Source organism: Pseudomonas sp. GL-R-26 (genome assembly GCF_019947365.1).
Taxonomy (GTDB): domain Bacteria; phylum Pseudomonadota; class Gammaproteobacteria; order Pseudomonadales; family Pseudomonadaceae; genus Aquipseudomonas.
This window is the reverse complement of sequence record NZ_JAGYGI010000020.1, coordinates 1-56,535: the sequence shown is the minus strand read 5'-3', so window position 1 is coordinate 56,535 and position 56,535 is coordinate 1. Positions and strand designations below refer to the sequence as shown.

Sequence of the window (56,535 nt, the reverse complement as noted above, 5' to 3'; positions counted from 1 at the left end):
TTGGAGTATTGGCGTCACTGGTGAAAATCGACTCACCAGCTTCGTTATGACCAGTGACAATTCTCCGTACTGGCTTATAGGCCACTTCGGTAATGTTATTCATCATGAAGCCTCAAAAACGGTTCGTTTAGTTTCGTAATTAACTAAATTTTTTTTGACTCATGCCGCCTTTAGGCGACTCACCGGCATAACCACAAATGTTGCTGACGAACTGGCGACCAGCACTTCTCGCTGAGGGTCATGAAGTTCGGCTCTGGCGAATGCAATCTGACGACCCACACGCTCAACTGTTGCCTTTGCTTTCAACAACGACGGTTTCGCAGCCGCCTGCATATTCACCGTAATACTGGTAGTGGCACAGGTTTGCCCGCAGGGCAGCATGCTGAGCACTGCAAAAGCCATGGCATAGTCGAGCATGGTCATCAAGGTGCCACCGGCTATAACACCATTTCCCTGAATGGCTGTTACTGGCGCTTCGAAACTGAGTTCGACAGCTCCAGGGCGGCCATGAACCAACCGAGCGCCAAGCGCACTTAGTCCAGCAGTCAATTCAAACGGGATGTCGAATTGGGCCTCTGAAATAACACGCTCCAAAAAGGCCCGATCTGGATTGTCATCGATCGTTTGCATAATACGTTACCTCAACCTGGATAACTGATGCACTTTTGCCGCTGCTCACCCAGTCCGGCAATTGTGCCAACCATAATATCGCCGTCGCGCAAGAAACGATTGTAATGAGTTCCATTGCCTGCAGGGGATCCGGTACAAATCACATCACCTGGCAATAGCTTTGCGTACTTCGAGATGTATGCAATTTGTTGTTCAATTCCAAAAAGCATATCTGCAGTCGTCTCATCCTGCATTGTTTTGCCGGACACTGTCAGTTGCATCGAGAGGTTGTGTGGATCTTCAACGAACTGCTTGGGAACCAGATACGGACCAAGCGGAAGAAAGCCTGGCTGCCCTTTCGATCTCAGCCAGTCTGTACCGAGCATCTTGTAGTCAGTGCGTGGAATCAGGTCACGAGCCGAGATGTCATTGATGATCGTATAACCGGCGACATAATCCATGGCCTCTTCCGCCCGGATATTGTACCCCTCCTTGCCTATCACTACGGCCAATTCCAACTCCCAGTCCGGCTTGCTGGTAGTGGGTGGAAGTACCAAGTCCTCATAGGCACCCGAAATTGCAGAGACTGGCTTGGTGAATACATAGGGTTCTCCATTAGCCACCCTCTGATCCATCATATCTTCGGCCCACTTCCTCAGTTCTTCCTTGCTCAGCCCTTCTGGTCCGACATTTGAATCAACGGTCAAATCCACTACATGCTTTCGATAGTTTGCGCCTGTGCAGAACACTTGCCGCGGCAGGTCAATCGCAGGGCGAAACGTGAGTTGATCTTCATTATACCAAGAGGAAGTAGTGGCTTTACTCACAATCGATTCGAGCGCGGCGCAGCTGGCATCCCAGTTTTCCAGTAGCGACAGCACATTTTTTTCTCGGAGAATATCAACCCCGAACTCCTCAGCCACACTGCTGACTGGAACAACTTTTCCGTCGACAACCAGACCAGCAAAGCGGTGCTGCGGATTGGTTTTTAAAGAAAATGTACCGAGCGAGAACTTCTTCATGTGCACCTCCGAATTATTGTAAGAATGAGCCGTCGACAATTTGCTCATAGGTAAAATCCGCGCCGGGTAACCCAAGCAGCGCTCTCTGTCCAATAAGAAGTTCAATACCCTCGCGAGAAGGCGTCAGAGTTCCAGGGAATGTATTCACCAGTGCTGTTACTGCTTCGACAGGCATGCCAAGTACCTCCAAAGCCTCTGTCAGCTTTGCCATGTCGACAGGCAGGGTCGTTAGCGTTGCGTTGAGGATGCGTACCCACGCTTTCAGAGCTTCATTCGCATGACTCACCGATTTCCTCACGACCAATCCTTGACCTGGAAAATTGGCAAATACATCCTGAATTGTTGCAATTTTCTTGAGTCCCCGCTGAACCGCCATGGTGTCGAACGGCGGCCCGAGCAAGGTCGCATCACCCTCCTCCGCAACAAGAGCCGTAAACCGCTCACGCACCCCGCCAACGGGTGTCAGGCGATAGTCGTCAGAAAGGAGTCCTGCTTCCTTGAGTAGCGCTCGAAGGGCAATGACAAAACCGTTCTCAGGGGCATCCACCAGAATGTTGGCACCGCGCAAATCCGCAGGAGCTGACATGGCCGAGGAGCCGACCAGTTGTAACGGCGTCGTGGTTTCAATCTGAGCAATCACCACGAAGTCTTGTGGACCTTGCCGGCGGTTCCAGTGCAGAACGTTGTCGATCGACGTTACGACCGCGTCGACCTCTCCTGCACACAGTGACGAGTACTGCTCATCAGACGATTGAGTCATCGAAGACTCGAGGCGCAAATCTGCCGGCATTTGCCACGAGGCTGCTACCGCAATGGCAGGAGGGACAAACCACATCACACGCAGAGAGTCGTTGGACATTTTTTGTTCTCGTTGAAAGTACTCTATATATAAAACTATACGTATCGTTTTGTCAACGAGCCTACCTATGCTTGATAAACCCGCCAGAGGGCGGGTATTACAGGTCTAACACCATACGAGGCGTCTTGCTTCCTGAGCAGCAGACAAAGACAGTCTTGCCCGCCTGCTTTTCTGCCTCGCTGAGAATTGAATCGCGATGGTCTGGCGTGCCCTCCAGCACCCGCACCTCACAAGCACCACAGATGCCTTCGCGACAGGAATGCATCACCTCTACACCGTTTTCAATCAGCGCATCGAGTATGCTTTTGCCCTGCTCCATCTTGAGGGTCTTCCCGGTCTTCGCCAGTACGATCTCATACCCACCCGATGTCGCGGCTTCCTGCAGCGGTATAAAGCTCTCGAAGTGAACTCTGCTATCAGCGATGGAAAGCGCCTTTGCTTGCTGAGAATAGGCCTGAATCATCCCCGCAGGCCCGCAACAATAGTAATGCCGGGTTCCATCATCACCACGGAAAACCTCCTGGATGTGAGCGACGGTAGCCTCGACGTCGTACCCCAACAGCAACTGGACCTTGTCCTGGGTGATGTGACCTTGCATCGCGTCGATCAACGCGGCGTGGTTAACACTGCGAGCGAAGTAATGCAGCTCCCAGTCCATGTTTTTGCTATTCAAATGCTGCGCCATACACCAAAGCGGCGTAACCCCTATCCCACCCGCGATCAGCACAGAACGGTGCTCGCCTTCAGAGAGGGGGAACAGATTTCTGGGCTCACTGACCTGCAACCTGTCCCCGGGACGCAAGCGTTCGTGAATCATGATCGATCCACCACGACTTTTAGGGTCTTTGGCTACCGCTATGACGTAACGATTTCTCTCGGACGGTTCGTTTAGCAAGGAGTAACTGCGCAGAGGAATAGCCTCCGCAATGACGTCAATGTGGGCCCCCGGAGTAAATGCAGGAAGCGTCACGCCCTCCAGCCCTTTTAGCTCATACGCCAGTACCCCATCTGCCTCATGGGTGACTGATTTGATGTACACCTGGAATGTGTTTGGCATTTCGCAACCTAGCCCGAACCATGGATTGTTATTGGAGCGTTCGGCCGCCAGCTCATCAATCTGACGGCCTAACGGGCTCAGAGATAAGTCATTCTGCGTTCTTGACGCACCTGCTCCGTGTAGTCCTGAATGACGGTCCCAACAGGAATCATGTCAGCCAACGCCCTCAATGAACGGTAATCGCTCGCTTGCGCCTGGATGCTGTCTTCATTGGCTTCCGATTGGCGGATCCGCTCCATCAATTCACGCCGTAAACGGACAATTGCGAGATCCCCGCTACCCAGAAACTCCCGTGTCCGATCGACGATGGGAATGCTCTCCGCAACGGCATAATCCTCAAAAATAACGCCCGGAACACCTGTCCAGCTCCGACCGGCACGCATTGCTTCGCGATCTTGCCCATAGTTGGAAAGACCTTGGCGGGACGCTGCGAAGTTGTCGTCGGATTCATCGGTACCGAGTAGCGCGAAATCCGGGAGATTTTCATCGATAGGTTGGCGCGAATCCCAATAGACGTACCACTGAAGACTGCGCGTATTGTTGACTGGCACCACGATGATCAGAAAACCCGCTTCTTGTTCGGTGGTACCAATGAACGCGGTCGCCGGTGCTACGAACTCGGTAACCCGAAGGTAGTCCTGCTCCTGACCAGTGGTGCGCAACGAATACGACCGCAAGCCATACGGCTTGCTTTCCAGCGTGTACTTGGGGGTGTCGTTGCCAGTGACGAGCTGAAGCCCAGCTTGGGGAAGCTCCGGGTTCGCCGTGGTGTCATGGTGCAGCAGTCCGATATGGGCCGAGTCCATCAACGTTTCGACGTTTTGCAACCAGTTCGCTTCGTTATAGGAAGCCCGCGGTCTGGCGTGCTTACGATCAAAATAGGTGAATGCATAGTCGGTGAAGGCCGGCGCTTCACCCTCCCCCAAGTACACCCAAACAATACCGCCACCCTCGCGAACCTCGAACCCCTGACCCTTTACCTTTTTGCAAAAAGTCTGGTCTTTCTCGGTTGGCATTTTGGTGCAGTTGCCCTGCGTGTCAAAACTCCAACCATGGAAGATGCAAGTCAGACGGTTACCTTCATTTCGACCCAACGCCAGCGAAACGCCGCGGTGTGGGCACGCCTCATGAAGGAATCCGACATGGCCATCATCTGCGCGAAAGGCGACATATTTTTCGCATAGCAATTCGACACGTTGCGGCGTGCCTCCCGGCTCAAGCGCCTCACTGCGCAGTGCAGGAATCCATTGCCGTTTCCAATACCTGTGCAGAGGTGTGCCAGGGGAAACGTCCGTCAGCAGGCGGTTCTGTTCAGCGGTCAGCATAGCGAGTCCCGTTCTTGTTTTTTAGAAGAGCCGCAGCCAGGCGGCCAAAACTATCTTAATAAAGAAGTATCTCAATTATTAAGATAGTTTTAGGCTATGCTCACCTTTACCGATCGTCAAGAAAATTCGTTACCATGTTAACGCTTTACGATGAACGCTCCGTCGGCCTCAATGCACTTGGGTTCATCGCCTCAGCAGCGCCATAGCTGCAGGGCACACCTGGTTCGCACTGAGGTATGATCACCTCAAAGCCACCTGATGGATTTTGCATGAACGATTTATTGTTTCCTGCCGCCAGCCCTGAGGCCGTGGCGCAAGCGTGGCGTAACGAACGTCCGGATCTGGATCACCATGGATTGGCGATTACTCTCCGAATCCGAAGCCTCGCCATGTTGATCGATCACCACATTGAGGTAATCGCGGACGACCTTGAACTGGGAATGAAGGATCTCATGCTGCTGTTCGCTTTACGGCGAAGCGGCCCGCCTTACTGCATGCGCCCTACCGATGTCTTTCGTCTGCTGAAGGTGACGTCAGGCGCTGCCACCTATCGAGCGGACAAATTGGTAGAACGCGGCGTCGCCAACCGGATTCCCGATCCACGTGATCGCCGAGGTCAATTGATTCAATTGAGTGAGGAAGGAATGCGCTTGGTTGATGTCGCCATCACCCGCCTGGCGGAATCAAGCTCCAAATGCCTCGCTTCGCTCGATAGCGAAGAAGGTGAGCTTGATCAGATTGGCCATCTACTGCACTCGCTGGAAGCCGGGTGGATGGAGATTACTCCCCTCAGTGAAAACCCGCTCGCACGCTCTGACGATCCCAGTCTGTGATGAGCACTTCATGACTGCGGATGTCGCCGATTTGAAAAAGCAGCCAGCCCTTTTCAGGGCTTAATCTTTTTAAGATCCTCGAGTAGCTCGAGCAATTTCTGCAGTTTCTTCTCACCAAACTGCCGCTGGATCTCGAGGTAATTGCGCTCCATCCCCTCGCTCATCGACAAAAAGCATTCATGTCCTTGCTCAGTCAGATTGAGGAAAATGCGTCGCTGATCTTCAGCCGATTTCCTGCGAATAACCAGGCCGTCGCGCTCCAGGCGCTTGAGTACACCGCTCATGCTGGGTTTGAGAATACAGGCCTGATGTGCCAACTGGTGGCTTTCAAGTTCGCCCTGTTGGCGCAAGATTCGAATGACTCGCCACTGCTGCTCGGTCAAGTCATGATCGTTAAGGCCAGGACGGAAAAACGTCATTACCGCTTCGCGAGCCTGGAGCAAGGTGAGTGTCAAGGAAGGTCTGGGATTGGACATTTTGATTGGGCTATGTGAACAAGCCAACAGCTTACGGTTGGTGCTTCAGCAGCGCAACCGCCTGGAAATCGGCCGCACACCTGTGTCCAGAAACAAACACGATTCAGCCGCAAAAAAACACAAGTCGTTAGCGAAAACCCGAATGTCGCTGGCGATACTCTCCTGGTGTCATTGCAGCATTGCGCTGAAAAAAACGACTGAAATACGCCGGGTCCCTGAAGCCCAGCAGGTAGCATATTTCATTTGCCGAACTGCCCGTGAACAACAGCAGACGCTTGGCTTCCTGCATGACTCTTTCGAACACCAAGCGCTTGGATGGCAAATCGGCAATACGTCGACAGACGTCGTTAAGCCGCGCTTCGGTAACACCAATGGCCTGCGCATAACGGCCAAGCGCCCAGTGCTCCAGATAATGCTCTTCAATCAGCGCATTGAATCGATGAAAGATCTGCAAGTCTTCACGTCGCGTGGGCGTCGCTTCGAGAGGGTTTGCGCACAGCCGTAATACGCTGACCATGATCAGTCGAGTCAGGCTTAACACCGCTGCACTGTGACCGGCGGCCCCACTGTTCATCTCCCCTCGCAGTTCTTCGAATAGAAATGTCAGTCGCCGCGCTTCGCTTTGCAGCTCAGGCCTCAGGTGATCAAGCGCCACACAAGCAGGGGGCAGTTGCGGACCCAGTGCCAGCCCGGGATCGCTTTCGATCAATTGCCAGATCAACTGCTGGCGAACGGTAAGCACGTGGCCGTCGCTGTCCGCCTCCGTCACGAAAGAATGGGGAATCGTCGGTGGGGTGAGAAAAAACATGGGACCCGACTCGACGTACTGCTGATCATCAAGATAGACCCTCACCGTTCCGCTCTTGACGTAATGCACCTGGAAAAATCGATCATGGCGGTGCACTGGCATGTTGCGCCCAAAGAAACCCGCCAGGTTGCCGAGCTTGTCGTAATGCACCTCGCTATCGCTGTAGCGCTGATCGTAGACCTGGCCGATGTTGATGTTAGGAATTGGATACCGATCGCTCATCACACACTTCTCATTTTTCTTAGTCCCGACATCCCCCGCCCCCCCATGGTGCACCCGTTGCGAGTAAATCGCCATGAACGATAAGGTGCTTGACGATCATTAACATATTAACTATAACGATAACATGTTAACAATAATCAGGCCGGACACCTCCAGTCCCGCCACTGCCAGGAGAGAAGCATGAGCCATGCCTTGCATGACATTGCGACCGGCACCCTGCTCGGTGTAGCGCTGAACTACCAGGGATTGCTGCTGAAGCGCCTTTCTGAATTCGAGCAGCCGCCGTATCAAAAGCTGCCTGTCAAACCGGTTCTGTTCATCAAGACGCCGAATACGCGCAACGTACATGGCGGCGCCGTGGTGCATCCCGGTGCAGGAGTTTCATTGCAACCTGGCCCGGCTCTGGGGGTGGTGATCGGCAAGGATGCCAGTCGAGTCAGTGTTGACGAGGCGATGAATCACGTTGCTGGCTATGCCATCGTCAACGAATTCAGTCTTCCGGAAGAGAGCTATTACCGCCCTGCCGTGAAAGCAAAATGTCGCGATGGTTTCTGCGCCATCGGCCCTGAATTTGTACCGCGCGAACAGCTTGCCAATCCGCATGACTTGACCCTGCAACTACGAGTCAATGGCGAGCTTCGACAGGAAGACTCCACCGCAAACTTCGTACGCAAGATTCCTCAGCTGATCGCCGAAATCAGCGAGTTCATGACCTTGTATGCCGGAGATGTGTTGATCACCGGGACACCTTCGGGTCGTGTCGATGTCCTGCCAGGTGACCGCGTAGACGTAGAAATCCAGGGTCTGGGATGCCTGACCAATGTCATCGTTGCCGAGCAGGAGGGCACCGTATGAAACACGCTCGTATCCGATTCGAAAGCCAAATACATTCCGTCACGGTTGATGCAGACAACATCGTGCATCTGAGCGATGGCCGCTCCCTCAGTGAAGACCAGGTCGAGTGGCTGCCGCCGGCCCATGGCAACATGTTTGCCCTCGGCCTGAACTATGCCGATCACGCTGCCGAACTCGCCTTCGCGCCGCCAACCGAACCTTTGGTGTTCGTTAAATCAACGGGCACCTACACCGGCCACAATCAGATCACCTGGAGACCTGACAACGTTGCCTACATGCACTATGAGTGCGAACTGGTTGCGGTCATCGGCAAGCCTGCGCGCAACGTCAAGCGTGAAGATGCGCTGAGCTATCTGGCGGGTTACACCGTATGCAACGACTACGCGATCCGCGATTACCTGGAAAACTACTACCGCCCTAATTTGCGGGTAAAAAACCGTGACGCCACGACCCCGGTGGGTCCCTGGATTGTCGATGTTGCAGATGTCCCCGATCCGGGCAATCTGAAACTGCGCACCTGGATCAATGGTGAGCTTCGCCAGGAAGGCTCGACCAAAGACATGATCTTCGACATTCCTTACCTGATCGAATACCTGTCCAGTTTCATGACCCTGCAGCCCGGCGACATGATCGCCACCGGTACGCCGGAAGGCCTTGCAGACGTAGTTCCAGGCGATGAAGTGATCGTGGAGGTCGAAGGTGTTGGTCGCCTCGTTAATCGAATTGTCAGCGAAGCGGATTTTTTCTCCGCACGTAAAGAGGCTTGAGCAATATGATCAAACATTGGATCAATGGCCGTGAGGTCGAAAGCAAAGATACCTTCACCAACTACAATCCAGCCACCGGCGAAGCGATTGGTGAAGTGGCCAGCGGCGGTGCCGAAGAAGTTGCACAGGCGGTGGCGGCAGCCAAGGAAGCCTTTCCTAAATGGGCCAATACACCGGCCAAAGAGCGCGCACGACTCATGCGCAAACTTGGCGAACTAATTGAGCAAAATGTTCCACACCTGGCCGAGCTGGAAACCCTGGACACGGGCCTGCCGATCCATCAGACCAAAAACGTGTTGATTCCGCGCGCTTCGCACAACTTCGATTTTTTCGCCGAAGTCTGCACCCGCATGGACGGCCACAGTTACCCGGTCGACGACCAGATGCTCAACTACACCTTGTACCAGCCGGTGGGCGTTTGCGGCCTGGTGTCACCCTGGAACGTGCCGTTCATGACGGCAACTTGGAAGACAGCACCGTGCCTGGCACTGGGCAACACTGCCGTGCTTAAAATGTCCGAGCTGTCGCCGCTGACGGCCAACGAACTGGGTCGCCTGGCCGTCGAAGCCGGCATTCCGAACGGTGTGCTCAACGTCATCCAGGGCTATGGTGCGACTGCCGGTGACGCGCTGGTCAGGCACCCGGACGTACGAGCGATCTCCTTCACCGGCGGCACTGCCACCGGCAAGAAAATCATGCAAACCGCCGGCCTGAAAAAGTATTCCATGGAACTGGGCGGCAAGTCCCCGGTGTTGATCTTTGAAGATGCCGACCTGGAGCGTGCCCTCGACGCGGCGTTGTTCACCATCTTCTCGCTCAATGGCGAGCGCTGCACCGCCGGTAGCCGTATCTTCATTCAGGAAAGTGTTTACCCGCAGTTCGTGGCTGAGTTCGCGGCACGTGCCAAACGCTTGATCGTCGGTGATCCGCAAGACCCGAAAACCCAGGTCGGCTCGATGATCACCCAGGCCCACTACGACAAGGTCACCGGCTACATCAAGATCGGCATCGAAGAAGGCGCCACCCTCCTCGCTGGCGGCCTGGAACGTCCGGCCAACCTGCCAGCCCACTTGAGCAAAGGTCAGTTCATCCAGCCGACGGTGTTCGCCGACGTGAACAATAAAATGCGCATTGCCCAGGAAGAAATCTTCGGTCCGGTAGTGTGCCTGATTCCGTTCAAGGATGAAGCCGAGGCCCTGCAACTGGCTAACGACACCGAATACGGCCTGGCGTCCTACATCTGGACCCAGGACATCGGCAAGGCGCATCGTCTGGCCTACGGCATCGAAGCCGGCATGGTATTCATCAACAGCCAGAACGTGCGTGATCTACGTCAGCCGTTCGGTGGCGTGAAAGGTTCCGGTACCGGGCGCGAAGGTGGCCAATACAGCTTTGAAGTTTTCGCCGAAATCAAGAACGTCTGCATTTCCATGGGCAATCATCACATCCCTCGCTGGGGATTGTGAGCAGCCGATAGCCGCTGCTGAAGGCTGCGATGAGGCGCGCATCAGCTCATCGCGGTTCTCACTGGCCGCTGAATTGAATCGACAAGAATAATTTCAGGAGAATCATCATGGGCGAAGTCGTCCTGGCAGCAAAAGTTTGCCATGTACCGTCGATGTACTTGTCCGAACTGCCGGGCAAACACCACGGCTGCCGTGCTGCAGCTATTGCAGGGCATAAGGAAATAGGTCGTCGCGCGCGTGAGTTAGGTGCCGACACCGCCGTCGTGTTCGACGTGCACTGGCTGGTGAACAGCGGCTACCACGTGAACAACGGTGAGCATTTCAGTGGTGTTTACACAAGCAATGAACTACCGCATTTCATCAAGGACATGGTTTACCACTACCCAGGCTGCCCGGAACTCGGACAACTGATCGCAGAGGAAGCCAACGCGGCCGGGGTGCGCACGCTGTCGCATAACATCCCGAGCCTGGAACTGGAATACGGCACCCTGGTGCCCATGCGCTACATGCACATGGATGTACCTGCAGCCGAAAAGCTCAAGGTGATTTCCATCGCGGCCTGGTGTGCCTGGCATCGTCTGGAAGACAGCTTCACTTTCGGCGCCGCCGTACGCCGCGCAATCGAGAAGAGCGACGGCAAAGTCCTGGTGCTGGCCTCCGGTTCTCTGTCACACCGTTTCTCTGACGATCGCGAAGCGGAAGCCAACATCCACAACTGGACGCGCGAATTCGACAAACAGGTCGACATGCACGTGGTCAAGCTGTGGCGTGAAGGTCGATTCAAAGAGTTCTGCGCGATGCTTCCTGATTACGCCGAACACTGCTTCGGCGAGGGCAAGATGCACGACACCGCAATGCTCTTGGGTCTGCTGGGCGGACCGGACTACAACAAGCCGGTCGAAGTCCTCACAGAGCCCTTTGGCAGCTCCGGAACCGGCCAGATCAACGCCATTTTCCCGCTCTGAATTTCGCTCAAGCGGCAGGGGCGCGCCCGCCGTTCAGCGCAACTGCCTACCAGGAGGGCACATGCCGCATTTTATTGCTGAATACACCGACAACATCGAGCTACAGGCCGACTTGCCGGGCCTTTTTGAAAAAGTCCACGCGACACTGGGGGGCAGCGGTGTATTTCCGCTGGGGGGTATCCGAAGCCGAGGCGTTCGACTGGATACGTGGCGCATGGCCGACGGTAAACACGATTACGCCTTCGTCCACATGACGCTGAAGGTTGGCCATGGCCGCGACCTGGCGACGCGCCAACAGGTCGCTGAAAAGCTGTTCGAAGTCATTACCGCGCACTTTGCTCCGCTGCAGGCGGAACGTCTGCTGGCGCTGTCGTTTGAAATGATCGAGCTGCACCCCGAGCTGAACTTCAAGCTCAACAACGTGCATGCCTTCCTCAAGCAGCAGGCGAATTAGCAAGCCCTCCCCCCCCCCAACGGCCACTCTCACAAAAAGTACAAAATCATGAGCATAGCCACTTCCGCTACACAGCCTTTGAGCGATGCCTCAATGTCCACCCACCGCACAGTGACTTGGCGGCTGATGCCACTGCTGCTGGTGTGTTACCTGTTTGCTCATCTTGATCGGATCAACATTGGTTTCGCCAAGATGCAGATGGGCGCCGACCTGCAGTTCAGCGATACCGTCTACGGCTTTGGTGCGGGCCTGTTCTTTGTTGCCTACGCGATGTTCGGTGTCCCCAGCAACATCGCTCTGGATCGCATCGGGCCACGACGCTGGATCGCTTTGTTGATGGTCGTCTGGGGGACCCTGTCGACCAGCATGCTGTTGATCGAAAACGCTGAGGGTTTCTACGCGTTGCGCTTCTTGCTCGGCGTCGCCGAGGCCGGATTTTTCCCAGGCATTTTGGTGTACCTGAACCGCTGGTATCCGGCCAGCAGGCGCGCACAAGTAACCGCGTTGTTTGCCATTGCCGTGCCGCTGGCCGGGGTCGTCGGTGGCCCTCTATCGGGCGGTATCCTGCAAGGCTTTCATGATGTTGGGGGCCTGCGTGGGTGGCAGTGGATGTTCCTGATTGAAGGCGCGCCAGTCGTGCTTCTCGGCTTGCTGGTACTCAAGGTGTTGCCCGACAACTTCGAGTCAGTCAGCTGGCTCAGCAACCAGCAGAAAGACCAACTGCGCAACCAACTGGCTAGCGAAGAGCAACGCAAATCCATCATCTCGTTCGGCGGAATACTGCGAGATCCTCAGGTCTGGCTGCTGGTGGGCATCTATTGCGCGGTCATGTTGGCGGTCAACACACTAGCTTTCTGGATGCCTACACTGATTCACAGCTCCGGGATTGGCAGCGATGGCAAGGTCGGCCTGCTCAGTGCTCTGCCCTATCTGGCAGGCTGCGGTTTCATGATCGCCTGCGGACGCTCATCGGATCGGCGCCGCGAACGCCGGTGGCACTTGAGTGTGCCATTGCTCATGTCAGCCCTCGGTATCGCCGTAGCCGGACTTTTGCCTGACGATCCCTTCATGGTAATCGGCGGATTGGTGATTGCCGGTATGGGCGCGAGCGCCGCACTACCGATGTTTTGGCAGCTGCCTCCCGCATTCCTGTCAAACAGCACCCAGGCGGCGGGCATCGCCTTGATCAGCTCTCTGGGAAGTATTGCCTCGTTTCTGACACCCAATCTGATTGGCTGGATGCGTGACACCACCCACAGCGCCAGCCTTGCCCTCTACGTCCTCGCGACCTTGATCGTCGCAGGCGCCTTCCTGGTGCTGCGCACGCCTGCCGCCATCGTCAATCCTCATTAAGAGATCCACGTCATGCTCGATCAAGAATTCATCCAGCAAGCCGCTGCTCAACTGGACAACGCCGAACGCTCTCGTGAGCAAGTCGGGCAGTTCTCCCTCGCGCATCCACAGATCACCATCGAAGATGCCTATGCCATTCAGCGAGCCTGGGTGGCGCAGAAAATAAAGAACGGACGCAAGCTGGTGGGGCACAAGATTGGCCTGACCTCTCGGGCCATGCAGGTTTCATCAAACATTACAGAACCGGATTACGGGGCGTTGCTTGACGACATGCTGTTCGACGAAGGTACCGATATCCCCTTCAACCGTTTTATCGTGCCGCGCGTTGAAGTGGAGCTGGCATTCATTCTTGGCAAGCCGCTCAAAGGCCCAAACGTCACTATTTTCGATGTACTGGATGCTACCGAATGGGTGATCCCCGCCCTGGAAATCATTGACGCGCGTATCCAGCAGATCGATCCCGAGACCAAAGCCACGCGCAAGGTCTTCGACACCATTTCCGACAATGCGGCGAACGCGGGAGTGGTCATGGGTGGCCGTGCTGTGCGCCCTCATGAGGTCGACCTGCGCAAGGTGCCTGCTGTCTTGTACCGCAATGGCGTGATCGAGGAATCAGGAGTTTCTGCCGCCGTGCTCAATCACCCGGCGAAAGGTGTCGCCTGGCTGGCCAACAAGCTCGCACCTTACGATGTCACGTTACAACCGGGGCAAATCATTCTGGGCGGGTCGTTTACCCGTCCAGTGGCCGCCAGCCCAGGCGATACCTTCCATGTCGACTACGACATGCTGGGCTCCATCTCCTGCCGCTTCGTCTGACTCCTGGAGGATTGATTCATGGATATGCCCATCAACACATTCAAGCAACGCCTGAAAAGCGGCAAAGCGCAGATCGGCCTTTGGCTCGGCCTGGCCAACCCTTACTGCGCGGAGCTGGCAGCCAATGCCGATTTCGATTGGCTATTGATCGACGGCGAGCATGCGCCCAATAACGTACGCAGCATGCTTGGTCAACTACAGGCGATAGCGCCCTACGCCAGTCATCCGGTGATCCGCCCTGTCGCTGGCGACACAACGTTGATCAAACAAATTTTGGACATCGGCACCCAGACCTTGTTGGTGCCGATGGTCGAAAGCGCCGAGCAAGCGCAAGAACTGGTGCGCGCCGTGCGCTATCCACCCAGTGGCGTGCGCGGTGTAGGTAGCGCATTGGCACGGGCGTCACGCTGGAACACCGTGCCCGGATACCTGGACAAGGCTGACGAGCAAATATGCCTGCTGGTGCAGATTGAAAGCCTCAAAGGCTTGGCCAATTTGGATGCCATCGTCAACGTCGAAGGCGTTGACGGCGTGTTTATCGGCCCCGCCGACCTCAGCGCTGCCATGGGCCATCGTGGTAATCCGGGCCATCCCGAAGTTCAAGCAGTCATTGAAGACACGATCATTCGAATCCGCAATGCGGGCAAAGCACCCGGCATTCTCAGCGCTGACGAAAAACTGGCCAGGCGCTACATCGAGCTCGGCGCGGCATTCGTAGCGGTGGGCGTCGACACCACTGTACTGATGCAAGGCCTGAAAGCACTGACAAGTAAGTTCAAAAATACCCCGGCCACCATCAGTACCGGTGGCGTTTACTGATTTCAAGTCAATTTCAAACACTCACTGCTGGCGGTCGTTTTTGCCAGCAGTGATCATCCAGAGATCAACGTTTCAGTGACTTCAAATCGTTGAGCAGCACCAACAACGTCTGCAATTTTTCCGCGCCGAAGCCTTCCTGCAAGCGCTCATAGTTCTCTTCCATGCGCCCCCTCATACTTTCAAAACAGCTATCTCCGGCAACGGTCAGTTTCACCAGCACTCGACGCTGGTCGTGTTCTGAGCGCCGTCGTTCGACCAGCTCTGCGGCTTCCATCCTCGCCAGTACCCCGGTCATGCTGGGCTTGAGAATACACGCCAAGTCCGCCAAGCGATTGATCTCCAGTTCGCCCTGCTGACTGAGAATCCGCACCACCCGCCATTGTTGTTCAGTGAGGCCAATATCCTTCAGGGAGGGCCGGAAAAAGCTCATGGCGACTTCACGGGCCTGGAGCAAGTTGAGTGTTAGAGACTGTCGGTGCTTGGGCATTTAAGAACGACTCGAATTTAGTTAGCATATTAACAATCATATCACGCCGATATAGCCATAAAAATTCTCACCCCCATATAAAACGGCGCCTCTGGCGCCGACTAATTTGATTGCAAACTAAATCAGGTCAGAGCCTGATAACCGTTTTCAGCACGGTCTTGAAGGTTTCCAATTGGTCGTTGCTAAATTGACTGAAGACTTTTTCCTGCTGTTCACGGGCTATTGACCACAATCCTTCCGTTTCATCGATACCTTTCACCGTCAAATGCAAGTGCCCATCTTCTTCACAGACCAGACCTTTACGAGTGAGATTGGCAACGGCCTCCTCGATTTCCCGCACGGGCATCGCCACCTCGCGCTGCAGATCGGTGAGGCTTAGACCCGCATCATTTTCAAGCACCATCAGCATACGTGCCTCACTGGTTCGTAAACCGGTGGACAATTGTCGGGGCTGATAGCTTGCTTGATAAGCGCGAAACGCCTGAGTCATAAGGTAGTAAAGATTATGGTTCAGCCGCCCTTGGAAGTGGCTGCTGGGCGGCTGACCTTCACCACTCTTGGTCATGCGCGTGTGCGGCAGCACCATGGAGTAGGCACCCTGGTGGTACAGCAACGGTGAACGACCAAAATCATCGAAAGCCACCACCTTGCCAATCATGATCCAATGATCACCACCGTCCACCTGCTGGTATTTTTCGCAATGAAAACGCGCCGAGCAGTCAGCGAACACTGGCGCCCCGCCCTTGCCTGTTTCGAATTCGACCTCTGCAAAACGGTCATCCTTTGGACGGGCGAAATTGTTCGAAAGATCGATCTGATCAGCAGCGAGTACGTTCACGGCAAAGTGTGTAGCTTCTTCAAACACATCGTGACTTGAAGAGCGCTTGTCGATGCTCCACAGGATCAACGGCGGATCTAGCGACACCGAGTTAAAGCTGTTGGCCGTCACCCCCACTTTGCGGCCGTTCTGATCGGCGGCTGTCACTACTGTCACGCCGGTGGCGAAGTTACCTAATGCGCGGCGAAATGCACGCGCATCGAAGGCGGAAGAAACGGCAATCTCATTAATATCGGACATGCAAGACTCCCGAGCACGCCTTGGGGCGCGCTCTAATTATTTTTATGAGGGGCTTGTGGCTTGGCGGCGAACGGCCTCAGGCCATTGAGGGGTCGGGCTCAAGACCCATCAGTTCGCGACCGAGTATCTGTGCACAGACGTCATAGTCGGTGTAGGCATGCGCACCCGTAAGATGCGAATCGCGGAACAAGCGTTGCAACTCGTTGGTTTCAAACCATGCACCGCCGCCGGCCGCTTCCATCAGACGGTCCACGGCCTGGATACACATCTTTGTGGCATAACCCTGATTGGTACGCCAGAACGTGAGCGTGGTACGGCTTGGGTATTCGTGGCGCTCACTGTAATCAGCAATCTCTTCCCAGCTTTTTTCCAGCAGCGCTCGGGCGGCTGCAACCTGATGCGTGGATTCCGCCAGGCGCATCAATGCCGGGGTGGCTGCGCCGACAGCGGCACCGGTGTAGGCACGGACGCGGTTGCGGGTTTTCTCACGGAAAACATCCAGCATGCGCTCGGCAATACCCAGGCTGACAGTCGAGAAGCCGCTGGCAAAATAAGGCCGATAAGGGGCGAAGAAAATCTTGCTGTCCGGATACAGACCAAAGCCCGCCGACTTGCCTTCGATCATGTCCCTGGCTTTCTGGACTCGGTGCTCAGGCACGAAAGCATTCTTGACGATCAGGGTTTTGCTACCGCTGCCACGCATACCAACGGCAAACCAGTCATCGCGAATTTCGTAGTCACTGCTTGGCAGCACCGCGAAACAATAATCCCGAGTGCCTTCGGTATTCTCGCGAAAGAATCCCATGATGGCCCATTCGGCATGATCACAGCCTGAACTCCATCCCATCTCACCACTAAAGGTGACGCCTCCCTCCACCTCCTCGGTGCGACCAAAAGGCGCGATGCTGCTGCTGGCAGTAGCATCGGGGTCATTCCCCCAAACCTCATCCTGCAGCTTGCTGGAAAACATTGCGATTTGATGACTGTGAGTACATAGAAGGCTCATGGCCCAGGCAGTGCTGGCACAGGAACCGGCCAACAATGCGATGCAGTCGGCAAACTGAGGCAGGGAGATCTCCATGCCGCCGTATTTTTTCGGCTGCAACGCATGGTGCATACCAATGCCTTTGAGCAAGGCGATATTTTCGGCGGGAACATAACGCGCGCGTTCGGCCTCGAAGGCATTAGCCGCGATAATAGGCAGAACGCCTTTCAGGTCTTCCAATAGCGGGTTTGGAGTTTTCATGGGCGGTCTCTTTATTATTGGATAGTAGCGCTCCGCTCAGCAAGCACCTGTGAATCGCGCCGGAAGGCACCGTACGCCAGATGGCAAGCAGGTAAGCGGGTAAGCGGGTAAGCGGGTAAGCGGGTAAGCGGGTAAGCGGGTAAATACCATTCCAGTATGAGGTGCTGGAACAGGACGAAAAATGCACGTTACAAACAGAAGATTGCACTTTTCATAGAGGCTCTTATCGCAACGAACAAAAAGCGCAAACGAGCCCGGAAGGGGTGACTCACCGACACAGGTGACAAATCACTCCTTGCTTGCTTACTCGCGTCGCTGACTGCCCGACAAAGCTCCCGCCCAAAAGAAGCTGAAACATACGAAACGCTGTGAGTCGAATAAATCTAACCAAATCGGAGAATTGTCGCCTACAACACCACCCTCAATTTAAGCTATGAAGACCCGCGAATATTCGGCAAAACTGGCTTAATCGTGATCAAAGGCTTTCCTACGACATGGATTTAACCCGGGGTAGAAATTATTCAACACAGGCAATATACTGAACACTACGTATACTAATTAATATCTTGACGAGAGCCATCCTGGGCTTTTGTTTTTCAGAACAAATGTACCTGGGTAAGGGATCTTGAGAATGTCGATTAATAAACCCGCATCGACCACAAAATCGGTAGTGGGTCGCCCACGTAGTGAAGCTACGCGCCGTCAGATCCTGGACGCTACCATCAGTCTCCTGCAGGAAAAATCCATTCAGGCCATCTCAATCGAGGCGATAGCACGAGAAGCTGGCGTTAGTAAATCGACCATATACCGGTGGTGGGACTCTAAAGCGTTAGTCGTCATTGACGCGTTCATAGAAAATCAGATGTTGAAGACACCCTTGCCACGAGAACTTGGCCCGAGAGAGGCAATTGCTCAGCACTTCCGCTCCCTTGTGGACCAATATTCTGGTTGGGCCGGCCGATTGGTCGCACAAATTCTCGCGGAAGGTCAGTCATCTCCCTCTACTTTACGAGATTTCCGAGAGCGGTTTCATTATGGAAGACGCGCAATAATTCGAGAAACTCTAGAAGAATGGAGGGTTAGCGGCGAGATATCTCCCGATACGGATATCGAGATACTGATGGATTTGATTTACGGAGCCGTTTACATGCGACTCATGATTGGACACGCCCCACTTAATCAGGAGTTTGCCGAGTCGCACATAAACTTTGTGTACCACTTACTGGGTGTCAATAACACTGACTCCGAGACCTAGCCGTTGATCAAGTTCAGTACGTAAGCTTGACTTGATCGGATACCGACGTCGAGTCATTGGTTACGAACACCCCGCTCGTCTCGCTATAAGACTTATCGAAGTGCTCGTCCCAATTGGGTCATTTCTTCCGCGTGGCGCGGGCAAGCTTGTCGGCAACGCCCATCAGCACTTTGTTACCCGCTACCCAGACGCCCAGGTTCTGAGCCGGGCTGGAACGTTTAGCCTTCGGATCCTCGCGCCCCATTTCCGGGTTCTTATGACAGGCAACCGGTGCGTTGAGTATCAGCCTGCGCAGACAGGAATTAGAATGGTCGCACCACACGATCTCAGCCTCACGGCCTTCGATAACCTTCACCGCATAATCAGGGTCGGCCAGCATCTGCCGCGCCAGCATGCTTGCATCGACATCACCGTCCCAAATTGCCGCCGCCGCTTGCCGGGGGTCTGGTGTACTGGATAGGAACAGGAGCACCCCGCTTCCTAGTGCCTTGCGGAAGGCCTCCGGCCCCCCGAGAGTCAGCATGTTGCCGGAAGAACTTGGCACATTGTCACGCATCGACTCGTAGTTGCCCTCGCTTAGCGAGATGAAGTCCAGGCCGACCTCGGCGATGTGCGCTGCCACTTCAGCGTAACCCTCAGGCCCTTGGCCGCCGGGCATATGGTCATTCACACTCATGCGCACACCCACCGGATAATCCGGGCCGACTTCGGCGCGCACCGCTGCAACCACGTCGCGCAAGGCTCTTGCGCGATTGGCAACCGAGTCGCCATATTCATCGGTGCGCTGATTGGCCAGCGGGGACAAAAAGGACGAGTAGAAGTAGCACATGTGTGCGCCAATCTCGACGCCATCGAAACCACAAGCCTTGGCTCGGCGTGCACCGCTGACGACACTCGCCTCGATGTCCTTGATCTCCTGGATGCTGGCCTCGTGTGGCACCGGTGTGATTCGGCCGCCGGGGATGTAGAGATGGTTGGGCAAGCCACCGGCCCCCAGGTTCACCGGCTTCGGGCTGGCCGCCAAAATCCACCGGCCGTTTCGCGGCACGCCCATGCGGCCGAAACTCGGAAACAGCTGCGCGAACACTGCCGCACCGCTTTCATGTACGGCGTCGGTCAGGCGCTTGAGATCATCGACAAATTCGTCCTTGTCAAAGCGCAGGTTTGGCGCAAACGGCGACTCGTTCCAGGCGCGTTCGCTGCATACCGATCCGCCAACGATGGCCAGGCCAACTCCGCCCTGCGCGCGGCGCTTGAGGAACGCAATGGTCTGCTCGCTTGGGCGGCCGTCTTCGGTTGGGCGAAGTACCGCCATCGGCCCGAGGATAATGCGGTTTTTGATTTGCAATCCGTTGATCTGCAGCGGGCTTGCCAGCACCTTGGCTGCATTGAGGGTATTCATCGAAATGTTAGTCATGGTCAACACTACTCTTGCCTGTACAGGATCGGCCTGCCGGGCTCAGTCATCTGAACCCGACTCGGCTTACATGATTGAGCTAGCCCCACCGTCCACAGGGATATTGATCCCAGTGACCCATTTAGATTCATCAGAGGTCAGGTAAAGGCCAGCCCAAGCGACAGCGATCGGCTCGCCTGGCTTACCGGTCAGGGTGCGCTCCACGATCGGAGCCACGGGTGCTTTGTCACCAAACTCCCGATACATCGCCTGAACGGGCGGGGTGTTCATCACACCAGGGCTAACCGAGTTAACCCTTACACCAACAGCAACGCCTTCTGCGGCCAGTTGGCGCGTCAAGGCAAGGACCGCCCCCTTCGCCGCGGCATGCGCAGCCTGCGGCAGCGTTCTCGCTCCCTGCATGCCAGCACCGGAGCCGATATTGACGATGGCACCTTTGGACTTCACCAGATGTGGCCAGGCAAGCTGACAAGCACGCCAGACAAGATCAAGTTCATTCTGGATAGTGAAGACATAGTCAACGTCGCTCTGCACCGCAAAAGGCGCAAAGCGCGGCAGACTGGCATTATTGTAGAGCGCGTCAATTCGGCCATGCCGAGCGACAGCACCATCAATCCAACGCGCTACATCCTCGCGATCGCTGAGGTCGACAGGCGCAACCACGTCGATGGAATGACCATCGTTTTCAACCAGTTTTGCGGTTTCTACGGCCGTCTGCGGGTTGATGTCGCAGCCGACGACGATCGCGCCTTCGCTGGCGAACAGCCGAGCTGTCTCGCGCCCCATACCACTGCCGATGCCGGTCAGTAAAACCACCTTGTCCTGCAATCGCTTGCTCATAGCCAACCTCTAGTAAGGGACTTCATACAATTGCTGTGTTTGATCACGACTGACGGGTACCAAGGCGAAAGCAGATGGCGGACAAAAGACCCAACACCAACGCCGCCCAGCCCAAGCTGCCATAGCCAACATGCAGGGCGAGCACGCCCCCAAGGAGTGGGCCAGTAGCCGAACCCGCCATGACCATCACCGGGGTGGCTGCGACCACGCGACCGGACGGGTCCAGTCGCGCCAGCACCCCGAATGCGAACACATGGGTAAATGTAACGACGGCGATGAGAACCGAGGTTGCGACGATGTAAACCCCGTAGCCACTGAACTGGGTCACAGCGACTGCGGCAGAGGCCTGGATTAGAGGACCGGCGATGACTACGCCCGAGGCCGGCAAGTGGCGTTCGAGGAGGCTGGAAAGTGCGGCAGGTACGAGGTTCACGAAGCCACTGATGACAAGCACCGTGGTGATCTGCGCCGCGCTGAATCCATGCCAGCCCCCTACACGCTCGATGAAGCCGAAGACCATCGAATGGCTCACCATCAACAAGCTCACGCCAGCGATGCCGAACCACACTCGCGCAGGCAACTTGGCGAGCGCGGATCGATCGTGCTGGACCGCACGGGCGACGTTCGGAAAAGCCACCAGTGCGGCCAGTGCGGCAGTGAACATGATGCCCGACATCGTGTAGAAGAATATGTTCGGGCCGATCTTGCCCACTTGCGGAGGCAGCGTCGCCATCACCAGGATGGACACCAGGCTCAGCGAGCTAAAAGCTAATGCCGCTGTGCGGTGCGGATTGGCAGTGCCCCCCATCGTCCCGTGAACTATCGACAGGCCGCAGCCAACCGCCAGGCCAGCGACGACATGCGCCGAAGCCAAAAGGATATAGCTGGCACTTGCGCTTGGCATGCTGGCGAAAGTCATACCAGCCACGGCATAAGCCGCCGATGCTATGCGCTTGCGATTGAGTCGGGATAGTCTTGGTGCGATACACAGGCTGCTAAGCACGACCGACCCGAGGAAAAGAGTCAGCAGGAACCCGGCACGCTGTGGATCAAGGGCCAGTTGCCCGATCAGGACGATTCCAACCCAGATCGGCAAAGTGGTGATATCCATCAGGCCAGCGCAATGCCCGATGACGAGCGCCGCGGTACCGTTGCGGGTTTCCCTCCGGTTGCCAGCAACCTTGGTCAGAGTGTCAGAAACAGAATGTGAGCTCATTGGTCTTTGGCCTTTAGGTAGTCGACAAGCAATTCAAGGTCGGCATCGGTTATTTCGGTTTTACGAAATGCCGGCATGATCAGTACGCCGTTGCTAACGAAATGTTTGATGAAGGCCGGAGGCATATCAGTGCGGTCTTCCAATGCAGCCGGTAAGCTGCCGCCGTATTTAGCCGCCAGCGAAGCAGTGCCGGGCATGCGTGGAGATGCGGCGTGACAGATCCCGCACCACTGATCGAAAATCTGCTTGCCGCGATGGGCTGGTACGGCTTGCTTGGCCGGCTCGGAGGCGACTGCCAGACCTGCCAGCATCAGCAGCACGATGAGGCAATTCGTCTTCATTGGGCGCCCTTCCTCAAGTGCCTGGGCCAGATGCCGTAGCGGCCCGGCGAAAGAGTCCCGTTGGGATCGATGGCGTCCTTGATGACCTCGTTCAAGCGCAGCAGGCTGTTGTTGTTATACGAATACAGGCCCATGGCCTGGTCCTGGAATTCCGGGTGGCAACGATATTCGCCCCAGCCATGCTGTGCGCCGATATCGAGCAGTGTCCGATACGCCTTGATGGAGGCCTTGTTCATCGCCGCATCATCGGTGATCGGGAAGCCCACGATGAAAAGGAAAGCGCGCTCGAAAAACGGCGCAGGCAACGCAAAAGGCCTGAGGTTCCAGATCGGCACATTCTGCAGCGCAGGCATGGCGCGGTGCGCTTCTTCGAAGACACGGTTGGCTTCGAGGATGCCTTGCGCAGTCTGTGGAATGACCGGGGAGAACCACATATGGCCGCGCATCGGATGCGGGTTGCCTCCGGCACGCGTGCCCATACCGAAGAAATCCATGTTCGGCACACCCACATCCTGGGGATAAACCGTCCACTCAGCAGAAGCCTTGCGCGGATCGGTCTGGATCTGGCCAGCCTGAAAGCGCACGCCCTTGATCGACTTTGCCGCCAGCTCCTGTACCACTTCCCACTGCGCCTGGATCACCTTCTGCGGTCCGTAGAACTTCAGGTTGAGTACCCAGTAAGGAATGTTGTTGTCTTGCCCATACTTCTGCAATTCAGCCGAATAACCGACCCTGGCTTTCGCAACCAGGTCAGCATGCTGCTTCTGCAACTGCGGCGGACCATCGTAAAAGGCGTCCACCAGATGTTTCGTGTAATTGCTGATACCGAGCAGCGGACTGCCCATCTCCGGCGCACCAGGAGCCAAACCAGTGTTCTCGACGTACTTGAGCAATTCCACTACGGCGTGCAGGTCGTCATAACGCGGCGCCATCACCATACCGTGCATGAAGGCTTCTGGTGCCGGCATCAACCAGATGCCCATCTTGGTGACAACGCCGAAATTGGACTGGGAAAAAATGCCATCCAGGATCGGCCCCATGCCCATCTTGAATTGCCCCCACGTCTGGGAACCGGGTAGCGCTCCCATTCCTGTGCGAACCACTTCCCCATTGGCCAGCACCACCTCCATACCGCAGTGCGAATCGAAGTGGTTGCGAAAGCGCGACAACGTGTGACCCACACCGTGGTCAAGCGCATTGCCTACCACACTGCCCCAGCCCGGGTCGGCGACGTCCAGCCACACCTTCAGGCCACGTTCCTGGATGTAGTTATACAGATCGAAATAGCTGACGCCCGGCTCCACGATGGCGTAGCCGTTGCTTTCGCTGACCTCAATGATGCGGTTCATCCGCTTCAGGTCCAGCACGACACTGCCGGCATGATTGGGCGCCGAACCGCCGTAGCCGAGGTTTTTGCCAGTGGAAATCGTATACAGCGGTATGCGGTGCTGATCGGCAATGCGCACGACCGCCTGCACCTCTTCAACCGAACCGGGCGCCACGGCAGCGGATGCGCTTCGATCTTCGGGCGTGTCGCGCAGCGGGGAATAAGAATCACGGTAGGGAAACAGATCCTCGTCCTCAACGAAGACCCATTCTTTTCCGACTACACCGACAAACGCCTGCAGCGCGACGGAAAAAACCTCGGGGGATACATTCGGGGGTGTTCTCATAATTCACGCGATGATCCATGAAACCAAAGGATTGGGCTGGCTCGCCGATACGTCGTGCTGATGCAGCACGACCGTGCGGCGCGACTGGCTGCGTGCTTGTTCCGCAAGGCAATGCCAAACCTCGCGTGTGGTGAGTCCGGCGACAGCGCCATCTTGCTCACGCCAAAACGGCACGAGCGATTCCTGCCAAAGCCTCGTGAGTCCGTTCGTGACTTCAAGCCGCGCACTACCCTTTTTGGCATGCTCAATGGCGAAAGCCAGGCTTTGCGGCAAGCGGCGATCCGTCACGACAAAGCGAACGTCAAACGGACTGGGGTCGAATGGTGTTCGAGCGATCTCTCGGGATGGCTTCGCGAGCGCCGGCAACGCACCCAGCATGGCGAGCGTCGCGGCACTGGCGGTGGACACGAGCAACTTGCGTCGCCCAATTCCGAGATTGAAAATATTGGGGAACGACATGCTCACTCCCCGAAAACGTTGAGGAGTGTAGCGGAGCTCTGAACGCCGATTGAAAGACTGAGATCGGCGTCGAGGATCGAGCCGGTGGTATCGCGCGCCGAGGCAGCGCTGACGGGGAAATTTTGGAAATCAGCGGACGCGAAGTGCTTGTCGCGTTCAGCCACCTGTTCACTGGTCGGGTGCCAGATGCTGCCCACACTGGTAACGGTCGCAACATCGCCTTTCAGGCTCGAACCCTGATGCATGTTTGTCTCCTTCGCGCGTTCTTGTTGTTGTGCCCGTGATGGGCTTCATATGCGCGGAACAAACATATACGATCCGTATCGTTTTGTGCAAGCTTACTTTTTCAATACCGTCAGATGGCAGCCCTCATATGCCTTCGGAGTTAATCCACACAGGCCTTCCACGCTCACCAAGCCAGAACCAAAGCATTTTTTACATTGCTTCTTGAGTGGTCTGTTGGCTACGATCAGAAACGCCTCAGCTTGATTTCAGCAGGCAGCAGCCCCTGCCGCAGAGTGAGCACATGCAGCATCACGCTCCTGTTAAAATTAGACATTTATTAAGGAATACTTTATGCAGGAGAAGTCTTTAGGACGACCACGCAGCGAAGTTACTCGACTGCAAATACTGAATTCGACCATAAAGTTGCTACGCGAGAACTCCATTCAGGCCATCTCGATTGAGGCAATTGCAAAGGAAGCGGGTGTCAGCAAGGCAACCATATACAGATGGTGGGACTCGAAAGCCCTACTGGTCATTGACGCCTTCATTGAGAACCATCTTCTTAAAACCCCACTACCAATTGAACTCGGCCCCAAGAAGGCCATCGCTGTTCATTTCCGTACACTAGTGGAGCAATTTTCTGGTTGGCCAGGCCGAATACTTGCTCAAATCATAGCCGAGGGACAATCTGACCCTTCAGTATTACGAGCCTTTCGAGAGAGATTCCACTATGGGCGACGCGCGATAGTTAAAGAAACACTTGAAGAATGGAAACGCAGCGGTGAAATCCCAAGCGATACCAATGTCGAGTCGCTTATGGACATAATCTATTCAGCAGTCTACATGCGCCTGTTGGTCGGCCACGCGCCATTAAACGAGGAGTTTGCCAAGTCGCATATCGACTACATATACCACTTGCTGGGAGTAACGAACTCAGAAAACTGAACAGCACTGTTTGGCTGCCGATCGTTATAAAAGTATGAATTGACTCAGTCCCAATTCACCCTGAGAGGTGAATCGGGACTTTTTGACAGATAACGTCAACCTGATGCTCTAGATAGGCTGTCCCAAATATTGATAGGTTTTCAGCAATAGAGCCGCCGACTTCTCCCTGTTTTTCAGCGGATCTTCCTGCTCATAGTGACAAAGTTGCAATGACGCGTCACAAATGGTTTTGCATCGTTCAAATCGGCGCTCGCTGTACATCGCCAGTGCCTCGTTAACAGATAGGGTCTTGGATACGCAGTCTGCAAGCACCACGGCATCTTCGATGGCCATGCCACCTCCAGACGTCATATGCGGTGTTGGTGAATGTGCAGCATCGCCGATGAGCACTACGCGGCCGCGGTACCAAGGCGCTGGTACCAGCGTGATATCCAGCGGACGGAAGATAACCTGCCTGGCATCAGTTACCTGTTCAAGCGCTTCCAGTACAGCCGGTGCGGTATATTCGGCAAGGCGTTCGCGAATCATCGCTTTCGCTTGATCCTCTGGTACGCGCAGAGGCTCCACGCTGTTCTCGAGATAAAACAGGTAGCAGCTGTCCTCCGATGTCGGGAAAGAGCCCACTGTTTTACCTGACGGGCTGCGGTACAAACAGAACCCATCAATCTGAGCCGGACGCGGCGCATTGAAACGCCACACACTCTGACCTGCGAAACGAGGTCTGCACTCAGCACCGAAAACCTGATCGCGGAGCTTGGAGTAGGCACCATCCGCAGCCACAACCAAGTCATAGGTAGCCTCGCGACCATCCGAGAATTTAACTTCGACGCAGTCCCCACGGTCGTCGAGATGTTCGATCGTCAACCCTTTATCTAGAACTGCCCCCGCCCCTTGCGCTGCCGACTCCAGGATTCGGGCAAGTTCTGGCCGACGGATGCCACAGCTGGGAGGTGCAGGATCCGAACGCAGGAGTTGACCTGAGGAATCGAATTGCCGAAACGCGTCGAATCGCATACCACTGTCGAGGCATGGCTCCGCCAATCCGATCATGTCCAATGCTCGGACCGTGTTGTGTAACAGGCAAATGCCCGACCCTGCCGAGGGAATCCCCGGCTTGATATCGATACAGTGGACGTCCACTCCCGCTCTGCGCAGTGCATAAGCTGCGGTGGCACCGCCGATTCCGCTGCCTACAATCAAAACGCGTTTAACCTGACTCATTCTTGTCTCCTCTCCGCTTCTTTGGCGGGTGGTAGCTGCGATCTAATGACACAGCCTGTTTGCCAGATCCGATACATCGAAATACGCCTCGGCAAGAGACATCCGCGACCGGGTATAGCCCTCGTATAGTCATCTGTGGCGAGCCTTCAGGCCTCGCACAGTACCGCTTCAAGTGCAGCGACGAACAAATCCACTGGGCAGGACCGTCCAGGCCTTCAACTACCCATCATCCCCGCTTCATGGCGCTCACCAGAAATCAGCGTTGCAAAAGACAAATCAAATCTATACGTTCCGTTTCGTTTTCGCAACCGTACCAAAGCAAACCAATCTTTAGGAAAGTAAGCCATTGACAATGGCAATCTCACCCAATAATACTTTGTGTACGCATCGTTTTGTTAGTGCTGCCTTTAGTTAAGTAACCATCCGTAGCCTGAGTGCGGCTTACGTAGGCCGCCTCGCCCTTTACTTCAACTGTCTCTGCCTTTTTCGGAGCTCAACGCATGACCGCCACTTCCCAGTCCCCCGTGTTCGTTTCAAGCGCTGCCGCGCAGGCCGTTTTCCGTTGGAAAGATGCGATCGCCGCGCTACAGACCGCTTACGGGCAACATTTGCCAGCCAGGGCTACTCCGCCCCGCACCGTTGCAAGCCTTGAAAAAACCTGGCTTCGCACCCTGCCGGCTATTCCGGCGGGCGGACGCTACTTCGGCGCCAAGCTGATGGGCTCGAACATGGGCGATGCGCCACCGGGAATCGAGTACGTCATCGTTCTGTTCGATCGGACGACCAATCGCATCGCCGCTTTCATTGACGCAAACCTGGTGACTGGATTTCGCACTGCAGCTACCTCGGCCGCGGCCCTTGACCGCCTCGCCCCACAGAGGCCTGCACGCCTTGCCGTCATAGGAAGTGGATTGGAGGCTTCGATGCACATCCGCGCCTTCGCCAGCGTCCGCGAACTGACCGAAATTGTCGTCTTCAGCCCGACTCCTGAACGACGCGAAGCATTTGCCGCATCGGCGACACGAGATCTCGGTGTACCCGCCCGGGGTGTTGGCTCAGCACAAGAAGCCGTGGAAGGCGCCGACATCGTGCTGACGGCAGCACGCTCGCGCGATGAAAAGCCGATTCTTTTTGGCGATTGGTTGAAGCCGGGCGCCACCGTCGTTTCGATCGGCTCGACCATCCCGGAGCAGCGTGAAATAGACGTTTCAGTCGTGGAGCGCAGCGACTTGATCATCTGCGACACCCTGGAAGAAGTGCTGGAAGAGACAGGAGACATGCTTGCCGCCCATGCCGCCGGGATCGAATTCCGCCAGAAGGCCTTCAGCCTGTCTGACCTGATGGGCGGCGCCTGCAGTGAACAGTTGAAGCAAGCCAAGGCCCCAATGTTCAAGTCAGTTGGCGGTGGTCTTCAAGACATCGTGGTGGCGGAACTCATCCTGACCAAGGCACTTGAAGCCAGGCTGGCAACACCATTGCCGATCGATTTTGAAACAAAGCGCTGAGCGAACAGCGACGACTATCACCCACCCTGACTGACAGGAGCCTTACATGGCCAATTACAATAAAAAGGACGCTCGAGACTGGGCCCGCGAGAAACTCGTTGGGGTCGCCAACGTTACGATTCCGACAATGACCTCCGACTTCAAGCGCATCAATGAGAAAGCCATTCGCCACGACGTAGAACTGGCAATCAAGCACGGTTTCGTCGGGTCGTTGTCCTGCTCGGAGGTAGCCATTACCCAAGAGCAATACGGTGAGTTCTGTCAAATCATGGCCGATCAAGCAGCCGGCCGTCTCGTGATCGTTCACCACGCGGTGTTCAACACGCTGGAAGATAACATTGAGGCAGTCAAGCGAGCCGAAGCTGCCGGCGCCGACCTTGTGCTGCTTGGCTATCCTCCGTACTTCTATCCGAAGTCCTATGACGAAGTATTCGAGTACACCAAGGCGATCTGCGCCGCGACGAACCTGGGCGTAATAATCTTCCCGCTGCCCGCCTGGGGTTTCAGCCGCTTGCACCCTGCCGACATTCCGCTGGCGGTGCTGCGTCGAATGGTCGACGAGATCCCCAACGTCGTTGCAATCAAAGCCGAAGGCGGACTGCCTTACATCATGTCGGCGATCGAAGTTCACCGCGAGTTCCATGAGGAAGTCGTTATCTCATCTCCGCTTGAGTATGAGTACGTGCCTTTGGCACAGGTGATGGACATCCCTTTCTGTGGAACTAACTACTCCTCCTACTACGGCCCATTGCTTCCACAGATCCACAAGTTGATCCGCGCGGGCAACTACGATGAGGCAACTCAGCTCTGGTACAAAATGGATCCGGCACGCAAAGCGTTTGCAAGCCTGCCAATGGCGGCAAACGGACTTCTCAATCGCATGATGTGGAAATACCAAGGCTGGTTGCAGGGTTACAACGGCGGTCCTATGCCCCACCCTACCCAACGCGTGTACCAACGCGACATGGCGGTGTTACGTAAAGGACTAGAAGCGGCTGGATTGAACCCGACCACTGACCTCGATGAAGCCTTCTTCATCGGTCGTAACTCCATCTGAGGTCTGTCCCATGAATAGCACCGCAACCTTGAATCTGAAAGACCCCGACCTGCTGCGTCAGGCGATGTTGATCGACGGCGAATGGGTCCAGGCAGAGAGTGGCCAGACAATCGAGGTCCGCAATCCAGCCACCGGTGAATTGGTGGCGCGCGTACCAAACGGTGGAGAGTCCGAGACTCGGCGCGCAATCGCAGCGGCCGAACGCGCCATGCGGGGATGGCGCAAGACGCTGCCAAAGGAGCGTGCAAAGGTCCTCCGTAAGCTCTATGAGCTTATGCTTGAAAACATCGAGGACCTGGCGGTCATCCTGACGGCCGAACAGGGTAAGCCCTTGGTGGAATCCCGTGGCGAAATCCTTTACGCCGCAAGCTTCATCGAATGGTTCGGGGAAGAAGCGAAGCGTGTGAATGGCGACATCATTCCGCAGAATGTGGACGGTCGGCGCATTCTCGTGCAGAAAGCCCCTATCGGCGTGTTTGCAGCCATCACACCGTGGAACTTCCCCTCCGCGATGATTACACGCAAAGCCGGCCCGGGCTGGGCGGTTGGTTGCGCAGGAGTTATCAAGCCGGCCAGTCAGACACCGCTCTCGGCACTGGCTCTGGCCGTACTCGCCGAGCGCGCCGGTCTGCCTCGGGGTGTATGCAACGTCGTCACAGGCTCGGCCCGCGCAATCGGCGGGGAGCTCACAGCGAACCCGGTCGTTCGCAAGTTGTCCTTCACAGGTTCGACCGAAGTGGGATCGCTGCTGCTGGCCCAGTGCGCTCCGACTATCAAGAAGGCGAGCATGGAACTGGGCGGTAACGCGCCGTTCATCGTCTTTGACGATGCTGATATCGATGCCGCAGTGAAGGGTGCACTTGCCGCCAAGTACCGCAACACAGGCCAGGCTTGTGTTGCCGCCAACCGCATGCTCGTGCAATCGGGTGTCTACGATCAATTCGCGAAGAAGCTCGCGGATGCCGCCGCTGCGCTCAGGGTCGGTAATGGCATGCATGACGGGGTGGTACTGGGTCCGCTCATCAATGAGGATGCAGTGCAAAAGGTCGAAGAGCACATTGCCGATGCGGTGGAAAAAGGGGCACGCATTGCCACCGGGGGCAAACGCCATGATTTGGGTGGTAGTTACTTCGAGCCAACGGTGCTCACCGATGTGCCACGCGATGCACTCATCTTCAACGATGAAACCTTCGGCCCTGTCGCTCCCCTCTTCCGCTTCGATACTGAGGACGAGGCAATTGCGATGGCCAACGACACACCGTTTGGCTTGGCTGCCTATGTGTACGCACGTGACGTCGGCCTGATCTTTCGTGTCGTCGACAATCTTGAGTTCGGCATGGTGGGCGTCAACGAGGGGATGATCTCCACAGAAGTTGCACCGTTTGGTGGAGTGAAAACCTCCGGACTTGGCCGTGAAGGCTCAAAATACGGTATCGACGACTACCTGGAAATCAAGTACGTCGCGCTGGGCGGCTTATAAGCCAGCGATAGTGGGTGAGGTGGTGCATGTTTGTAAAACATGCGCCCCCCACCTACACGCATTAATTACAGAGCTGTAAATTTTTGCTAAATGGACCAACTGACAAGACGTATCACTGGGCTCCACAGCCCTCAAGTCAGCCCTCATCTCGCTCTGCGAGATCGACACAAGTTAGGCATCTCATGCCACAGCGAAAAGCGTGCACTCACCAGGCAATATGATGAGATGCTGGCGTGTAATGACATCCAGATCAGTAATTGAAGTCATGACCCAACTCCTTCTGCATCCACTCCAGGAATCTTCTGACCCGTGGGAAGTTTGAATGCGCTCTCGGGAAAACCAGGTGGTGTGCAGTGATTGTCGCACTCAACTCCGGCGCTACCTCGACCAACGCTCCACGCGCTAGATAATCCTGCGCGAGCAGTGTGCTTTCCAAGGCGAATCCAAGCCCGTGGCTGGCTGCCTCCAGCGTCATATAGGAACGGTCAAAACTCAGGCTGTAAGGCTTTTCTGGGCGCGACAGACCATGTTGAGCAAACAACTGTGGCCACTTTATCAGCGTCGCCTCCGACAGAATCAGGTTGCAGTCCAGCAAATCCGCAACGGCACAGATGGGGCGTTTTTCCAGTAGTTTGGGTGACGCCATAACCGCGATTTTTTCATTGCGCACGGTGCGCACCTCGAAACTTGGCCAGTTGGGCATGCCGTGGCGGATGTCCACATCGATCTTGTCGCGACTGAAGTGCAGCGATTCGTAGGAGCACGAGAGGTTGAGCTGAATATCCGGATGGCTCTGACGAAACTGCTCTAGTCGAGGCATCAACCACAACAGGCCGAAACTGGGCGACGAGTGCAGTCGCAGGCAATCGAGGCTGACATCGCTGGTGGCCCGTTCGGTGGCCACCCCAAAAGCCCTCAGCCCTGAGAGCACCACTCCTTGCGCAACTTGCGACGCTGCACGACCACCATCAGCCAAAAGCGCATCCCGATAGGCCAGCCCGTGATCCCTCAGTGGATCAGTCTTCGCCACGGCAATGAATGCGGGTGCCAATCCGCGGAAATCCTTCGCCTCTAATGGCATGGCACATGGATCCAGGCGGTCTTCCTGATTCGGTAGAGCAAAGCAATCGCCTGCAACGACAGTCAACCGCCAACGGACTTTTTCCGTACCAGCACCCTGTTTATGAAATTGACGGCAGCGGCGAGTGCTTCACGACCCTCAGAAAGAGCCGGCGCATACGCCTGCCAGACATGAAACATACCGGGCCATACCTCCAGTCTGGTGTCCACACCCGCTGATCCGGCGTTTCTCGCCAGACGTACCGCGTCGTCAAGAAGGATTTCACACTCCCCCACTTGAATCATTAGCGGCGGCAAACCGTCCAGGTCAGCCTCCAGGATAAAAGAAGCAGCCTCGACTTGCTCTCCCAGGTAGGCGTCAGCACAGGCTTGCAACTTCTGGGGTGTAAGAAAGCAGTCCACAGCAGCCTTGGCATGGAGGCTTTCTCCGGTGAGAGCCAGATCCACCCAGGGAGAAAACAGCACGACGCAACCCGGCATTTCCATGCCCATGGTCCGGGCCTGAATCAGAGCGGCCATGATGAGTTGGGCTCCCGCCGAATCCCCCACCAATGCGATATCGTCTGCATCTTCGCTGTTCGCGAGCAACGCCGCATACGCAGTCAGAACATCTTGCTGGGCAGCAGGGTATGCATGTTCAGGCGTTAGTCGATAATCAACGACATAAGCCGTGGAAGATGTACCAGCAGCAAGCGTACCGGCGATCCCCTCAAAACCTTCAGCGCTGCCCACCATGAATCCACCTCCGTGGACATAGAGCAGAGAGCGCCGGGAATCCACGCAGGTTACCGTCCGTACAGGCACTCCACCGAGCGTCGACGCCGTGGAGCGGCAATAAGGCGGAGCCGAAAAACGCTTGCACAATTGGTCAAAACCAATGCGAGCCTGCTGCAGCGACCCAGGAGTATTTTCTCTACGAGAGCGAAGCTCATCCCGGATAGCATTCAGTTCGCAAACACTCATTCTTGCCTCCCAGATAAAGCGTGACATGCAGTGTCAGTCAAATATCAAGCACCAGCCTTGGGGACTTGGCACGTGAAACACACTGCAGAATGACCGCATTGGAAGCACGCTCCTCATCGCTGAGGACATAGTCCCTATGATCAATCTCACCGGCTAGTACCCGGCATTCACAAGTACGGCAAAGCCCCTCCCGGCAGGAAAAAGGCACCATTATCCCCGCCTCTTCGAGTGCATCGAGAAGGCTGGTATCAGCTGGCACGGTTAGTTCCATGCCACTACGAGCAAGTTCCACCACGAAACTTTTGTTCTGTTGTTTTTCAGGAGCACTCGACTGAGGTGCGCTGAACAACTCGAAATGCACCTGGCCGGAAGGCAGGTAAGCCTGTGCGACATCCCGTACCGCATTCATGAGGGGCGCCGGTCCACAGCAATAGAGGTGGTCCGTTGAACTTGCTTGACGAGTAAACGCCTGCAGATCGGGACGACCGGCAGTTTCGTCATCCGAGTGAAACACTAATTTTCCGCCACGAGGAAGATGCTCGATGTAAGCAGCCCGGGACCGGGAGCGGACGCAGTAGAGAAGTTGCCACGGCTTGTCATTCGCATCGCACCAACGAATCATGCTGAGAATCGGCGTAATGCCGATACCGCCGGCGATAAACAAATAAGTGCTTGCGTTGCGTTCCAGCGGGAAGTTATTGCGAACCGCACTAATTTCGAGCAGGTCGCCGACTCGCAGGTGTGCATGAATGAACGCTGAGCCACCCCGTGACGGCTCAGACAATCCGACCCCAATTGAGTAACTTCCGTCCGAGGGATCGTACCGGTGAACGGAGTACTGCCTGATCAAACCATTTGGCAGGCGAACATCAATGTGCGAGCCCGCGTCGGCCACAGGAAGAGGTTGACCGTCCAAGGCCAGCAAGCGGACATCCATAATGGCGTCAGCAGCTTTCACGATCGCCATCACTCGAACGCGGTTCCAGTCGCTCATCTCAGACCTCCTGGATCTTGACGGGATTACTTACCGCCTGCTCAGCCTTATAAGCATTCGCCACTAGCCACCTGAAATACGAAAGAGCAGCATCAGCTCCGATCGGAATCATTTTGAAATCGGAGGTCAGCTTCAACATGCGATCTTGCGCATGAATCATATCGCTGTCTTCCTGGAACGCTGTGACGACCTGGTCGTGGATTGCCAACGTCACCTCGGGGTCATCAATGGCGAAATTATGAGGCTGCGAAAAGAAGTAGTGCGTGGATTCGTCCGTTTCCGGAGTCAGTGCCTGAGTGCTACGGAACTCTGCCGCATTGACGCGATTTCCCGCCTTGGCATTTTGCCCAGTGGGCTGCATCCCCGAATCCATCAGGAAGATGCTCGGCAGCAGGAAGTCGTAGATATTCCAACGATCAACAGGCCCCGGATAATTCTTGATCTTCTGCACAAAAGGTGCCGGCTTAATACCTTCACCCCAACGCGTTACTCGTACGCCGTTTTCCAGCTTTTCGACCTGAGGTATACAGGCCGCATACGCCTCGTCACCGCCCAGAGTGTTCGGATGAACATAGGGCAAATGTGCGAGGTCAAGCAGGTTGTCAGCGATCAGCAGGTAGTTGGTGGTGTAATAGGTGTAACCCTCCAGGCTTCGCCACTCGGGGTGATCCAGCCAATGTGTATCAGGGATCAGGGACGGATCCGCCAGGCTGGCATCACCCACCCAGATCCAGATCCACTTGTGCTTCTCCACAACTGGGAATGTGCGCACCTTAGCCTGCGGAGGAATGCGCTCTTGTCCGGGTATTTCGACGCAGCGCCCCGTCGTATCAAATAGAAGACCATGGTACATACACCGAAGCTGATCGCCTTCCAGGCGCCCTTTCGATAGTGGAGCGCCTCGGTGACAGCAACGGTCTTCGAAAGCCACCACTTTTCCGGTGGTATCACGCCATAGCGCTACTGGCACGTTAAGAATCGTTCTTGCGAGAAGCTCGTCGACCGGAATCTCACTCGACCAAGCAGCTACATACCAAGCGTTACGAAGAAGCATGACGTCGACCTCATTTCTTGTTTTTGTTTTTGAAACTTTCCTTGCTGACGCCATGCTAGAGGCGGATCATGTATGCGCATAGATCATGGAGCTAATACAGATCATGCACGCCATTCATGGTAAGAAATTCGACTTGAACCTGCTGCTCGCGTTCGACGCGCTTCTGCGAGAACGCAATGTATCTCGAGCAGCAGAGCATCTTGGCTTGACGCAGAGCGCCATGAGCCATGCACTACGACGTCTACGGGAGTTTTATGAAGACCCCCTCTTCGTCCGTATTGGCGATGCGATGAAGCCGACGCCTTTCGCAGAGGAGATGGGGGATTCAGTTCTGGAGATCGTATCCGCCGTACAGCACAAGCTGTTGGCGCAGGCCAGTTTCACCCCTATGTCTTCCACCAGGGTCTTCAGCCTTTGTATGACGGATATGGGCGAGTTGGTATTTTTGCCCCGGCTGATTTCAGAGCTTCAGAAAGTGGCCCCCCATTGCCGAATACGAACGTCGCAGCTACCCACCGAGCATATAGCGAACTCACTGGAGAGAGGTGATACAGACCTGGCTATAGGATCACACTACATCCAGGACCCTAACCTTTTTCAACAAGAACTGTTTACGCACTCTTTTTGCTCTATCGTCAGTTGCACGTACCCTGGCAACGAAGTTAGCCTTGAACAATTCCTTGGCATGAAACATGTTTCCGTCGTACTTTCAGACAGAAGTACACGCTACGACCAATTCATCGACGAACTGGGTCATCAACGACAAATTTACCTTACAACTCCACACTTTATAACGGTCCCGATGATACTGGAGAAAAACCCGAATCTAATTGCAACCGTGCCCAGTGAACTGGGGAAAACGTTCCTACGCTACAACGCGGTCAAGGTAATAAAAACCCCGATTAAGTCCCCCAGCTTGCACCTGCGACAGTATTGGCACCCGCGCCATCATCATGATCCCGGAAATATATGGCTTCGCCAGTTGGTCAAGCTTCTTTTCGACAGGTATATGAGTTGAGGGGCGTGATATTGGCGCAATCTAATCATCCCCTCACTTCAATGATTGCGATAATTTACGAGGATAAAACTACTCTTATTGAATAGGGAAAATGACGAAATTTCACCGATATGATTTTAGAATTGATCGCTAACTAACTAACTATGTGGGCCTATCTGATTCAGCCGACAGGGGCTGAAGCAAGTTTTGTTTGGGGTATGCGCGAGCGGGCTCGCTCCCCACAGATTATGCGCTAAACCTGTGAGAGCGAGCCCGCTCGCGAAGAGGACGTTAGGGCTGCCGCCAAAAAATCCGGATCAGAAGTAATAACCGATGTTCATGTACAACTGGTTTTCCCACTGGTTACTACCACCAGCCCCCAGACTCTGGGTGAGGCTGCCGCCACCGATGACCGGATCATTCTTGCCGTACAACCATTCCGTGGCGATCCACAGTTTGCTGAGGGAGAACGAGGTGCCGAAAATCATCCGTTGCGAGGTTTTGAAATCGTCGGCGGATTTATCGAAGGCGCTGTAGTTGGCGTACAGCTTCACACCGCTGATCTGATCGAACAGGTACTTGCCGCTGACGTCGTAGCTCACATCCGCCACGTACAAGTTGCCGCGACTGGCGACGTTGAAGGTGCCGTCGTAACCGCCGAAAGTCACCAGTTCATCGGTGCCGGGGTTGCGCGGGGACATCTGCTGTCGCGCGGCTTGTAGTTGCACGCCCCACGGACCGTTTTTGCCGATGTAGTGCACCGCCATGGCATTGCGCCGGCCATCGTTGTTGGTGTCGCGGTTCTCCAGGGACGAGGTCAGGCCGGAGATCCCGACTTCGGACTTCCACGGCCCCAGGTCCAGCGCCTTGGCCACCCGCAGGACCACTGTGTTGCGTTCCTGGTTGTTACTGCCGTCGGTGACATAGCTGTCCGCTTCGGAGACCACGGTGGAGTAGGTTTCACCGTTGCTGGTGCCTTTGCCCTGCCAGGCCGGGCGCAGGTAATAACCGGCCTGAACATTCCAGTCGCCGCTTTGCTGGATGTACTTGGCACCGACTTCTTCGATGTCTTCCAGTCCTATGACGCTGCCCAGGGTTTGATAGAACGTGCTGCCGAAGTACGGCTGCAAACCGAACGGCAGCTGGTTCAGGCCGACCTGGACCTGCTGGTCGGGGTTGAACTTGTAGCCGATCCACGCCAACTCGGCGAACTGGACGTCACCGACATTATTTGTGTACTTGTAAGGGTAGGCTCGACCGTAGAAACGGTACTTGGCTTCGCCAATCCAGATGTCGGAGTTGTACTTGGCGCTGAGGATCGCGGTGTCGAAGTTGAACGTCTGGATGTCGCGATCCGGGTCATAGTCCCAACGCGCCCGGACGGCACCACCGAGATCAAGGTTATCGGTAACCTGGATCGCCATCGCAGGGCTGGAAAGGGCGCCCAATAGCGCCAGTGGGGTCAATGAGCGCAAGGCCCGGGTTGTATTCAAGTTCATGGTCGCTCCGTCTCTTCTCTAGGTCTTATTTTTGGCAACAGCTATCCCGGCCACGGCAAAAGCGCGGTCTGGATAAAAGGGGTAAGGCCCGCCAGGACGAAGGCTGTTAACAGCGTCCAGGTGCGGGCCGGGAGGGTCAGCCGCCGGCGGCCTGCAGGGTCTGGGTGTAGCTATGCAGAGCCTGTATATGGCACCTCTTCATTAAGGCTGGGAGGTGTCTGACAAGCCGCGGTCATTCATACTCCCGCGTCAGCTGCGTTGCAGTTCTTCAACTACTGCCGCACAGGCACGGAAGGTATTCAACGTCCACTCTGGATTGATAAAGTCCGGCCAACTGGAAAGTTTTACGATTGCCACTTCAGAGGCCGGATCCCAATAGATACTCTGCCCAAATACTCCGCGCGCCGAGTAGGTACCTAGTTCACTGTCCAATACCCAGCACTGATTACTGTATGCCGCGCCAGGAAAGCTCTTGACGTAAAAGCCATAGAGAACTTCAAAAGCCGGTGTGGAACCACGGCCGCATTCACGCACAAACTCCTCTGGAACAATCTGCTGACCGTTGAAACGCCCCCCCTGCAGATACATTTGGGCAAAGCGCCCCAGATCACGCAGCGTGGCGCTCATCCCGCCATCGGCCAATGCAGTTCCAACGCTATCGAGGGTGATATTCGCGTCTTGCTCTGCCCCCAGTCTTGACCAGATTTCCCGGCTCAGTAAAACGGGCAGCCGCTCGCCGCAAGCCCGCTCACAAACCCAGGCCAACATGTCGGTATCCACTGAGCGGTACTCAAAGTACTGGCCATGCTCACGGTCCTTACTCAGCGACTTCAACAAACCATAAATGCTGTCAGGTGACTCTCGCTCTCCCCGTTCACGCCAACCCGAGGCGATATCCAACTGGATGAATTCAGCATCAGGATCGGTGTAGTCCTCCCTGAATCTCACTCCCGTGCACATATCCAGAAGATCCTGTACCCGAGCGTCGCCATAACCGCTTGCCGAAAGCTCGGGCACATAGTGGCTGACACGCGCTTGAGGATCGATTCTGCCCTGGCCGATCAACCTGCCGACCAAACTACCGACGACGGTCTTGGATACCGATTGCAACAGATGCAACGTGTGCGGCTGCATTCCGTTGAAATACTGCTCCGAAACCACCTTGCCTTGATGAAGCACCAGAAAACCATCGGTGTAGCTGTCGGTCAGGAAGGTCGCCAGATCGGTTTGTCCGCCGTCGACCCGCTGAAAACGTACGTCGTCCAGTGAGAGTTCGTTGCGCTCGAATTCGGTGACCGGCCCGGGACTGCGATGAATAGCGGCCACAGGAAACAACTGGCTCATGTGCTGGAACGACCAGCGGTTATAGGGCGGGCTGTCCCAGTTATGCAGGCCAACTTGCTTTTCCCGGGGCGGCGGATAGCCCTGCATCAGACTCAGGTCCTGATAACCAATGCCGGGAGCGGTCATGTCTTTTTTGTTGTACATAGGGGGTCAGCTCTCATCGTTCAGGGGGTGGTGGCAAGAAAAGCGGTGGCCGTGATCCTGGGTTTCTGCTGGCACCTCTCGGCGACAAAGCTCACTGGCCCGCGGGCAACGGGGCGCGAAGTGGCACCCGGCAGGCCGATTCAAGGGACTGGGGATCTCGCCACTCAGGATTTGCAACTGGTCACGGCGTTCCGGGTCGATGGAGGGCACTGAATTGAGCAGCGCACGCGTGTAGGGATGACGCGGTCGGCCAAACACCTGCTCCACAGGCCCGGCCTCGACGATGCGCCCCAAGTACATCACCAGCACCTGCTGCGCCAGATACTCGACCGTCGCAAGGTCGTGGCTGATAAACAGGTAGCTCAGGCCGTTGTCGGTCTGCAGCGTCTTGAGCAATTGCAACACTTGGGCCTGGACCGACACGTCGAGCGCCGCCGTAGGCTCATCGAGGATCAGCAATTTCGACTCCAGCGCCAGGGCCCGGGCGATAGCGATGCGCTGCAACTGGCCACCGGAGAATTCATGGGGATAGCGCTCCATGTGCTCCTCGCCCATCCCCACATTTCCCAGCAGCGTGAGAATGCGCGCGTGCAAGGCGCTACCGCGCAAACCAAAGGCAACCTTCAGCGGCTCGGCAACAATCGCCTTGATCGTCATTTTCGGGTTCAGCGAGGCGTACGGGTTCTGGAACACCATACTCAAGCTCCTGCCCCGCGCCCTGGCATCAGTGGGCAGCGGCCGACCTTCGACCAGAATTTGCCCACTATCGGCTGGCAGCAGACCGAGCAAGGTCGCGGCCACCGTACTTTTGCCACAACCGGATTCCCCCACCAGCGCGACCGTCTCACCGACCTGCACCTCCAGGCTGATGTGGTCAATGGCCGTCACCAGGCCATCGCGGCTGGCGTAGGTCTTGTGCAACTGATTGACGCTCAACAGTGCGGGCTGTTTGTTGTTATTCATAGCCGTTTACCTTTCAAAGAAGCCTCACACCTTGACCAATATGTTGTGGCAAGCTGCCCAGTGCTCCTTGCCGATGACAACCCTCGGCGCAGCGTGATTGCAGCGTCCGGTGGCGCGTTCACAACGTGGGTTGAAGGCACAGCCAGCCGGGGGAGCCGCCATGTTCGGCACCTGCCCCGGGATGAAGCCCAGGGCTTGGGGTCCCTGCCCCAACTTGGGCACGGTGCCCATCAACTTCTGGGTGTAGGGGTGTGCAGGTCGCTTGAACACCTCGCCCACCGGACCGCTCTCCACCACTTCACCGGCATACATCACCGCCACCCGGTCACAGAGCGAAGCCACTACCCCCAGGTTGTGGGTGATAAACAGAATCGCCAGGTCCTGCTCCCGTGCCAGCTTGCGCAGCAGAGCGATGATCTGCGCCTGCACGGTGACGTCCAGCGCCGTAGTCGGCTCATCGGCGATCAGCAGTTTCGGCCGACAGGCCAGCGCCATGGCAATCACCACTCGCTGCAACTGACCGCCAGACATCTGGTGCGGGTACTTGGCTAGCGCCAGAGGGGGGTCGGGCATGCTCACCGCTTCCAGCGAGCTCAGCGCCTCGGCGCGGATTTGTGCCTTACTCAGTTGCCGATGGCAGCCGATGACGTCGAACATCTGCCGCCCGATGGTGAAGAACGGGTTGAGCGCCTTCATCGGATTCTGGAAGATCATCGCCGCGCCACCGCCACGCAAAGCCGCCAGCTGCGATGCCGAGGCGCCGTTGACCTGCTGTCCGGCGACCCTGACACTGCCTTCCAGCCGAGCGGCCTCAGGCATCAATCCAATGCAGGACATGGCCGTCATAGACTTGCCCGAGCCCGACTCCCCCACCAACCCGAGGATCTCGCCGCGCCTTACCTTAAGGTCGATGCCGCGTACGGCCTTTACGGTCTTGAACAAACCAGGGAAGGACACCGTCAGCCCTTCCACTTCCAGCACCAGGTCTTGAGCTGCGTCGTTATTCGAAGCGGCGAGACGCTCGATAGCAGAATATTGCAAGGATTCGTCGATCATCAGCGCGTCCCCTTCTTTGGATCAAGCACATCGCGCAGCCCGTCACCCACCAGGTTGACGGCCAGCACCAGGACAAAAATCGCCACTCCGGGAAACAGCACCGTCCAGGGATTCTCGAGTAACTGCGAGCGCGACGCTGCGGCCATCAGCCCCCATTCGATCATGGGCGGCTTGGCCCCCAGCCCGATAAAACTCAGCGAGGCAGCGGCGAGAATGGTGTAACCAAAGTCCATGGAGCCCTGCACGATCACAGGCGTAGTGGCATTGGGCAGTACATGGCGAAGCAAGATACGGCCGTGACTGACGCCCATGGAACGGGCGGCATGGATATAGGTTTCTGAACGAACCCGTACTACCGCACCGCGCATGATCCTCGCGTACCAGGGAAACCAGGAGACAGCGAGCGCTAACATGGCGTTGGCCAATCCCGATCCCAGCGCAGCGGTGATAGCGATCGGCAACAACAGCGGCGGAAAGGCCAGAAACACATCTGAGAGACGCATCAGCAGCGTATCAACTCGACCACCGAAGTAACCGGAAACAAGCCCAATCGGAATCCCGATCAGCATCGCAATCAGAGTCACGCTCACTCCGATGATCAGCGAGGTGCGTGCGCCATAAAGCACCCGTGAAAGAATGTCGCGACCAAACTCGTCGGTGCCCATCCAGTGTGCCCAGTTGGGTGCCAGCAATTTCTGGGAAAAGACAATCTTGTTCGGCTCATAAGGTGCAAGCCAGGGGGCGAAGACTGCCGCCAGGATGATCAGCAGCAATAACAGCGCGCCGAATACAAACAACTTGTTATCGCTGGCAAACGCCAGGGCCTTGATAAGCCATGATGGGGCTCGCGGGGGCATGGACAGGGATACGTCTTGGATACTCATTGGACTCGCAACCTCGGATCAACAAGGTGATACAAGAGATCAACGATCAGGTTGATCGACAGATACGTCGTGGCCAGCACCAGGGTGGCTCCCATCACGGCGGGGAAATCATTCTGGGCAATCGAAAACACCACGAAGCCGCCCAGGCCGGGCCAATCGAAAACGAACTCAACCACTACCGCACCACCGAGCAGGTAACCGAAGGTCAGGCCCACCACTGTCAGGAGCGGAATCATTGTCGCCTTCAGGGCATAGGCGTAATGGATACGCCACGTGGGTACACCGTAAGAAACGGCCGTACGGATGTACTCCTCGGATAGCACCTCCACCATCATGTTGCGGGTGATCCGGGTGACAGTGGCCAAGGTCACGATGACCAGGGTGAGCACGGGTAGCGTCAGGTGTTTGATGGCGCTCCACAGTGCTACGAAATTACCGGCCAGCAGCGTGTCAATCAGGTAAAAGCCTGTTACACGCTCAAAAGGGCTATCGAGAAGAATGGAAGCATCGATACGTCCTTGTAGTGGCAGCCAGTTGAGCTTGCCGTAGAACAGTAACTGCAAGCCCATGGCCAGGATGAAAACTGGAAACGCCGTCCCGGCGATGGACCCCGCTCGTGCCGCATTGTCGACCACTGAGTTCTGCCGTGCCGCTGAGATGACACCGATCGGCACCCCTAGCACCACCACCCAGAACATCGCCAGGAATGTCAGCTCAAAAGTCGCACCAACCCGCCTGACCACTTCCTCCACCACCGGCCGCCCGGTGCGCAGACTAGTGCCAAAATCACCTCGGAGAAGATCACCGATGTAATTGAAGTATTGGATCGGCAGAGGCTTATCCAACCCCAGGTTTTCCCGTGCGACGGTAATCTGCTCCACCGTGGGGTGGTTTCCCAGCATCATTTCTACCGGGGAACCCGGAAGAGCTCGGCTCAGAACGAAGGTGATGGTCAACACTCCCAAAAGAATGAACAACATCACTATCAATCGCTGAGCTATATACTTCGCCATTTGGAATACCCCTTGTGGCTAAAAAACTTGACCCTGACTTCTTACGCCCTACATAAAAACCCCAAAAGCGGATTAACCCTTGAGGGAATGACCAGGCAAATTAACTAACTGCCTGGTTATCGATTTACATGGCAAATCAGGTATTACACGTACCACTTGATCAAGGACGACTCAGCATTCAGCGACTCAGGTTGTAGTAGAGAATCGCCTCATAAGCAGGATTCAGGCTCTTTTCCATACCCTTGATGTCTTTGCGGGAGACACGTATCTGCTGCACGTCGGCGTACCAGATCGCAGGAGCGTCCTTGGCCAGTAGCTGCTGGGCCTGCACGTACTTTTCAGTGGACTTGGCCCGATCACTGCCTTCTAACGCCGCCGCCTCTTCGATCAACTGATCAAAGCTTGGGTTGCTGTAGTGAGACAGATTGAATAGCGTGGTTTTCTCTGTATGGAACTCACTGAAAAGCCAATCGCTGGGTGTCGGATACGTCGGCCACCAAGCCATAGATTGCATGTTGGGAGCGGTATCCAGCTTCTTTGCCTTATCCCAGATCACACCCCACTCGCCGGGGAGTAACTCCACCTCAACGCCAACCTGAGACGCCGTCGCCTGGAATAGTTCAGCAGCGTTTGCATAGACGCCACTGATGTACTGCATCGAGACCTTCCAGTCCTGCTTAGGTACACCGGAGGCTTCCAACAATTGTCGGGCTTTATCCAGATCGTAAGAGGCCATAGGCACGCTGGCATGCCCCCAGATACTGGTGGGCAAAGGCCCCTTGGGAACGCTGCCGTAGCCATGCAAAATATCTTTGGTGACACTTTCATAGTCCCAGAGGTACTGCAGCGCCTGACGAAATGCCAGGTTGTTCGTAGGGTACTTCTGGGTATTGATCAAAAATTGAAAGTTCTTCCACGAAGGCGCGGTGCTCACCTTGATGGAGGGGTTCTCTCCCAATACCTTGAGCTGATCAAGAGGGATATCCCAAGCGACACCGGCCTCGCCATTTTTGATCATCTGGGTACGAGTGGCGGCTTCGGACACGACCTTCACGATGACCCGATCAAATTGCCCTTCTTTCCAACCTCCCCAGTAGCCATCGAATCGCTCAAGCACCACTTGCTGGCCCTGTTCGACCTGCCCAAGTTTGTAGGGACCGGTACCGATGGCGTTGGGAGCCATCATCCAGTCGTGACCTTTCTCCACCGCCGCCGGGGCAATGATGTAAGCGGCATACTGACCTGCCGCGATCAGATTGGCCGGAGTGGGACTCTTAAACTTGAGCACTACCGTATCGTCAGCGAGGGCCTCGACGGCATCCAGACCGTTCCATACAAATGCAGCGCCCTGTTTCAGCTCCTTGACGTAATCAATGGACTTTTTGACCGCTGCGGCATTAAAGGCCGAACCGTCATGAAATTTAACGCCGTGCCGCAGCTTGAAGGTCCAGGTCTTGCCGTTGTCGCTGCTTTCCCAGGACGTGGCAAGCCCGGGGGAAAACTCCTCAGCACTGCCTGGCGCGTTATATACGACTAGTGTCTCGTAGATATTGCCCAGTACCCGCACTTCCTCCGAAAAGGCCGAGGCTGGATCCCAATCCTTGAAAGAGGCTCGATCAGCGACAACCAAGGTATTGTTTGCCGCATACACCAAACCACTGGTCAATGGCGCAGTAATGGACAGCGCCATCAACCCCGCCATCAATGTTCTTTTGAATTTCATAGGTGTTCCTCTTATTTTTATGGCGGGCGCAGCGGATCACTTGTAGAAACAGGCACTCATTCAACTGGAATGAATGATGTGATTGGCCGTTAACGAAACTGACATTTGAGTGGTGTATGGCATTATCGATCTGCCGCACGGCCAGCTCAATTTCGCGAGCACGAAGAAAAAAACGCCAGGTGACGCCCCAAAGCGTCACCTAGCGTCAATTTAAAAAAAAGACTAAAACAGCGGAGGGACGAGGTTGAACTCACCTTCTGATGGATGTACCAGCAGCCGCGACCTCACCTCGTCGGGAATCTCAGGGGCATCAATCGGAAAACAGCTGCAACTGGTGAGAGCGTTACGCAGGTCGATCGACTCGCCTAGGTGCTCAAATACAATATGGGCACCAAAAGGACGGCGGAAATTGTCACCCGAAACGCCGAGTACCAAGCCGTTGAGAAAACGGAAACGACTGCGGTAGGAGGGATAAAGCGCTGACCAGATATAGCCCCGGGACGAGAGGTACTCGCGCTCGACGATGTAAATCAGATCCGATGAGGCAAAGCAGAACCCACGATATTTATTGATGCCGAAACTGTTCAGTTGGTCATCGCCCAGCCTCATCCGCTCGTAAGTTTTACTCAGGATCTTTTCGCCGGAGCGGGTCAAGCGGGTAATCGACTTGATCACCTCCCCCGGCGCGGCAGGCGACATCAAATAGACAAAGTAGTAACCCTGGTACTTCGACAACTCCTGCGCGGAGCTCGGGAAAAAATCGGCTGGTACCGCACTGTCCGGCTCTCGCGCCGTGCGTTGCCTGTTGAGCAGAGCACGGAAGGATTCATGCTCGGAGAATATTTCCTCCTCATCCACCCCAAAAAAAGTGCAGATCTTGCGCAGGGTAAAGGATGAGGGAGTCGCTTGCGCCCCCAAGTATTTGTTGAACTGCTGGCGGTTGATATCAAGGGAGCGGCACACCTTCGCCACCGACTTATAATATCCGCAGAGAAGGCGCAAGTTTTGACTGAAGTCTTGCATCGACTGGGATGAACTGGAACTGACCATAAAGAGTATTCCTAACGCCAGAATTGACAACATGCTGAACTAATCGTCGCTTGGGGTCACGGCTTCAAAAGCTCCGTGCAAGACAGTGCCTGAAAGTGGCGCAGAAGCTCGGTATTGCCAACCCGTGATCGACGCGAGCATTGAGCCCGACCATAGCGACTAGGTGAGTAAATATTCAACAAATACAAAAGCTTATCCAGCGATTCCTGACCCATCGGCAGAATTAACATCGGCTGCATATTTGTAATTCGCGCCTATTGCTACCCAAGATGTCACCGCTGTGGTCTTCATTAACACCACCGGTGCAGGCGAGGCCGGGGCAGGCACCAACGAAAAAGCCCCGAATAATCAGGGCTCTAACATATATATGTCGTGGCATTTTCCGTGAATACTACAACGGGCTTGCCTGTAAGCCATTTAGCAGGCCCGCTACCTACTCTCACAGGAGAGTCCGCGATACGACACCAAACCTATCAAAGTCGAGACGTACCCGTACTCAATGCCCCTGCGCCAGCCACCGCTGCGTATCCTCCAACGCCTTGCTGAAACAGTTGATGATAAGGTCGACTTCTTCCGCTGTAGTGACCAGGGGTGGGCAGAACGCAATGCTGTCGCCAATGTTGCGGACAATCATGCCGTGCTCTTGGCAGCGAGCATTGAAATAACTACCGACCCGGCGAAGCGGCTCGAACCGGGTTTTCTCCGATTTATCTGCGACCAGCTCAACGGCGGCAATGAAGCCGACACCTCGGATTTCCCCGATTAACGGGTGGTCAGCATATTGCGATAGGCCAGCTCGCAGTCGCCCGCCCATTTCGGCCGCGTGTTCTACCAGGTGTCGCTCTTCAATCAACTTGATGTTCTCCAGCGCCACTGCCGCAGCCACTGGGTGCCCGCTCGCGGTGAAGCCGTGTCCAAAGGTCCCGATGGTCGAACTTTGCCCCGCGATCTCCTGATAAATCCGTTCGTTGATCAACACTGCTGCAAGCGGTTGATATGACGAGGTCAACTGTTTAGACAGCACCATAATGTCTGGCTCGATGCCGAACGTAGTCGAGCCGAACATGTTGCCAGTGCGGCCAAATCCACAGACGACCTCGTCTGCTACTAACAAAATATCGTACTTGCGGCAAACCGCCTGGATCTTTTGCCAGTAGCCGCGCGGAGGAACAATAACTCCACCGGCCGCCATCAAAGGTTCGCCGATGAACGCAGCAACTGTATCGGGCCCTTCGCGTTGGATGAGAGTTTCGAGCCCTTTTGCAAGACGATCCGAAAATGCCTCCTCCGACTCGCCGGGTTCGCCGAAACGATAGTGATGCGGGCACATTGCATGCGCTATGTCCATCATAGGCAGGTCGAAAGCACGATGATTGTTCGGCAAGCCAGTTAGGCTCGCCGCAGCGATGGTCACGCCATGGTAGGCTCCAATGCGGGATATCACCTTTTTCTTCAGCGGCAGGCCACGGGCGTTATTGTAGTAACGAACCATTTTCACCACTGTGTCGTTGGCCTCAGAACCGGAGTTGGTAAAGAAAACCTTGCTCATCGGCACCGGCGCCAGCGAGATGAGCTTCTCCGCGAGATCCACGGCAGGCTGATGCGTTTTGTGAGTAAAGGTGTGGTAGAAAGGTAGCTTACGCATCTGCGTCATGGCCGCCTCGACCAGTCGCACCTCGCTGAAGCCAAGTGCCGCACTCCACAGGCCCGACATGGCTTCGATATAGCGACGCCCCTCGGTGTCATAGACGAAAACCCCATCCCCGCGCTCAATTGCCAACGGACCGACACCTTCGTGCATCCGCGCATCGGTATAGCTATGAAGGTGATGGGCTATATCCCTCGCGTACAGTGTGTCAGTGGCATTGGACATGGGTGTCTCCAAGAAAGAAAGTGACGACCCCGCTCACCTTAATAGCAACTTGGCGGGGTCTGGATTTAAGTTTTGGCTGGGAAATTAGTCCGGAACACAGTCGTTCCAGACTAGCTTGCGGCACTTGGTTATAACGCGGTTATGGCATGAGAATCGCTGTGCTCTAACGTGGTTTTCCCCTTCGCTGTTTTTGATATTCAGCCCGCGCCCACTCATTTGAGAGCTGAGTTTGATACAGTTTCTCCTGCTCAGACAGGCACTTTATTACTTCCTGAGTGGTGCCTTCATGTCACCACTCCATAGCTAGTACGGAGGCATTCCTCCCCCATGAGCTTCGTACATTCCGAACGGATCGTTATCCAGAGCAAATCGCCATAAACGGCAAGTCTTTGCCACTAACAGCGAAACTAGCGGACAGCGCCCCCCCCCCAAGCCGATTGTCGAAGGTCATTCGCCAGTCATTCGCAACGGGTCCGTTCGTGATGGGCGCGTGCATAGCATGTTGGTGAATGAGCGCGGTTGCGACAATAACTGGGAGATACTTTTGTGAATGGACGAAACTTTGACGAGCCAGCGTCAATGGCAGGAGGAACATGCGCGCATGTGTTGAGCGGAAGATCAGTTTGAGGCTATTTGACCTGGATCTACTCAAGTATCAAACCGAACTTTTACCTGACGGCTAAATTATTCTTCAGCGCAATCGTGTTGACTTATCACACCAGCTGACTGGCCACCCGTCGTCTCCGCGATAGACTGCTGCATCCAAGCGCGGAAGCGCGCCAATGTCACTTCATTCCAACGCTCACGCGGTCCAACTAAATAATAGCCTCCGAGCCGAACATCGGTTCCAAGCAACTCGACCAGCCGCCCGGTGCGCAGATCATCGGCGGCAATTAGGCGTGTCGCGAGTGCGATTCCCTGCCCTGTTAGGGCCGCGTCGACCGTAAGATTGGCTGACCAGAGCCGCGGCCCGTTCAACACTACTTCATGCCCATAGCCAGCCTGATGGAACCATTGTCGCCATTGATCGCGGCTTTCCTCATGTATCAACGGCTGACTCACAAGATCGTCAAGAGAGCGGATGGGTGCGTTCTTGCTGATCCAGTCCGGGCTAGCGACCGGGAAAATCCGCGGCCTTTCCAGCAAAATCCAGCGCACATTCCCCTTCGGCTCATCCAAATAACGGATATCGACATCGGCGTCGTAATGCGCGAAATCGGGCTCTAGATCGGTCGCGCGCATGACGAAATCAATACCGGGCAGCGCAAGTTGGAGCTGGTTAAAACGCGGCGCCAGCCAACGCGTCGCGAGACCAGGGACACACCAGATTCGTAAAACCGAGCGGCTTACCGCCGGACGCAATTCCGCCGTCGACTTGGCGATCATGTCGAAAGCCATTCCCACAGTCTCGGCAAAAAGCCTGCCTTCCGTAGTCAGCCGAATGCCTCGTGGTCCAGCATCCACAAGTCGCGTGCCAAGCCAGGATTCAAGATTTCGCACATGGCGGGAAACGACCGTATGGCCGACATTGAGATCATCCGCAGCCTTGCGCATCGAGCCGAGCCGGCTCACTGCCTCAAAGGCGCGGACCATCGAAAGCGGCGGTAGACGTCCGCGTTTGGCGCCACTTTCTGGCTCCTCTTCTGGCGATTTGGCGTTGCGCAAACATGCCTCCTTGAAAGTGAGTATTTCCACGAGTTTAAACGTCATAATGCCGAAAACCCTTCTTGTGCGAAATCAAATCTGGGGCTTGTATCACGAAGACTGACGCACAGTGGTCTATGACGAAGCGCCCATCGCTGACGGATCCTCAAGCCCTCTGAACCGAAGCTCCAGGTGGCTCGGCGTTCTACGCCTGTTCCACGAACTATCCGATCGATACCAAGCACGGCGTCATCGTGGGTGTGGAACCCACACCGGCTCATTGGACAGCCGAGATCGAGAGCACCAAGGCCATGATCGACCGCGTCGAAACGCAGTTCGACATCAAGCCGGAACGCCTGATTGGCGCCACCGCATATCGCAGCCAAAAGGCTAATCGGGATAATTTGTTAATTGCTCTGATCACTCTGCTACTGGTGTGGGTAAACCGGCAGGTCAGCGTCGAAACTTCCGCAGACCGAAACGCCAACGATCGCGGGCGCGGCGACTTGCAGGCATTTACTCACTCCCTCGAAGCAAGATTTCGCGATCATTTGACCATCGAGCAGTACGCGGTGGATGTCGGCATTAGTGCTGCTTATCTCAATGCGCTATGCCGCAAGCTGGTGGGCAATCAGCCTTGCAAATGATCAACGAAAGGTTGGTGCTGGAGGCTAAGCGCAGCCTGGTGTACACGATGATGACGATCAACCTGTTGACGCCGACAGACTGCACTCCTTTGGCAAAATCCTCCCATCAGGCAGGATGGACATTGTCAGCCGAACGCTGCTCCCATGGCGGACAAGGTGACCATGCCTCTACAAGCTTATCGATGAAGAGGCGTATCTTGGGGGACAGGTGTCGCTTGCTGGGGTAGATCACCCGGATAGGCTCTGCTGCCTCGACATACTCTGCAAGCAGTTGAACGAGCTTGCCGCTGCGTAGCTCATCGTTAACCACGTAGGACGGAAGCGTCGCAATTCCCAAGCCTGCGATAGTTGCTTGATGCAACGCTTCAGCGCTGTCCATCTGCAGCCGCCCAGCATGAGTGACCGAAACAGGCTGACCTTTCACACGGAAATTCCAGGGAAGCAATCTCCCCCCACTCACGAAATGCAGGCACTCGTGCGCGGACAGATCTTCGGGTGTTTGAGGCTTTGGATGCTCAGCCAGATACTTGGGCGAAACACAGGTGATCATTTGCTGATAAGCCACCGTGCGCGTGAGCAATCGAGAGTCCTCCTTGGGAGGGCCAATGCGCATGGCTAAGTCGAACCCCTCATCGATCAGGTCTACCAGCCTGTCCGAGAACGTGACGTCGATGCTGAGCGAGGGCCAATCTTTCAAACAGCATTCGATGTGATGAAGAACGTGAAGCCTGCCCAAGGCAACTGGCAGGCTCATCCGCAATCTCCCACTAGGTGTCGAACGACGAAACGCGAGCGCGTCCTCAACATCGTCGAGATCCTGTAAGACACCAACACATCGCTCATACAGAACCTGACCGTCATCCGTCATGCTCAGGCTGCGGGTTGTGCGGTTGAGTAAACGCACCCGCAATCGGGTCTCTAGCCTGACAATCGACTTACCCACTGCCGAACGGGTAAGACCTAGTTGCTTGGCCGCAGCAGTGAAGCTTCCAGCATTTACGGAGCTTACGAAAGCGGCGATGTCGTTCAGGTTATGAATTTCCATACGACCTCAGCTTCTCACAATGGTGGGGGCGCCTTTGCACCCGTTATAGGGAACCAAATTCCCTAATAATAAGAATAATATCTCAATTAGCCACTCCATTGCCCACCGATCTATTGAGGTCAATATGAATACCGAAGTACAAACAGCCGTTCAAACCTGGGCCAACAGCCTGAGCGATTTGGTACCTGTTCTTAAGGGAATCGATACCAACACGAAAATGAGCGATATCCGCGATTCCTATGCAAAAATGCTTGCGCAGAATCCGGTGCCTGCTGGGGTCAAGTTTGAAGGCGTAGACATGGGCGGTGTCCCTGGCACGCTGGTAACTCCGGATGAGGTCAAGACCGACGCAGTCTTAATGTACATCCACGGTGGGGCGTACATAGTTGGTCGTCCTGACGGCTACCATGGCATTGGCGGCAACTACGCAAAAATGCTTGGAGCCCGGGTGTACATGCCTGACTACCGCCTTGCTCCAGAGCATAAGTTTCCAGCATCCATCGACGACACTTTGCGCGCATATGAGTGGTTGCTTGAACAAAAAATCCCAGCAACCAAGATTGCATTTTCAGGCGAGTCAGCTGGCGGCGCGATGGTTGTAAGCGTCATGGTGGCGGCAAAATCCAAAGGGCTTCCATTGCCTGCGGTCGGTTCCTCCATCTCGCCTTGGGCAAACCTTGAACACACAGGCGCCTCCATGAGCAACCGTGAAGGCCTCGATCCGCTGAACTCCAAGCCTGTTCTGGATATCCTTGCCAGAGCATTCCTGGGCGACACGCTGGCCAACCACCCTTTGGCTTCTCCTGTTTTTGCGGACGTCACAGGACTCCCACCAATTCTGGTACAGATTGGCGAGAACGAGCTGATGTTAAGTGACGCTATGCGCCTTGCAAACCACTTAGCGGACAACCGTGTCCGAGTCAATCTGGAAGTGTGGCCTGCAATGTTCCACGCCTGGCACTTCTACTACTGCATGCTGCCAGAAGGTCAGCAGGCGATGGAGAGCTCAGTACGCTTCATTGAGGCTGGTCTGGTCGACGCCAACCGCTGAGTCGAAAGTCAGAGCGCGACAGCTTTCCCGGTTGTTGCGCTTCTGCGCTTCTGCCCCATAGGGCCGCCATCCAGGGGGGTGTCGTCGAACAAGATCGGGTCGTCGGCCCCATGGTGAACCACGTGGAAAATGAAATTCTCGATTTTCAGAGCATCAACTTCGGCGTTAGTCAGGGTGGCCAAGCGGTATCCTCGATGTAGGCAACAAGATGGCGACGTGCCATAAACGAGATATCTAACCACCTTTCTCGCTGGATGCCCAGCTTAGGGGATCCAAGCCAGCACCATACAGATACTGTATGAATATACACTATAAAATTCAGTACGCCAGCCTCACTTGCCGCCCCTCCCCGGGTCAGATGCCGGGTCCGCGGCGGAAACGACGATCGTGTTGAAACAAAAGCACGGTACTGCGCTGGCCGACTGGCTGCGAATGAGCACGAAGCAGCTGGCGATCACAGCGTCCCCCCTGAGCTAGGTCAGGGTGTCGATCGACGGTGGCTTGGCGAATTCGGCAAGTTCTGCCCTTACCAATCGCTACTCGGAGGAAGGCGAGCGTCCACCCTTACAGACTCGCGGGACTCGCCTCGACGACCAGACGCGCGCTGACGCTTTTTGCCTTCCATCCGAATAATTTGTAAAGGGCTGGGCCGCACCTCTTCCAACAACGAACTCAAACGCTCCAGTTCGCCGACGGCCCGCAGAACGGCAATCACGTTGACCAAGGTGCCTTTCCCCTGATTGAGCAATAAGTGCAGTGTCTGGCGGCTGATGCCGGCGTTATCGGCCACGGTTTCCAAACTGATGTTCTTCTTCAGGCGCAGAGCTTGTATACGCGCCCCTATGGCTGCCGTAATGGCCTGGTCCGATTGAGTTCGAAATCTCATAACGTCAGCTTTCCTAGACACAAACCTCAAAAAACCCACTTTATGTCATAAATACTAGACACTATACGAGCGAAAAAAGCGCGCTGAACCTGTGTCGCATTTTCACTCGTTGGTAAACCCCAGGGCAGCTCCGCGACCACGCAGCCCTCAGTGGCAATAAGTTCTGATCCCCTTGTCGCCCTAACGTACCGCCAATCGGTGACCGAAGGCCCCCAACGGCCCATGAGGTTTGAGAATCTTGATTTCTCAAACCCGTTAACTCGCACGCCAGAGCGATCAATGGTGGCGCCATACAGGTGTGAGTTCATGACCTAAATATCAGTACGATATCGTTTGTCCTGCAGTCAAATTAAATCTGGTGCATGGCTATATCACCAAGCGACAAAGGGGGCGTCGCCGTCGACATAGCTCGTGCCGATATTCGAAACCATAGCGAGGTAGCCGAGACTCCAGCGCAAACGGCGTAGATGGTGTGGGCGCTCCCTCGATGCCACTGTTGACTATTCAGCAAGTCAACGTTATCTGAGTCGGCTAAGCTGGGGCACCGGCAGCCTGTCGGGCGACGAGGCCATGCGCAAACAGATGCGCCGTACCATCGGTGATGACGTCGACGATTTCATCTGGAACCTGCGCTGGCGCGGGCACCAGATCATCCAGCAGCGCGTGGAAAAGTACGGCATCGCCTGCGACCTCAAGCACGGCCACCTGCACGCCGCGTACAAACCCGCGCACATGGTCGGCTTGCGCAAGGATTACGAAGAGGCGGTGCACCGTGGCATGGGCGACGAGGTCAGCCTGCTCGACCGCAGCCAGGTGCGCGACCTGCTGCAAAGCAACCTCTACCACGGCGCGATCAAGAACACCCGCAACATGCACCTGCATCCGTTGAACCTGTGCATCGGCGAGGCTCGCGCAGCCGAAAGCCTCGGTGCGTTGATCTTCGAGAACAGCGAAGTGCTGGAGATCATCCATGGAGACACGCCTGGCGTACGCACCGCCCACGGACAGATCGACGCCAACCAGGTGCTGCTGGCCGGCGACGTCTACCACAAACTGGAACCGGGCAAGCTCAAGGGCAAGATTTTCCCGGCCATGGGCGGCATCGTCACCACCGAGCCACTGGGCGATCTGGCAAGACAGATCAACCCTGAAGACCTGGCGGTCTACGACTGCCGTTTCGTACTCGACTACTACCGCCTCACCGCCGACGGTCGCCTGTTGTTCGGTGGCGGCGCCAACTACAGCGGCAAGGATTCACGGGACATCGCCGCCGAGTTGCGCCCGTGCATCGAGCAGACCTTCCCGGCGCTCAAAGGCGTGGCCATCGATTACCAGTGGAGCTGCGCGATGGGCATCGTGATCAACCGCATCCCGCAACTGGGCAAGCTGTCGGACAACGTCTGGTATTGCCAGGGCTACTCCGGCCACGGCATCGCCACCACCCACATCATGGGCGAAATCATGGGCCGGGCGATCACAGGAAAACTGGAACAGTTCGATACCTTCGCCGCCTGTCAGCACATCCGCGTGCCCATGGGCGACCTGCTCGGCAACCCGATGCTCGCCGCCGGCATGTGGTACTACCAGATGCTTGAGCGATTGCGCTGAGCCATTGGCTGCACATCCGGCATTGATGTTGTTTGTGCTGTCCTCTCGCGAGCAGGCTCGCTCCTACAAGGGTTGTTTGCCGACCCCGATATTTGTGGTCGACAACGATCCCTGTAGGAGCGAGCCTGCTCGCGAAGATGCCAGTCCATTCAACACACATTCAGCGCCAGTCACACCGCCATCGCGAGCAGGCTCGCTCCTACAAAGACCCACTCAAGCCTGCACCACCTCAATCCCCAACGCCCGGTAGTCCTCGACATTGCCTGACGCCACATGCCGTTCGGTGATCAGCGTATGCACGCGGTTGCAAGGCGCGACGACAAAGGGTTCCACCGCACCGAGCTTGTCCGCCGTGGTGACGGCAATCACGTGGGAGGCACAGTCGAGCATCGCCTGTTTCACCGGCACTTCATCGAAATGCAGTGAGCTCAAGCCCACCTGCGGGTGAATCGCGCAGACCCCGGTAAACAGCAGGTCGGCCTTGATGCCCGCGAGCAGCCGCAGGGTTTCGTGGCCGCCGGCCGACATCGTCGCCGGGTTGAGTTGGCCGCCCGCCAGAATCACCTTGATGCCTTTGTATTCGGACAAGGTGATGGCCGTCATCGGCGACGCGGTGATCGCGGTAATGGCGATCTCCAGCGGCAGCGAACGTGCGATCTGCAAGGTGGTGGTGCCGGAATCGAACACCACGATCTGACCGTCCTGCACCCGTTGCGCGGCCAATTGCGCCAGATGGGTTTTCACCTCATCGGTTTCGCTGATCCGGGTGAAATAGTCCTTGCCGGTGTCTTTGGGCCGCGGCAACGCCCCGCCGTGCACCCGCTGCACCAGCCCGACACTGGCCAGCTCCGCCAGATCCCGGCGGATGGTGTCTTCGGACACCGCGAAATGCAGGCTCAACTCCGAGGCCATGACCTTGCCGTCACGTTCGAGGATCAACAGGATTTTTTGCCGGCGTACCGATGGAAGTTCGGCAGCGGAATGGTTGTCGTGCATGTTTTTGCCCGTTTATGCATGTAGTTGCGCGTTACACGAGAGTATCCGCAACCCGGAGCAAAAACAACGAACCGGCCAAGTATCATTTTTTTCGATCTTTCAAATCATTACGCCGAATTTTTTATTTTCCCGTGACCTGTTCAAGATGGCGCCGTCACTCATGTTTCGGATGGAAACCTCATGAATATCAATTTTGCTTTTGCCTGCATGATCGTGGTCTCGTTCACCATTGCGCTGGTGCACACCTGACCGACAGGTCGCGGGGCGTCAAGATGTGCAAGGTCGAGGTAAAAAGCCTGACAGATCAGGAATATGCTCTATAACCAGTGGTGACACGATTTCCGATCAGCGGGAACTGGAAGGCTCCCCCGGAAGTTGATCTCTAAAAAAGTTGCGGACAATTGAGTGCCCGCCAGGAGACGCCACCGATGAAAACCCTGAAAATCGCCGCCAGTGAAGGCGCATCCACATGTTTCCTGAACGCCCGGGAGGTGGTCCCGCTCGGTCACACCGACTTCACCGACGTCGCCGTGGCCGTGGTGTCGGTCAATGATGTGCTGGCCGGATCCCTCGACGTCATTCAGCGCACCGGTTTTGATATCCCGATCTTCCTGGTGGCGTCCCCCGGCACCAGCACCCACCCCCGGGAAGTCTACAAACACCTCAACGACGTGCTGCTGCAAGTGAACGGCATCTTCGACCTGTCGCCCAGCAACGTCGAATACCACGGTAACCAACTGGAGACCGCCGCCAAGGCCTATGAAGCAAGCCTGCTGCCGCCGTTCTTCGACGCGCTCAAACATTACACCGAGGCGGCCAACGCCACCTTTGCCTGCCCCGGTCACCAGGGCGGCCAGTTCTTTCGCAAGC

The 56,535-nt window shown here is 55.9% G+C and carries 54 protein-coding genes and 2 pseudogenes (1 of these 56 only partly in view); 19 read left to right on the top strand and 37 right to left on the bottom strand.

The window, feature by feature from the left end; translation table 11 throughout:
* From KGA96_RS20420 to KGA96_RS20395, 6 genes are all read right to left on the bottom strand, one after another.
* A protein-coding gene (locus KGA96_RS20420) for a cupin domain-containing protein (protein ID WP_223514721.1) crosses the window boundary here: on the bottom strand, positions 1 to 106 show its 5' portion. The gene continues 437 nt to the left of window position 1, outside the view; only the first 106 of its 543 coding nucleotides appear in the window; it begins with the start codon at positions 104 to 106; its stop codon lies beyond the left edge, outside the window.
* A 53-nt stretch (positions 107 to 159) separates the two neighbouring features.
* On the bottom strand, positions 160 to 630 hold the full coding sequence (locus tag KGA96_RS20415) for a PaaI family thioesterase (protein WP_223457551.1): 471 nt from the start codon (positions 628 to 630) through the stop codon (positions 160 to 162).
* An 11-nt stretch (positions 631 to 641) separates the two neighbouring features.
* Positions 642 to 1,631 (bottom strand): fumarylacetoacetate hydrolase family protein, encoded by a 990-nt coding sequence (locus tag KGA96_RS20410; protein WP_223514718.1) that lies wholly within the window; start codon positions 1,629 to 1,631, stop codon positions 642 to 644.
* Positions 1,632 to 1,644: 13 nt separating this feature from the next.
* Positions 1,645 to 2,490: an ABC transporter substrate-binding protein gene (locus KGA96_RS20405; RefSeq protein WP_223514715.1), complete on the bottom strand. Its 846-nt coding sequence runs from the start codon at positions 2,488 to 2,490 to the stop codon at positions 1,645 to 1,647.
* 97 nt (positions 2,491 to 2,587) lie between these two features.
* Positions 2,588 to 3,547 (bottom strand): PDR/VanB family oxidoreductase, encoded by a 960-nt coding sequence (locus KGA96_RS20400; RefSeq protein ID WP_223514713.1) that lies wholly within the window; start codon positions 3,545 to 3,547, stop codon positions 2,588 to 2,590.
* 77 nt (positions 3,548 to 3,624) lie between these two features.
* Positions 3,625 to 4,872 (bottom strand): Rieske 2Fe-2S domain-containing protein, encoded by a 1,248-nt coding sequence (locus KGA96_RS20395; protein ID WP_223457542.1) that lies wholly within the window; start codon positions 4,870 to 4,872, stop codon positions 3,625 to 3,627.
* Between the two features lie 269 nt (positions 4,873 to 5,141).
* On the opposite strand from KGA96_RS20395, the gene KGA96_RS20390 reads away from it, so the two are divergent.
* Positions 5,142 to 5,705: a MarR family winged helix-turn-helix transcriptional regulator gene (locus tag KGA96_RS20390; RefSeq protein ID WP_223514710.1), complete on the top strand. Its 564-nt coding sequence runs from the start codon at positions 5,142 to 5,144 to the stop codon at positions 5,703 to 5,705.
* A 53-nt stretch (positions 5,706 to 5,758) separates the two neighbouring features.
* Here KGA96_RS20390 and hpaR (KGA96_RS20385) read toward each other — a convergent pair whose 3' ends face one another.
* Positions 5,759 to 6,181, bottom strand: coding sequence for a homoprotocatechuate degradation operon regulator HpaR (hpaR, locus tag KGA96_RS20385; protein WP_223457538.1), 423 nt, complete (start codon positions 6,179 to 6,181; stop codon positions 5,759 to 5,761).
* 127 nt (positions 6,182 to 6,308) lie between these two features.
* Complete coding sequence (hpaA, locus tag KGA96_RS20380; RefSeq protein ID WP_223514707.1) at positions 6,309 to 7,211, bottom strand: 4-hydroxyphenylacetate catabolism regulatory protein HpaA; 903 nt, start codon at positions 7,209 to 7,211, stop codon at positions 6,309 to 6,311.
* 180 nt (positions 7,212 to 7,391) lie between these two features.
* Here hpaA and KGA96_RS20375 point away from each other — a divergent pair, with 180 nt between their 5' ends.
* The 8 genes from KGA96_RS20375 (at position 7,392) to hpaI (ending at position 14,706) form a co-directional block, all read left to right on the top strand.
* Positions 7,392 to 8,066 (top strand): fumarylacetoacetate hydrolase family protein, encoded by a 675-nt coding sequence (locus KGA96_RS20375; protein WP_223514704.1) that lies wholly within the window; start codon positions 7,392 to 7,394, stop codon positions 8,064 to 8,066.
* A complete protein-coding gene (locus KGA96_RS20370) occupies positions 8,063 to 8,833 on the top strand; it encodes a fumarylacetoacetate hydrolase family protein (RefSeq protein ID WP_223457534.1) in 771 nt (256 codons plus the stop codon). The genes KGA96_RS20375 and KGA96_RS20370 overlap by 4 nt, the downstream gene beginning before the upstream one ends.
* Positions 8,834 to 8,838: 5 nt before the next feature.
* The gene (hpaE, locus tag KGA96_RS20365) at positions 8,839 to 10,299 is read left to right on the top strand and encodes a 5-carboxymethyl-2-hydroxymuconate semialdehyde dehydrogenase (protein ID WP_223457533.1); all 1,461 of its coding nucleotides are present in this window, start codon (positions 8,839 to 8,841) and stop codon (positions 10,297 to 10,299) included.
* Between the two features lie 107 nt (positions 10,300 to 10,406).
* The gene (hpaD, locus tag KGA96_RS20360; protein WP_223514701.1) at positions 10,407 to 11,264 is read left to right on the top strand and encodes a 3,4-dihydroxyphenylacetate 2,3-dioxygenase; all 858 of its coding nucleotides are present in this window, start codon (positions 10,407 to 10,409) and stop codon (positions 11,262 to 11,264) included.
* Positions 11,265 to 11,325: 61 nt separating this feature from the next.
* Complete coding sequence (locus tag KGA96_RS20355; protein WP_223457532.1) at positions 11,326 to 11,718, top strand: 5-carboxymethyl-2-hydroxymuconate Delta-isomerase; 393 nt, start codon at positions 11,326 to 11,328, stop codon at positions 11,716 to 11,718.
* Positions 11,719 to 11,766: 48 nt separating this feature from the next.
* Positions 11,767 to 13,071, top strand: coding sequence for an MFS transporter (locus KGA96_RS20350; RefSeq protein ID WP_223514698.1), 1,305 nt, complete (start codon positions 11,767 to 11,769; stop codon positions 13,069 to 13,071).
* A gap of 12 nt (positions 13,072 to 13,083) precedes the next feature.
* A complete protein-coding gene (gene hpaH, locus KGA96_RS20345) occupies positions 13,084 to 13,887 on the top strand; it encodes a 2-oxo-hept-4-ene-1,7-dioate hydratase (RefSeq protein WP_223457531.1) in 804 nt (267 codons plus the stop codon).
* A gap of 18 nt (positions 13,888 to 13,905) precedes the next feature.
* On the top strand, positions 13,906 to 14,706 hold the full coding sequence (hpaI, locus tag KGA96_RS20340) for a 4-hydroxy-2-oxoheptanedioate aldolase (protein ID WP_223514695.1): 801 nt from the start codon (positions 13,906 to 13,908) through the stop codon (positions 14,704 to 14,706).
* Between the two features lie 64 nt (positions 14,707 to 14,770).
* Here hpaI and hpaR (KGA96_RS20335) read toward each other — a convergent pair whose 3' ends face one another.
* The 3 genes from hpaR (KGA96_RS20335) to KGA96_RS20325 form a co-directional block, all read right to left on the bottom strand.
* Positions 14,771 to 15,193, bottom strand: a complete 423-nt coding sequence (gene hpaR / locus KGA96_RS20335; protein ID WP_223457529.1) for a homoprotocatechuate degradation operon regulator HpaR — start codon at positions 15,191 to 15,193, stop codon at positions 14,771 to 14,773.
* A gap of 127 nt (positions 15,194 to 15,320) precedes the next feature.
* Positions 15,321 to 16,271, bottom strand: a complete 951-nt coding sequence (locus KGA96_RS20330) for a p-hydroxyphenylacetate 3-hydroxylase reductase component (protein ID WP_223514692.1) — start codon at positions 16,269 to 16,271, stop codon at positions 15,321 to 15,323.
* A gap of 76 nt (positions 16,272 to 16,347) precedes the next feature.
* Positions 16,348 to 17,517, bottom strand: coding sequence for a p-hydroxyphenylacetate 3-hydroxylase oxygenase component (locus tag KGA96_RS20325; RefSeq protein WP_223514689.1), 1,170 nt, complete (start codon positions 17,515 to 17,517; stop codon positions 16,348 to 16,350).
* 631 nt (positions 17,518 to 18,148) lie between these two features.
* Here KGA96_RS20325 and KGA96_RS20320 point away from each other — a divergent pair.
* On the top strand, positions 18,149 to 18,772 hold the full coding sequence (locus tag KGA96_RS20320) for a TetR/AcrR family transcriptional regulator (RefSeq protein ID WP_223514687.1): 624 nt from the start codon (positions 18,149 to 18,151) through the stop codon (positions 18,770 to 18,772).
* A gap of 118 nt (positions 18,773 to 18,890) precedes the next feature.
* Here the strand turns inward: KGA96_RS20320 and KGA96_RS20315 are convergent, their stop codons facing one another.
* The 7 genes from KGA96_RS20315 to KGA96_RS20285 all read right to left on the bottom strand — a co-directional run bounded on the left by KGA96_RS20315 (position 18,891) and on the right by KGA96_RS20285 (position 24,963).
* The gene (locus tag KGA96_RS20315) at positions 18,891 to 20,189 is read right to left on the bottom strand and encodes an NADH:flavin oxidoreductase (protein ID WP_223457522.1); all 1,299 of its coding nucleotides are present in this window, start codon (positions 20,187 to 20,189) and stop codon (positions 18,891 to 18,893) included.
* A gap of 66 nt (positions 20,190 to 20,255) precedes the next feature.
* Entirely contained in the window at positions 20,256 to 21,029 is a 774-nt protein-coding gene (locus KGA96_RS20310; RefSeq protein WP_223514686.1) for an SDR family NAD(P)-dependent oxidoreductase, read from the bottom strand.
* A 43-nt stretch (positions 21,030 to 21,072) separates the two neighbouring features.
* Positions 21,073 to 22,245 carry a hypothetical protein gene (locus tag KGA96_RS20305; RefSeq protein WP_223514684.1) on the bottom strand — a complete coding sequence of 391 codons (1,173 nt, stop codon included), beginning with the start codon at positions 22,243 to 22,245 and terminating at the stop codon, positions 21,073 to 21,075.
* Positions 22,242 to 22,586, bottom strand: a complete 345-nt coding sequence (locus KGA96_RS20300) for a c-type cytochrome (RefSeq protein WP_223514682.1) — start codon at positions 22,584 to 22,586, stop codon at positions 22,242 to 22,244. Before KGA96_RS20300 ends, KGA96_RS20305 begins: the two co-directional genes overlap by 4 nt.
* Positions 22,583 to 24,259 (bottom strand): FAD-dependent oxidoreductase, encoded by a 1,677-nt coding sequence (locus tag KGA96_RS20295; RefSeq protein ID WP_223514680.1) that lies wholly within the window; start codon positions 24,257 to 24,259, stop codon positions 22,583 to 22,585. The genes KGA96_RS20300 and KGA96_RS20295 overlap by 4 nt, the downstream gene beginning before the upstream one ends.
* 3 nt (positions 24,260 to 24,262) lie before the next feature.
* Complete coding sequence (locus tag KGA96_RS20290) at positions 24,263 to 24,718, bottom strand: hypothetical protein (protein WP_223514677.1); 456 nt, start codon at positions 24,716 to 24,718, stop codon at positions 24,263 to 24,265.
* Positions 24,719 to 24,720: 2 nt separating this feature from the next.
* Positions 24,721 to 24,963 carry a hypothetical protein gene (locus tag KGA96_RS20285; protein ID WP_223514674.1) on the bottom strand — a complete coding sequence of 81 codons (243 nt, stop codon included), beginning with the start codon at positions 24,961 to 24,963 and terminating at the stop codon, positions 24,721 to 24,723.
* Positions 24,964 to 25,294: 331 nt separating this feature from the next.
* Here KGA96_RS20285 and KGA96_RS20280 point away from each other — a divergent pair, with 331 nt between their 5' ends.
* Positions 25,295 to 25,888, top strand: coding sequence for a TetR/AcrR family transcriptional regulator (locus KGA96_RS20280; protein WP_223457509.1), 594 nt, complete (start codon positions 25,295 to 25,297; stop codon positions 25,886 to 25,888).
* 108 nt (positions 25,889 to 25,996) lie between these two features.
* On the opposite strand, the gene KGA96_RS20275 is transcribed toward KGA96_RS20280, so the two are convergent.
* Positions 25,997 to 27,109: an FAD-dependent oxidoreductase gene (locus KGA96_RS20275; RefSeq protein ID WP_223514671.1), complete on the bottom strand. Its 1,113-nt coding sequence runs from the start codon at positions 27,107 to 27,109 to the stop codon at positions 25,997 to 25,999.
* Between the two features lie 500 nt (positions 27,110 to 27,609).
* Between KGA96_RS20275 and KGA96_RS20270 the strand changes: the two genes are divergently transcribed.
* Genes KGA96_RS20270 through KGA96_RS20260 form a run of 3 tightly spaced genes read left to right on the top strand, consistent with a single transcriptional unit; the run spans position 27,610 to position 31,151 of the window.
* Entirely contained in the window at positions 27,610 to 28,614 is a 1,005-nt protein-coding gene (locus KGA96_RS20270; RefSeq protein WP_223514668.1) for an ornithine cyclodeaminase family protein, read from the top strand.
* A 46-nt stretch (positions 28,615 to 28,660) separates the two neighbouring features.
* Positions 28,661 to 29,671 carry a dihydrodipicolinate synthase family protein gene (locus KGA96_RS20265; RefSeq protein ID WP_223457503.1) on the top strand — a complete coding sequence of 337 codons (1,011 nt, stop codon included), beginning with the start codon at positions 28,661 to 28,663 and terminating at the stop codon, positions 29,669 to 29,671.
* 28 nt (positions 29,672 to 29,699) lie between these two features.
* Positions 29,700 to 31,151 carry an NAD-dependent succinate-semialdehyde dehydrogenase gene (locus KGA96_RS20260; protein ID WP_317850356.1) on the top strand — a complete coding sequence of 484 codons (1,452 nt, stop codon included), beginning with the start codon at positions 29,700 to 29,702 and terminating at the stop codon, positions 31,149 to 31,151.
* Positions 31,152 to 31,401: 250 nt separating this feature from the next.
* Here KGA96_RS20260 and KGA96_RS20255 read toward each other — a convergent pair whose 3' ends face one another.
* From KGA96_RS20255 to KGA96_RS20240, 4 genes are read right to left on the bottom strand one after another with little or no spacing between them, the layout of a single operon-like run.
* Positions 31,402 to 32,298 (bottom strand): LysR substrate-binding domain-containing protein, encoded by an 897-nt coding sequence (locus KGA96_RS20255; protein ID WP_223514666.1) that lies wholly within the window; start codon positions 32,296 to 32,298, stop codon positions 31,402 to 31,404.
* Positions 32,295 to 33,194, bottom strand: coding sequence for an alpha/beta hydrolase (locus KGA96_RS20250; RefSeq protein ID WP_223457499.1), 900 nt, complete (start codon positions 33,192 to 33,194; stop codon positions 32,295 to 32,297). Before KGA96_RS20250 ends, KGA96_RS20255 begins: the two co-directional genes overlap by 4 nt.
* 37 nt (positions 33,195 to 33,231) lie before the next feature.
* Positions 33,232 to 34,188, bottom strand: coding sequence for a PDR/VanB family oxidoreductase (locus KGA96_RS20245; RefSeq protein ID WP_223457498.1), 957 nt, complete (start codon positions 34,186 to 34,188; stop codon positions 33,232 to 33,234).
* Between the two features lies 1 nt (position 34,189).
* On the bottom strand, positions 34,190 to 35,242 hold the full coding sequence (locus KGA96_RS20240; RefSeq protein WP_223514663.1) for an aromatic ring-hydroxylating dioxygenase subunit alpha: 1,053 nt from the start codon (positions 35,240 to 35,242) through the stop codon (positions 34,190 to 34,192).
* 103 nt (positions 35,243 to 35,345) lie between these two features.
* On the opposite strand from KGA96_RS20240, the gene KGA96_RS20235 reads away from it, so the two are divergent.
* Positions 35,346 to 36,260, top strand: coding sequence for a LysR family transcriptional regulator (locus KGA96_RS20235; RefSeq protein WP_223457496.1), 915 nt, complete (start codon positions 35,346 to 35,348; stop codon positions 36,258 to 36,260).
* A gap of 296 nt (positions 36,261 to 36,556) precedes the next feature.
* Here the strand turns inward: KGA96_RS20235 and KGA96_RS20230 are convergent, their stop codons facing one another.
* From KGA96_RS20230 to KGA96_RS20185, 10 genes are all read right to left on the bottom strand, one after another.
* Positions 36,557 to 37,738, bottom strand: coding sequence for a hypothetical protein (locus tag KGA96_RS20230; protein ID WP_223514660.1), 1,182 nt, complete (start codon positions 37,736 to 37,738; stop codon positions 36,557 to 36,559).
* 249 nt (positions 37,739 to 37,987) lie between these two features.
* Complete coding sequence (locus KGA96_RS20225) at positions 37,988 to 39,226, bottom strand: serine hydrolase domain-containing protein (RefSeq protein ID WP_223514657.1); 1,239 nt, start codon at positions 39,224 to 39,226, stop codon at positions 37,988 to 37,990.
* Positions 39,227 to 39,232: 6 nt separating this feature from the next.
* On the bottom strand, positions 39,233 to 40,189 hold the full coding sequence (locus tag KGA96_RS20220) for an ABC transporter ATP-binding protein (RefSeq protein WP_223514655.1): 957 nt from the start codon (positions 40,187 to 40,189) through the stop codon (positions 39,233 to 39,235).
* Between the two features lie 24 nt (positions 40,190 to 40,213).
* Positions 40,214 to 41,245, bottom strand: coding sequence for an ABC transporter ATP-binding protein (locus KGA96_RS20215; protein WP_223514653.1), 1,032 nt, complete (start codon positions 41,243 to 41,245; stop codon positions 40,214 to 40,216).
* The gene (locus KGA96_RS20210) at positions 41,245 to 42,129 is read right to left on the bottom strand and encodes an ABC transporter permease (protein WP_223514650.1); all 885 of its coding nucleotides are present in this window, start codon (positions 42,127 to 42,129) and stop codon (positions 41,245 to 41,247) included. Before KGA96_RS20210 ends, KGA96_RS20215 begins: the two co-directional genes overlap by 1 nt.
* Positions 42,126 to 43,142: an ABC transporter permease gene (locus KGA96_RS20205; RefSeq protein WP_223514647.1), complete on the bottom strand. Its 1,017-nt coding sequence runs from the start codon at positions 43,140 to 43,142 to the stop codon at positions 42,126 to 42,128. Before KGA96_RS20205 ends, KGA96_RS20210 begins: the two co-directional genes overlap by 4 nt.
* Positions 43,143 to 43,320: 178 nt before the next feature.
* Positions 43,321 to 44,865 (bottom strand): ABC transporter substrate-binding protein, encoded by a 1,545-nt coding sequence (locus KGA96_RS20200; protein ID WP_223514644.1) that lies wholly within the window; start codon positions 44,863 to 44,865, stop codon positions 43,321 to 43,323.
* A 222-nt stretch (positions 44,866 to 45,087) separates the two neighbouring features.
* Positions 45,088 to 45,915: a helix-turn-helix domain-containing protein gene (locus KGA96_RS20195; protein ID WP_056723403.1), complete on the bottom strand. Its 828-nt coding sequence runs from the start codon at positions 45,913 to 45,915 to the stop codon at positions 45,088 to 45,090.
* 496 nt (positions 45,916 to 46,411) lie between these two features.
* On the bottom strand, positions 46,412 to 47,788 hold the full coding sequence (locus tag KGA96_RS20190; RefSeq protein ID WP_223514642.1) for an aspartate aminotransferase family protein: 1,377 nt from the start codon (positions 47,786 to 47,788) through the stop codon (positions 46,412 to 46,414).
* Between the two features lie 684 nt (positions 47,789 to 48,472).
* Complete coding sequence (locus tag KGA96_RS20185; RefSeq protein WP_223514639.1) at positions 48,473 to 49,453, bottom strand: LysR substrate-binding domain-containing protein; 981 nt, start codon at positions 49,451 to 49,453, stop codon at positions 48,473 to 48,475.
* Between the two features lie 113 nt (positions 49,454 to 49,566).
* Here KGA96_RS20185 and KGA96_RS20180 point away from each other — a divergent pair.
* Positions 49,567 to 49,809: pseudogene (locus tag KGA96_RS20180) on the top strand (IS5/IS1182 family transposase); the annotation flags it as partial.
* A 376-nt stretch (positions 49,810 to 50,185) separates the two neighbouring features.
* On the opposite strand, the gene KGA96_RS20175 reads toward KGA96_RS20180, so the two are convergent.
* Entirely contained in the window at positions 50,186 to 51,124 is a 939-nt protein-coding gene (locus KGA96_RS20175; protein ID WP_223457485.1) for a LysR family transcriptional regulator, read from the bottom strand.
* Between the two features lie 124 nt (positions 51,125 to 51,248).
* Between KGA96_RS20175 and KGA96_RS20170 the strand changes: the two genes are divergently transcribed.
* Positions 51,249 to 52,175 (top strand): alpha/beta hydrolase, encoded by a 927-nt coding sequence (locus KGA96_RS20170; protein ID WP_223514636.1) that lies wholly within the window; start codon positions 51,249 to 51,251, stop codon positions 52,173 to 52,175.
* Positions 52,176 to 52,183: 8 nt separating this feature from the next.
* Here the strand turns inward: KGA96_RS20170 and KGA96_RS20165 are convergent, their stop codons facing one another.
* A complete protein-coding gene (locus KGA96_RS20165; protein WP_223514633.1) occupies positions 52,184 to 52,357 on the bottom strand; it encodes a hypothetical protein in 174 nt (57 codons plus the stop codon).
* 344 nt (positions 52,358 to 52,701) lie between these two features.
* Entirely contained in the window at positions 52,702 to 53,061 is a 360-nt protein-coding gene (locus tag KGA96_RS20160) for a helix-turn-helix domain-containing protein (protein WP_223514630.1), read from the bottom strand.
* Between the two features lie 540 nt (positions 53,062 to 53,601).
* Between KGA96_RS20160 and KGA96_RS20155 the strand changes: the two are divergent.
* A pseudogene (locus tag KGA96_RS20155) lies at positions 53,602 to 54,669 on the top strand (NAD(P)/FAD-dependent oxidoreductase); the annotation flags it as partial.
* 213 nt (positions 54,670 to 54,882) lie between these two features.
* On the opposite strand, the gene KGA96_RS20150 reads toward KGA96_RS20155, so the two are convergent.
* Complete coding sequence (locus tag KGA96_RS20150; RefSeq protein WP_046044033.1) at positions 54,883 to 55,665, bottom strand: DeoR/GlpR family DNA-binding transcription regulator; 783 nt, start codon at positions 55,663 to 55,665, stop codon at positions 54,883 to 54,885.
* A 428-nt stretch (positions 55,666 to 56,093) separates the two neighbouring features.
* On the opposite strand from KGA96_RS20150, the gene KGA96_RS20145 reads away from it, so the two are divergent.
* The coding region (locus KGA96_RS20145) for an Orn/Lys/Arg decarboxylase N-terminal domain-containing protein (RefSeq protein ID WP_317850354.1) at positions 56,094 to 56,535 on the top strand (442 nt) is incomplete at its 3' end.

Excerpts from the sequence above, each read along its gene's own strand:
- KGA96_RS20240 (WP_223514663.1), bottom strand. The coding sequence starts at position 35,242 with ATGCTTCTTCGTAACGCTTGGTATGTAGCTGCTTGGTCGAGTGAGATT.
- KGA96_RS20305 (WP_223514684.1), bottom strand. The coding sequence starts at position 22,245 with ATGAGCTCACATTCTGTTTCTGACACTCTGACCAAGGTTGCTGGCAAC.
- KGA96_RS20295 (WP_223514680.1), bottom strand. The coding sequence starts at position 24,259 with ATGAGAACACCCCCGAATGTATCCCCCGAGGTTTTTTCCGTCGCGCTG.
- hpaI (WP_223514695.1), top strand. The coding sequence starts at position 13,906 with ATGGATATGCCCATCAACACATTCAAGCAACGCCTGAAAAGCGGCAAA.
- KGA96_RS20375 (WP_223514704.1), top strand. The coding sequence starts at position 7,392 with ATGAGCCATGCCTTGCATGACATTGCGACCGGCACCCTGCTCGGTGTA.
- KGA96_RS20330 (WP_223514692.1), bottom strand. The coding sequence starts at position 16,271 with ATGTCCGATATTAATGAGATTGCCGTTTCTTCCGCCTTCGATGCGCGT.
- KGA96_RS20275 (WP_223514671.1), bottom strand. The coding sequence starts at position 27,109 with ATGAGTCAGGTTAAACGCGTTTTGATTGTAGGCAGCGGAATCGGCGGT.
- hpaR (WP_223457529.1), bottom strand. The coding sequence starts at position 15,193 with ATGCCCAAGCACCGACAGTCTCTAACACTCAACTTGCTCCAGGCCCGT.
- KGA96_RS20200 (WP_223514644.1), bottom strand. The coding sequence starts at position 44,865 with ATGAAATTCAAAAGAACATTGATGGCGGGGTTGATGGCGCTGTCCATT.
- KGA96_RS20150 (WP_046044033.1), bottom strand. The coding sequence starts at position 55,665 with ATGCACGACAACCATTCCGCTGCCGAACTTCCATCGGTACGCCGGCAA.
- KGA96_RS20160 (WP_223514630.1), bottom strand. The coding sequence starts at position 53,061 with ATGAGATTTCGAACTCAATCGGACCAGGCCATTACGGCAGCCATAGGG.
- hpaH (WP_223457531.1), top strand. The coding sequence starts at position 13,084 with ATGCTCGATCAAGAATTCATCCAGCAAGCCGCTGCTCAACTGGACAAC.
- KGA96_RS20170 (WP_223514636.1), top strand. The coding sequence starts at position 51,249 with ATGAATACCGAAGTACAAACAGCCGTTCAAACCTGGGCCAACAGCCTG.
- hpaR (WP_223457538.1), bottom strand. The coding sequence starts at position 6,181 with ATGTCCAATCCCAGACCTTCCTTGACACTCACCTTGCTCCAGGCTCGC.
- KGA96_RS20415 (WP_223457551.1), bottom strand. The coding sequence starts at position 630 with ATGCAAACGATCGATGACAATCCAGATCGGGCCTTTTTGGAGCGTGTT.
- KGA96_RS20215 (WP_223514653.1), bottom strand. The coding sequence starts at position 41,245 with ATGATCGACGAATCCTTGCAATATTCTGCTATCGAGCGTCTCGCCGCT.
- KGA96_RS20370 (WP_223457534.1), top strand. The coding sequence starts at position 8,063 with ATGAAACACGCTCGTATCCGATTCGAAAGCCAAATACATTCCGTCACG.
- hpaA (WP_223514707.1), bottom strand. The coding sequence starts at position 7,211 with ATGAGCGATCGGTATCCAATTCCTAACATCAACATCGGCCAGGTCTAC.
- KGA96_RS20245 (WP_223457498.1), bottom strand. The coding sequence starts at position 34,188 with ATGAGCGACTGGAACCGCGTTCGAGTGATGGCGATCGTGAAAGCTGCT.
- KGA96_RS20290 (WP_223514677.1), bottom strand. The coding sequence starts at position 24,718 with ATGTCGTTCCCCAATATTTTCAATCTCGGAATTGGGCGACGCAAGTTG.
- KGA96_RS20350 (WP_223514698.1), top strand. The coding sequence starts at position 11,767 with ATGAGCATAGCCACTTCCGCTACACAGCCTTTGAGCGATGCCTCAATG.
- KGA96_RS20320 (WP_223514687.1), top strand. The coding sequence starts at position 18,149 with ATGTCGATTAATAAACCCGCATCGACCACAAAATCGGTAGTGGGTCGC.
- KGA96_RS20265 (WP_223457503.1), top strand. The coding sequence starts at position 28,661 with ATGGCCAATTACAATAAAAAGGACGCTCGAGACTGGGCCCGCGAGAAA.
- KGA96_RS20355 (WP_223457532.1), top strand. The coding sequence starts at position 11,326 with ATGCCGCATTTTATTGCTGAATACACCGACAACATCGAGCTACAGGCC.
- KGA96_RS20280 (WP_223457509.1), top strand. The coding sequence starts at position 25,295 with ATGCAGGAGAAGTCTTTAGGACGACCACGCAGCGAAGTTACTCGACTG.
- KGA96_RS20310 (WP_223514686.1), bottom strand. The coding sequence starts at position 21,029 with ATGAGCAAGCGATTGCAGGACAAGGTGGTTTTACTGACCGGCATCGGC.
- KGA96_RS20175 (WP_223457485.1), bottom strand. The coding sequence starts at position 51,124 with ATGGAAATTCATAACCTGAACGACATCGCCGCTTTCGTAAGCTCCGTA.
- hpaE (WP_223457533.1), top strand. The coding sequence starts at position 8,839 with ATGATCAAACATTGGATCAATGGCCGTGAGGTCGAAAGCAAAGATACC.
- KGA96_RS20270 (WP_223514668.1), top strand. The coding sequence starts at position 27,610 with ATGACCGCCACTTCCCAGTCCCCCGTGTTCGTTTCAAGCGCTGCCGCG.
- KGA96_RS20325 (WP_223514689.1), bottom strand. The coding sequence starts at position 17,517 with ATGAAAACTCCAAACCCGCTATTGGAAGACCTGAAAGGCGTTCTGCCT.
- KGA96_RS20210 (WP_223514650.1), bottom strand. The coding sequence starts at position 42,129 with ATGAGTATCCAAGACGTATCCCTGTCCATGCCCCCGCGAGCCCCATCA.
- KGA96_RS20205 (WP_223514647.1), bottom strand. The coding sequence starts at position 43,142 with ATGGCGAAGTATATAGCTCAGCGATTGATAGTGATGTTGTTCATTCTT.
- KGA96_RS20230 (WP_223514660.1), bottom strand. The coding sequence starts at position 37,738 with ATGAACTTGAATACAACCCGGGCCTTGCGCTCATTGACCCCACTGGCG.
- KGA96_RS20225 (WP_223514657.1), bottom strand. The coding sequence starts at position 39,226 with ATGTACAACAAAAAAGACATGACCGCTCCCGGCATTGGTTATCAGGAC.
- KGA96_RS20250 (WP_223457499.1), bottom strand. The coding sequence starts at position 33,194 with ATGAGTGTTTGCGAACTGAATGCTATCCGGGATGAGCTTCGCTCTCGT.
- KGA96_RS20235 (WP_223457496.1), top strand. The coding sequence starts at position 35,346 with ATGCACGCCATTCATGGTAAGAAATTCGACTTGAACCTGCTGCTCGCG.
- KGA96_RS20190 (WP_223514642.1), bottom strand. The coding sequence starts at position 47,788 with ATGTCCAATGCCACTGACACACTGTACGCGAGGGATATAGCCCATCAC.
- KGA96_RS20400 (WP_223514713.1), bottom strand. The coding sequence starts at position 3,547 with ATGCCAAACACATTCCAGGTGTACATCAAATCAGTCACCCATGAGGCA.
- KGA96_RS20195 (WP_056723403.1), bottom strand. The coding sequence starts at position 45,915 with ATGGTCAGTTCCAGTTCATCCCAGTCGATGCAAGACTTCAGTCAAAAC.
- KGA96_RS20395 (WP_223457542.1), bottom strand. The coding sequence starts at position 4,872 with ATGCTGACCGCTGAACAGAACCGCCTGCTGACGGACGTTTCCCCTGGC.
- KGA96_RS20300 (WP_223514682.1), bottom strand. The coding sequence starts at position 22,586 with ATGAAGACGAATTGCCTCATCGTGCTGCTGATGCTGGCAGGTCTGGCA.
- KGA96_RS20405 (WP_223514715.1), bottom strand. The coding sequence starts at position 2,490 with ATGTCCAACGACTCTCTGCGTGTGATGTGGTTTGTCCCTCCTGCCATT.
- KGA96_RS20315 (WP_223457522.1), bottom strand. The coding sequence starts at position 20,189 with ATGACTAACATTTCGATGAATACCCTCAATGCAGCCAAGGTGCTGGCA.
- KGA96_RS20410 (WP_223514718.1), bottom strand. The coding sequence starts at position 1,631 with ATGAAGAAGTTCTCGCTCGGTACATTTTCTTTAAAAACCAATCCGCAG.
- KGA96_RS20390 (WP_223514710.1), top strand. The coding sequence starts at position 5,142 with ATGAACGATTTATTGTTTCCTGCCGCCAGCCCTGAGGCCGTGGCGCAA.
- hpaD (WP_223514701.1), top strand. The coding sequence starts at position 10,407 with ATGGGCGAAGTCGTCCTGGCAGCAAAAGTTTGCCATGTACCGTCGATG.
- KGA96_RS20285 (WP_223514674.1), bottom strand. The coding sequence starts at position 24,963 with ATGCATCAGGGTTCGAGCCTGAAAGGCGATGTTGCGACCGTTACCAGT.
- KGA96_RS20220 (WP_223514655.1), bottom strand. The coding sequence starts at position 40,189 with ATGAATAACAACAAACAGCCCGCACTGTTGAGCGTCAATCAGTTGCAC.